Origin of the sequence: Halomonas sp. AOP30-A1-24, assembly GCF_052378165.1 — a bacterium.
GTDB lineage: Bacteria > Pseudomonadota > Gammaproteobacteria > Pseudomonadales > Halomonadaceae > Vreelandella > Vreelandella citrativorans.
Map to the genome: position 1 here is coordinate 1 of NZ_JBQSXL010000015.1, position 55,293 is coordinate 55,293.

The window sequence follows — 55,293 nt, forward strand, 5'->3', positions numbered from 1 at the left end:
GGGGTATTTTCCTGATAGCTAAAATTGAAAAACACCATTTAGCGTATAGTCTTTTACTATTATGCAGCAGCCTATCTACGCTCCGCAGACCTTGAAGTGGGGGCAGGCCCACTATAATACAAGAATCTTTCACATTGACTTGCGATAGAGACCGCTGCGCCGCAAAATTCGCGTTCAGTAGAAAAGCCCACGCTAACGGCGAGTGGCTGATGGCTGGCGTTAATCTAGATGGTACTGTTTTGAAGAGCTGTTTTTGAATAACCGTTGCTGAATAACTGTTTTTGGATAATGAGGAGCACGAAATGGGGAACATTCACAAACTTTCCGGGGCCGTTGCGGCCGTTTCTTTAGCCGCAGCGGCGACAGTCGCCCATGCCGATGAGGTACGGGTATATAACTGGTCAGATTATATAGCACCGGAAACGCTTGAAAAATTCACCGAGCGTACCGGCATTGATGTTACCTACGATGTTTATGATAGTAATGAGACGCTTGACGCTGCCTTGCTGGCAGGCCGTTCGGGGTATGACGTAGTGGTGCCTTCTACGCACTTCTTTACGCGTCAACGCCAAGCGGGCGTTTATCAAGCGCTTGATAAAGAGCAGTTACCTAACCTGGAAAATCTCAATACCGAGTTGATGGAAAATTTAGACGCGATTGACCCTGATGGCGACTACTCAGTGCCTTACATGTGGGGCACTAACGGTATTGGCTACAATGTTGAGCGCGTGAAAGAAATCCTGGGCGATGATGCGCCGGTCGATAGTTGGGCAATGCTATTTGACCCTGAAATTACCTCCGCGTTAAAAAAGGCGGGTTGCGGTATTTCAATGCTGGATACGGGTGAGGAAATGCTGCCCGCGGCCATGGCTTACCTGGGCCTGAGCCCGCTAAGCGAAAACGCGGAAGACTTTGAAGCCGCCGGTGAAGTGATTAGCGCCGTGCGCGATGATATTACCTATTTCCACTCTTCACGCTACGTATCTGACTTGGCCAATGGCGATATTTGTGTGGCAGGCGGATATTCAGGCGATGTATTCCAGGCTGCTGAGCGTGCCGAGGAAGCAGGGCGTGATTTTGACATTGGCTATAGCATTCCTAAAGAAGGCGCCGCCTTGTGGTTTGATGTTATGGCGGTCCCGGCGGACGCGCCCAATGCTGAAAACGCCCATGCCTTTATTAACTTTATCCTGGACCCGGAAATTGCCGCAGAAATTACCGATTACGTCAGCTACGCCAACCCCAATGCGGCGGCCGATGCTTACCTTCCGGAAGAAATTCTGAATGACCCGGCGATCTATCCCGAAGCCGAGGTTATGCAAAACCTGTATGTGGCGCTTGACATGCCACAGCCGGTACAACGTATCCGTACGCGTGTGTGGAACCGTGTAAAGTCTGGCCGTTAAGCTAACCTCATCCGGCAGCGAGCCAGGCCTTTTGCCTGTCTCGCTGTTCATCTTTTAATGCCCGGTTTTCCGGGCCTTTTGATGGGAGTGGCGAATGGTCACTACGCCCCTGTCGGACGGAAATTCGGCGAGCGAACCCTCGGCAAACGAACCTTCAGTGAACGAAACGGCAGCGTCTGCCTTGGCGGTACAGCGCCCACAAGGCAAGGCACCGCGGTTTGCAGAAGACATCGTGCTAGAAGTTAAAGGCTTATGTAAGCGCTTTGACGAGGCCTTGGCGGTAGATAATGTAAATTTACAGGTGAAGCGTGGTGAGATTTTTGCGCTTTTAGGCGGCTCGGGTTCGGGGAAGTCGACGCTGTTGCGTATGCTTGCCGGGTTTGAAACTCCCACGGACGGGCATATTTTGCTGGGCGGTCAAGACATTACCGCGGTCCCGCCCTACAAGCGTCCGATTAACATGATGTTTCAATCCTATGCGCTATTTCCGCACATGACGGTGGCGCAAAATATTGCCTTTGGGCTAAAACAGGACAGGCTTGCCAAGGCTGAAGTAGATGCGCGCGTGGCGCAAATGCTGAAACTGGTGCATATGGAGCGCTTTGCCAAGCGTAAGCCGCATCAGCTTTCCGGTGGCCAGCGTCAACGGGTGGCGCTGGCGCGCTCCCTCGCCAAACGGCCAAAACTGTTGCTGCTTGATGAGCCCATGGGCGCGCTGGATAAAAAGTTGCGTACTGAAATGCAGTTGGAAGTGGTCGAGATTATTGAGCAGGTAGGCGTGACCTGCATTATGGTGACCCACGATCAGGAAGAGGCCATGACCATGGCGGATCGTGTCGCCATTATGGCCGATGGCTGGATTGAGCAGGTCGGCTCGCCGGTCGATGTGTATGAAAGCCCAGCCAGCCGTATGGTGGCGGAATTTGTCGGTACGGTGAACCTGTTTGAAGGCGAGATTGTGGAAGATGCCGCTGACCACTGCCAAATCGTATCGCCTGAGCTTGAACGCCCCATTTATATCGACCACGGCATTACAACTCAAGCGGTTGATCGGCGGGTATGGGCAGCGCTGCGCCCGGAAAAAATCTGGCTAACGCGCGAGAAACCCTCGTCTGACTACAACTGGGCAGAGGGTAAAGTCCACGATATCGCCTACCTGGGTGGTTTTTCGCTTTACTACGTACGCACCGCCTCGGGTCAGTTGATTAAAGTCAGCATGGCGAATACCGAACGGCGAGGTGACCGGCCAACCTGGGAAGACAGTGTGTATGTCTACTGGGAAGACCACAGTGCCATCGTGTTGAACCGCTAATGGCCCTTTCTGGCTACTTGGGAGATTGCTTGCGATGATGCCATCTCAACTCACCGCCCTGTTCAAACGCTTACAGTTAGGGCGTCGGGCGGTGATTGCCTTGCCGCTTGTATGGCTACTGCTGTTTTTTTTGCTGCCCTTTGCCCTGGTACTGAAGATCAGTTTGTCGGAAGGGGTTGTGGCGATCCCTCCTTATGGGCCGCTGCTTGAGTATACCAACCAGACCCTGCATATTTTTTTAAATGTGGGCAACTATCTGTTTTTGCTCTCCGATTCGCTGTATGCAGCCGCCTATTGGGGGTCTGTAAAAACGGCGTTTATCTCAACCGTGGCCTGTTTGTTGATCGGCTACCCGATGGCGTACGCCATGGCCCGTGCCCCGGCACGCTGGCAGCTTCTATTGTTGTTGCTGGTGATGTTGCCCTCCTGGACCTCGTTTTTGATTCGCGTGTATGCCTGGATGGGAATTTTAAGTAACAGCGGTCTTATCAATAATCTACTGATAGGGTTGGATCTGATCGATACGCCTTTACGAATGATGAATACGCAGTTTGCCGTGGTGATAGGTATTGTCTATGCCTATCTTCCCTTTATGGTGTTGCCGCTTTATGCCCATCTAACCCGGCTGGATAATTCACTACTGGAGGCCGCTTCGGACCTTGGGTCACGTAAACTCAATACTTTTATCAAGGTAACGCTGCCCCTTTCGATGGGGGGAATTATTGCGGGGTCAATGTTGGTATTTATCCCGGCCGTGGGCGAGTTTGTTATTCCCGAGCTATTGGGCGGCCCGGATACGCTGATGATTGGTAAGGTACTTTGGGAGGAGTTTTTCCTTAATCGCGATTGGCCCGTTGCGTCGGCGCTGGCAATGGTGATGTTACTGCTGCTGTTAATACCGATTGTTTGGTTTCACCGTTACCAGTCTCGGGGGCTTGAAGAATGAGCGTAGTACGACGGCGGCCGCATTTTTCAACCGTGATGCTGATACTCGGCCTGGTGTTCCTCTATCTGCCGATGGCGGTGTTGGTGGTGTACTCCTTCAACTCTTCCAGGCTCGTTACCGTGTGGGCGGGCTTTTCAACCCAGTGGTACGGGGCGCTGTTCCAGGACCAACAAATTCTTTCGGCAGTATGGACGAGTCTAAAAATCGCGTTTTTTGCCGCGAGCATGGCGGTATGTTTGGGAACGGTCGCGGCGTTTGTAATGACGCGATTTGGACGCTTCCGTGGAAAAACGGCACTTTCCAGCATGGTAACGGCACCCCTTGTCATGCCCGAGGTCATTACCGGGCTGTCGCTGCTACTGCTATTTGTTCAAATGGCACAGCTGACAGGCTGGCCCGCCGACCGCGGTGTAGGCACTATCTGGATTGCGCATACCACCTTTTGCAGCGCTTACGTTGCCATTGTAGTGGCGGCACGGCTGCGCGAGTTGGATAGCTCGATAGAAGAGGCGGCAATGGATTTAGGTTCACCACCGCTTAAAACATTCTTTTTTATCACGCTACCCATTATTGCCCCTGCGCTGGCGGCGGGCTGGCTGCTTGCCTTCACGCTGTCGTTGGATGACCTGGTCATCGCAAGCTTTGTGTCTGGTCCTGGCGCCAATACGCTGCCCATGGTGGTGTTTTCATCCGTACGCATGGGCGTATCGCCTAAAATTAACGCGCTGGCGACGCTGATTATTTTGACGGTATCGCTGGTGACGTTTTTGGCGTGGTACCTGATGCGTCGTAGCGAAGCCAAGCGGCAAATAAATTAGCAACAAGGAGGCGCTTGGCTAGAAAACGTCATCGTCTCGGCCGGTTAACACGGCTTCAAGTTCGCCGGTCATGGGCGAGATGATGATTTCTAGCTGAATAGGCGCACAGCATTGATGGCAATCTTCCCACATGGCGTGGCTGCCTTGAGATGTATCGATGACAAACGTCAGAGGCGCATCGCAATAGGGGCAGTTAAAATCGTGGTTTACCAGGGCATCATCGTGCATAAGCAGCTACCTTTAAAAGTTTGGAGCTTGGCGGCAGTGTAGCAGTCTGCGCGAAGCCGGGCATGGCGGTGATGAATCAGGTAGGATATACGCGGTTTTCCACGGACTGTTTTTCAACGTGCTAAAGAGAGAAACGATGATGTTACGAAACATGGTAGTAGCGGCCACTTTGGCCTTCCCGATGGTCGCCTTGGCGGAAACACCGAATGTTACCCCAGGCGAGTGGGAGTTCGTCAGCGTGACCAGCATCAGTGGCGACATGGATATTCCGGATCAAACGGAAACCGAGCGTCAATGTATTACTCAGGATGACCTTGAAGGCGCCGAGTTTGGGTTTATCGAAGAAGAAGATGGCTGCGAGCTTCTCAATCAGGAAATGAGTGCTGACGGTCTCTCTTACAGCATGGTATGTCGCGCAGAGGGTGGTGAAGCCAATATTGATGGCGATATGAGCTTTATGGGCGAGCAAATCAGCGGCAGCGTTGATATTCTCACTCAGTCGCCAATGGGCGAGCTGACCATGAATACCGCTATTGAAGGTCAGCGTGTAGGTGAGTGTGAATAATCACTTGCGTTGATGCCTGAAAAGGGCGCCTCTTTTGAAGAGGCGCCCTTTTTTTGACCGATAGCCTTTCTTTACCTCTGGAAAGAAAAGCCGCAACACGTCGCTAACCGGCGGAGTCGGAAATTTCCTCTTCCAGACGCCGTTTAACCGCACCGGGGGAGCCGGTATGACGTGCCAAAAGGTCGTATGCAACCGGCACTACAAACAGCGTGAACAGTGTCGCCGCACCAACGCCTGCCATTATCACCGTGCCAATCACCAGGCGGGATTCAGCGCCTGGCCCGCTTGAAATAATCAGTGGTATGGCACCTGCCATGGTGGTGATTGCGGTCATCAAAATAGGCCGTAGCCGGGTGACGGAGGCTTCAATGAGCGCTGTACGAAAGGCTTTACCCTCATCACGTAGCTGGTTGGCAAACTCGACGATCAAAATACCGTTTTTGGCAGCCAGACCAATCAATAGTACCAGGCCAACCTGACTATAAATGTTAAGCGACTGCCCGCTTAGCAAAAGGGCCAGTAGAGCGCCGCTCATCGCAAGCGGTACCGTCAGCATAATAACAAGGGGGTGGATAAGGCTTTCAAACTGAGCGGCCAGCACTAGAAATACCACGATGGCACCTAACACCAGCAGAAAGGTGGTCGCGCCACTTGCCTGCTGAAAATCACGTGAAGGGCCTGCCACGTTGGTTTGTGCTTCTTCGGGCAACAGCGTGTCGGCGGTAGCTTGTAGATATGTAAGCGCCTCCCCAAGCGGGTAGCCGTCAGCCAGGTTGGCCTCGATGGTAATGGCTCGAATACGGTCAAAGCGGTTTAACATGCTGGCGCCAGCAACGTCGGTAAGCGTCACAAGGCTTGCGAGAGGGATTAGTTCACCAGAGCGTGCCGAGCGTACCTGTATATTATCCAGGGCGCGGGGGCTGTTCTGCCGATCGCGATCACCTTCGATAATCACGTCGTACTCTTCGCCGTTATCCACGTAGCGGGTAACGTTGCGACCGCCTAACAGCACTTCAAGTGTACGGCCTATTTCGGTAATCGTTACGCCCAATGCTGCTGCTCGCTCATAGTTAATCTCGACACTGAGCTGTGGCTGGGTCTCGTTATAGTTGCTTTCAAGCGCCGTAATGCGTGGGTTATCCTCCCGCACATAGTCCATCAGCAGGGTGCGCCAGCGAGCGAGTTCTGCGTAATTACCGCCGCCAATCACAAACTGAACAGGCTTTTGTGTGCGTTGGCCAAAGCCCTGACGCATAACGGGGAATGCTTGAACGCCAGGCAGTGGCCTTAGCAGCGCTCGCACGTCATCCATTACTTCCCATGCGCTGCGGCGGCTGCCCCAATCGGCCATATTGATGATGACAAAACCGCCGTTAAAATTCTCGATATTGCCAAAGCCGCGTGGCGCACGTACGACCACACGTTCAAGCTCACCCGTTTCTATAAGGGGAGCAAGTCGTGCTTCGATTTCATCCATGTAGTCCATCATGTAATCGAAGGTGGCGCCTTCAGGACCATTCACCAATACGATAAAGTTGCCACGATCCTCTTGTGGGGTGTACTCATTGGGCAGCTCGGTGGTTAGCCATGCCGTCATGGCGATCAACAGTGCAAATACCCCGACAACTATCCAACTGCGTGCAAGTAGCCACTCAAGGATACGCTGGTAACGTCGCTGAGTAACACCCAGTAGCCACTGGACACCTTTACCCACGGCGCTGTCGTGCATGCCGGGTTTAAGAATCTTGGACGCCATCATGGGGGTTAGGGTAAGCGCCAGGAGTGTCGAGAAAACAACGGCTGCCGCCATCGTGAGGGCAAACTCGGAAAAGAGCCGACCAATGTCGCCCTGCAGCATGCTTAACGGAACAAATACCGCGACCAACACCAGCGTGGTAGCAATAACCGCAAACGCAATCTGGCGTGTTCCTCTAAAAGCGGCTACCAGCGGCGTTTCACCATAGTCGTGCATGCGGCGATTGATATTTTCCAGTACCACAATGGCATCATCAACAATCAAACCAATCGCCAACACCAGCGCCAGCAGAGTGAGCAAGTTGATTGAAAAGTTCATCACGGCAAGCGCGGTAAAAGCCCCAATGACCGCAATAGGAACGGTAACGGCAGGCACCAGCGTGGTTCGCAGATTACCCAGGAATAAAAAGATCACCACGACGACCAGGCCCATGGCAATAAACAGCGTCATCACGACTTGTTCAATGGCACCGGAAACAAAGACCGAGGCATCATGGGTTAGGCCAAGCGTCATGCCCTCGGGTAGCGTCTCTTGAAGGCGCTCCAACTCATGCCGCACTGCACTTGAAAGCTCAATGACATTAGCGGTCGACTGCATAACGATGCCAAGCCCGACCATGGGAATGCCATTGGCGCGAAATACGGAGCGATCTTCTACCGAGCCGACCTCAACCCGGGCAACGTCGTCCAGTCGTACTAGATAGCCATTATCATGTTGATTTAGAGCCAGGCGTTTAAAGTCATCGGCGGTTGCAAAGCTGCGCGGGAGGCGAACGATAAACTGGCGGTCTTGTGATTCAATGGAGCCTGCCGGTAGCTCAACGTTTTCGGCGCGCAGGGCATCTTCAATATCGCCGACGGTCAGGCCGCGAGCGGCAAGCGCATTGCGGTCCAGCCATACGCGCATGGCGTAATCCCGGCCACCGCCGATACGAACGCGGGCAACGCCCGGTTGTACAGACAGGCTGTCAACCAGAAAGCGGTTGGCGTAATCCGTAAGCTCGGTAATTGAGTAGTCGGCGCCCGAGAGACTTAGCCATACCACGATCTCTTCGCTACTATCGGCCTTGGTGACTTCCGGAGCGTCGGCATCGTCGGGCAGGTTACGCAAGGCGCCCGAAATTCGATCACGAATATCATTTGCCGCCGCGTTAATATCCATTTCAATGCCAAACTCAATTTCAATGCGTGATCGGCCATCCTCACTTTGCGAGGTAATTAACTCAATGCCTTCGACGCCTGCAATTCGGTCTTCCAGCACTTGAGTAATGCGCGTTTCGACGACATCGGCGGACGCACCCGGGTAGCGGGTATCAATACTGACGATGGGAGGATCCACGGTGGGATACTCTTGCAGAGGAAGCCGATTAAGCGCCAGTAAGCCAAAGGCAATGATCAGCGCGGCGATGACCATGGCAAGCACGGGTCGCTGTACGGAAATGTCCGATAGACGCATTAGCGATCGGCCTCCAATAAGGCGCGAATACTCGTTTCATCGTCCACGATGCCCAGTAAACGCACTTCCAGCCCGTCTCTTGCCAGTTGCAAGCCGTGAACCACCACCAGGTCGCCTGCTTCAACGCCTTCAAGAATTTCTACCTGCCCGTAGCGCCGCTCACCTATCACTACGCTGTGCCTTTCAAGGCGCGGGGTAGGGCCACTTTGGTCAATCACCATGACATAGTGTTGGTCGCCACTGGGTTCGAGTGCCGCTTCGGGCAGCACGATGGCATCGCGTACGCGCTGTTGAACGACCACTTCCATCAACATACCCGGCCGAAGGCGCATATCGGGGTTTTCAAGCACGGCTCGCACGTTAACGCTTCGCGAGATAGGGTCAATGCGTGTATCGATACTGGCAATGTCGCCAGTAAAACTATCGTCGGGGTAGGCGGCTGTCGTAGCACTGAGCGGTAGCCCGATTGAAAGGCGGCTTAGAAAGCGTTCAGGAACGCTAAAATCAAGCTTCATCACATCCAGCTTGTCGAGCGTTACCAATTCCATGCCGGGCGTTACCAGTGTGCCGGTACTAAGGCTACGCAACCCCACGCGGCCGCTGAACGGCGCTTTGATTTGGTAGTTGGTAAGCCGCGCTTCGATAACCTGTGTATTGGCTTGCGCTTGGCGAAGCTGTGCTTGAAAGTCTTCCAGGTCCGCCCGAGCGGCCAGGTTGCGTTCCTGTAGCTGGATGGTACGACCAAGCGTGTTACTTCGTTCGTCACTGATGGCTTGAGCTGAGCGCAACTGGGCTTGCTCTTCGGCATCGTCCAGGCGAATCAGTACTTGCCCCTGTTCAACCTGGGCGCCATCCTCAAAATTGATCTCGGCCACAATATCGGTAACCGTCGCAGAAAGCGTAACGCTCTCATCGGCACGCAGGGTGCCCAAGGCTTCCAGTGGGTCAGACCACGTCATTATTTCTGCGCGGCTGCCAATTACAGAAGGTGCAGGCTGCGCTGCGGTTTGCCCTTGGGCGGGGCTTGAGAGCAAAACAAGCAAATACGGTCGGGCATACGCGGACATAGGTTTCTCGGTATCAGGCGTGGGGGTAACCCTGGTTAGCACTCTTATATGATGTCATGAAACGTGAAGAAACATTTTCTCTTGGTCTTGAACTGTTAAAATGCGGGTCTTCTCCCCCCAAGAGCAATTCTCTATGGTTTATGATGTCGTGGTTATCGGCGCCGGTGCTGCAGGCCTAATGTGCGCTGCACAGGCTGGCTATGCAGGCCGACGCGTGCTGGTACTCGACCACGCCAACAAGGCAGGTAAGAAGATACTGATGTCCGGCGGTGGCCGCTGCAACTTTACCAATCTTGGCACCACACCTCAGCATTTTTACTCTGAAAATCCGTATTTTTGTATTTCCGCGCTTAAGCGCTATCGGCCGGAACACTTTGTAGAGCTGGTTGACCGGCATGGCGTCGAGTACGTGGAAAAAGCCCCTGGACAGCTATTCTGTGCAACGTCGGCTAAAGAGATTGTGCGAGTGCTATGGACAGAGTGCGAATGGGCGGGTGTAGAAATAGCGCTAAATACCCAGATCAATAAAGTCGCCAGGCAAGGCGACGCCATGCGCCTGATGACATCCATGGGGAGCATTGATGCTGGGATTGTAGTGGTGGCGAGCGGTGGTTTATCGATTCCCACGATGGGCGCCACCGGGTTTGGTTATGAGCTGGCACGCCAGTTTGGCCTGGACGTGTTACCTACTCGACCTGGGCTAGTGCCTTTTGCCCTGAGTGATTTCTGGAAGGAGCGCAGTGCTGCGCTTTCCGGACTCAGCTTGCCTGTCGCGGTGAGCTGTGCAGGGCGGCGGTTTGTTGAGCCGATGCTGTTCACGCACCGGGGCTTGTCGGGCCCCTCTATGCTACAGATATCCAGCGTATGGCAACCCGGCTCATCCATAGAAATTGATACATTGCCGGGCGAGGATGCCGCCGCGTCACTGCGTGAGGCGCGTCAAACAACGCCCAAACGTCAGCTATCCACCTGGTTGGGAGAGCGCTTTCCCAAACGCTTTGCTCAGGCACTTTTAGAGTGGTACCCAGACTCGAATCAGGCAGCGCCGCTTGCTCAATACAGTAACGATGAAGTAGATCAATGGGCCTGTCGGCTTAACCAATGGCAGCTTAAACCAGCGGGCACTGAAGGGTGGCGTACGGCAGAGGTAACCATGGGCGGGGTCAATACAGACGCTATCTCATCGAAATCGTTTGAGGTAAAAGATGTGCCTCAACTGCGCTTTATAGGAGAAGTGCTGGACGTGACTGGTGAGCTTGGAGGGTATAACTTTCAGTGGGCGTGGGCGAGTGGGGTTGCTTGTGGGCAAGCTTGCTAGGCCGCATGTGCGGCCCGGCAATTAAGTAACAACGTTAGAAAGCAGCTTCAGTTTGCGAAATAGCATATAGCCTGCAAGCGCTTTTCTACCGGCTGCCATTACTCCGCCCGGTCTGCGTACAAATTTGTAGGCGAGCAGACCGCCAGCGGCGTAAAGCGGTAACTTGATGCTGCGCCACTTTTGATCAAGTGGGGAGGCCGAACGCTGTAGATAGTCGCTGCATACCAGAATATCAATGCGCTGCTGCTCAAGCTGTGCAAGTAATGCTGCTTTGCGCTCAGCACGGCTTATACGCTCAGAGCGGTTGGGCGGCTTAACGCTCTTGTTGGTTTGCTTCATCGCCTTTCACCTCAAGCAGAGCACGATCAGCCGCTAGTTGTTTAAGCGTTTCTTTTAAAAACGTATGCCGTTTGGCCTGACGAATAGCAATGGCTGCCAATAATAGACTGGCTGCTATTAGGATACCCGCGCTGACACCAATCGCCAGCAACCTGTAAGAGTCCCAAAAAACCACGATGACTAGCGCGGTAAGCGTTATTACACCCAGCAATAAAAGTAATAAGCTGGCGCCGGTCAAAAGAAACAGGGTGACTAAACGAGCGCGCTCTTCTTCGAGTTCTAAAACCGCCAAACGCAGTCGGGTTTCACTGTTAGCAACCAGTGACCTTACCAAGCGCTTGGCGGCAGAAAATACGCGTTGGGTTGGCCCCAAAGACATTAGCGGCGTCCGAGCAGCATACCTACCAATAGACCGACGGCCGCGCCGATACCGATGCTGGACCACGGGTTTTCGCGTACATAACGATCACAGCAGTCAACTTGATTTGAAAGCGTTTCACGGGTTTCATCATAAATTCGCTCGCCGCGAGCTTCCAGGCGTTCACGAGCATTTTTAAGGCGGCTTTCAGCACGAGCGCGAAGGTCGTGCATTTCGCTGCTGGCATCCTTGGACGTTGCGTTAACCAGTTCTTCTATGGTGTCGCTTAAGTGGCGCAGATCTTCTTTCCACTGGTCAGCGCGGTGCTCAGTATCGAATTGACGCTTAGCCATTTTGTCTTCCTTTGACGAATGAATGAAATAATTAATCTATATCAGCATAGCAGCCGACACATGATAGACAAGGCCATTTTTTAGCGGTTCAAACCCGTCGCACTAAACAGGGGATTTAAACTAAAACCAATGCTTAGACGGTTAACACGATCATCGTAGTCAATCATGCTTTCACCATAGCCATAGTAATACTGGATGTGCCCGCGCAGGTTGCCAAACGTAGGCCAGCTGTAGTCAATTTGAGTGCCATAGTTACCTGCGCCCGGGTTGCCTCGAAATAACGCGCTGATTTCATGGTTGTTATTGAGCCGCTTGGCAATATGGATATCGCCATAGCCCATATAACGTTCAATATCAGGATTATCATCATTACTGGCAGACTCAGGAACGCGCCAAAAAGGAGCGAACGTCACTGCCCAATCGCCACGTTGGAATGTGCTTTCCAGGTAGACGCGGTTCCAACTGCGCGAGAGAGGGTCTGAGCGGCCATTCGATTGGTGATTAAATGCAACGCGATTGCGTGTATTTACCCAGCCAAGCGCATCCCAGGCGTTATCGAAGTCGATAAACAGCTCGGGTTCGTAATTGGTTTCTCTAAACGGGGAGGAGGCATCGGTATTGTAAGCCTGCCACCAGCTGCGCTGGGTATAGCCAAAATAGAGATCCCCTGCATCGCCGAAAACATCTTCTACCAGGTTGGCTTTAACGCTTAATTGGAACTTGATTTCGTAGCGATCCGCGTCTGAATCAGTGGTGATTTCCCGAAAATTCTCAGCATTCGGTTTTGCGTTATAGCTGACAGGGAACAAATAGTTAAGGCGGTGTGTGGTGATCGAAAAGGGATTGCGTGTCGATTCTTGCTCAAGCAGCCGGCGTTCGATGATATCTTCACGAGCGGCGACTTCGGGTGGTTGCTTTACCGTCACTTTTGCAGGCGTGTCGCCAAGTGCTGTCTGGTTATTTAGTTGTTGTTGAAGCTGGTAGAGTTCACTATTGAGCTCACGAATGCGCGCTTCAATTTCTTCCTGGGAGTCGGCTAAGGCAGGGCTACTGTACGTTACTGTGCTTAGCAAGGCTATTACGCTTGCATACAGCAGTTTTCGGGTGACCATTTTTCGGGTGACCATTGAAGCGACTCGCAAATAATAAAGGGGAAGGATCAATTATCAGAGTCGTTTCTATACATGCCAAGAGAGTAAGTCAACCTCTTCGTTGCGCAGGTCAATGGAACCCCTGACAATGGCTGGTATTTAATTTTTACCACTATCATTTTTTTCTGAGGGTATATCAACCGTGGTTAGATGTATCTGTAATTATACCTTGAAGGTGCTATTGGCGCTTTATTTGATGACGGTGTGCGTTAGCGTTCAGGGCGCCTTTGACGTTGATCAAGTACCCTCACAAGAGACAATAGCGGAGCGCTTGGCAGCGCTCGATTCAGTAGATGGTGAGCTAACCGCGCAGCAGGTTAGCGAGCAGACCAATTTAAGGGACGCGCTGGAAATTTACCAACGTTTGGATGCTAATGATGAACGTTTAAAGGTACTTAATCAGCGGGTTGATGAGGCGCCTGAACAGTTGTACCAGTTAGAGCTTGCGCTGGGTGAGGTGGAGGAGAGTTTTCAGCAGTTAACTGCCCAAGCATTCGCCGATATGTCGTTGGACGATTTAACGTCACAGCAGGCAGATGCTGTCCTTGAACTGCAGCAGCTGCAAGGGGAATTGACCGATGTGAACTCGCAGTTACTGGCCTCGATTACGTTACCCGAGCGAGCCCAGCAGGCAATCTCCAATGCCCTGCAACGTGCTGAAACGCTACGCCGTGAGTACGACGATCGCGAAGCGCTATTAACGGATAGCCAGCTCTCACTCTCAAAAGATGCGCAGCTCATACAGCTTGGCTTGGCACGTCTCTTGGCAGAACGAGATGCCGCTTATAACCAACGAGAGTTAAGTGTTAACAGTCGATTGCGTGAACTCGCGCAACAACGGCGCGACCTCTTTTCGTTGCAAATTGATTACCAGGAAAAGCGTTTGGGTTTACTTGAGGATGCCAGTGACCTTCAGCGTACCCTTGAGTCTGAGCAAGTGGCGGCCGAGACCATCGTGGATAATTCGCTTTTGGCTGAGGGCAACCCTGTCATACTTGATGCCCAGCAAGTTAATCAACGCATAAGCCAGGAACTGCTGCAGGCAACTGACCGCAGCAACACTATCTTGCGTGAAAATTTTGAGGCGCAGCGTGATCTGGACTATGTACTCCAATTGCAGCGTAGCCTCAATGAACAGATTGATGCCATGCGTGGGAGTCATTTGTTATCACTTATTTTAAATGAGCAGCGCCAATCATTGCCTACGCCAGTTCCGCATCGACATTTGCAGGATGAAATTGCGGATCTTCGATTGAGACAGTTTGATTTAACCCGCCAGAGTGACCAGTTGCGCCACGGCAGACGGTTAGCCATTCAGCGCGTGGAGGAGGCAGGCCTTGAGGCAACCCCAAGTGTGATCGACGCATTGAACCAGATTTATAGAGAGCGTCGTGAGCTGGTAGAGCAGTTGGAGCAATCCTACAGCAGCCTTTTAAGTTCTGCGATTGAGCTACAGCTGAATCAGAAGCAGCTGCTCACCACGACACGCGAGCTACGTACCACCATTTATGAGCAGTTATTTTGGGTCGCTAACAGTCAGCCTGTGGATATTAACTGGCTGCGCCAGTTGCCCAACAACATTCGCCTGGAGTGGCGAGAAGGCGAGTGGCGAGTCATTTTTTCAAACCACTGGCAGGCGCTTTCCTGGAAAATAGTGTTTGGGCTGCCATGGATGCTGCTTGGTCTGTTGCTCATCGGGTTACACGCGCGGATAAAAGAGCGCTTGGCGACAATCCATTCTCAGATTGGCCGTTTAAAAAGCGATACTCAGTTACACACACCAAAAGCAGTGCTGTTAAACGCGCTATTGGCTATTCCGGGGCCGTTGATGCTAGCCGGTGTTGGAGTAGGGCTTCGCGAAACAGACGATGCATTAACCCACAGTATTGCGCCTGCGTTAATGCAACTCGCGTTAAGCTGGGGGGTGGTGGCGTGGGGGCGGCGTTTGCTCGCACCTGATGGCGTTGCCGAACGGCACTTTACCTGTCCTGCTCGTTATAACGCCCAGATTCGTAAGCTATTACGTTGGCTGGGGTTTGCGCTGGTTCCGGTGATAGCGATTGCGACAATATCGGGGCAGGTGCAAGCACCTCTAGCCTTGCGTCCTATTGCACTGGGCCTGATGGTCGCGGGGCTGTTAGCCATGAGCTGGTGGCTAACGAAGCTGATTTTGGCACATGTTCCTTTTTTTGGGCTTCGCTTATTCCGTTTGGTGTTGGGACTCGCCATGGCTGCCATCCCGCTCGTATTGGTGGGCTTGATCGTGTGGGGGTATGAATATACCGCACTGCGTTTGGTGGGACGGTTTGCTATCACGCTTTATTTATTGGGGCTGTGGGTGGTTGTTGAGGCGACGGTAGTGCGTAGTTTGGCTGTTGCCGCCAGACGCTTGGCTTACCGACGAGCACTTGCCCGACGTGCTCAAGCGCAGGAGGAAGCTGAAGGGGGGCTGGAGGTGGTGGAAGAGCCGCCGCTGGATATGGAGAAAATCAATACTCAGTCGCTACGCCTCTCCAAGCTGATTTTATTAATCGGCTTCAGCTTACTTTTATATCTTGTCTGGTCGGATCTTTTATCCGTGGTGGGATATCTGGATCACGTTTCCCTGTGGGATTCTGGCGATGAGGATTTGATTGGCAGTGAACTGTCTGTCACGGATGTTATTACCGCGCTGCTGGTGGTCGCGGTCACCTTTATTATGGCGCGTAACCTGCCTGGCCTTTTAGAGGTAATGGTCTTGTCTCGCTTGGCACTAAAGCAGGGCAGTGCCTATGCCATCAGTTCGCTGCTCTCGTATGCGATTGTGGGTACGGGCATGCTGATTGCGTTGGCCACTCTGGGCGTTTCCTGGGACAAGTTACAGTGGCTGGTGGCGGCGCTCAGTGTGGGGCTGGGCTTTGGGTTACAGGAAATCTTTGCCAACTTCATTTCAGGTTTGATTATCCTGTTCGAACGGCCTATCCGCATTGGGGATACGATTACGCTGGGCAACTTGCACGGGACCGTGAACCGCATAAGGATACGAGCGACAACCGTTACTGACTTCGATCGCAAAGAAATTATTATTCCCAATAAAACCTTTGTGACGGATCAGCTTATTAACTGGTCTCTTTCAGATAACGTGACCAGGGTCGTGCTGACGTATGGCGTTGCGCATAACTCGGACCTGGCCAAAGTGCATCAGCTTTTACGCCAAGCGGCAGATGAAAACGAGCGGGTGTTGATTGACCCGGAACCCCAGGTGTTCTGTTTGAGCTATGGCAACCATAGCTTCAATTTTGAGCTGCGCATTTTTGTTGATGACATCAAGGAGCGCTTGCCTGCGACGGATGAAATCAATTGTCGGGTAAATGAGCTGTTTCAAAAAGCAGGTGTTCGTGTGGCGTTTGAACAGGTGGATGTATGGCTGCACCGTGACCGGGGGGAGTCGGTCAAAGTGCAGTCAATTAATAAGTTACCGCCGTCTACGCATAGTTAGGCGTATGTCAGGGGGCAGGCTTAAGGGCATGAAGAAGAAACTCCCGATTACCGTCTCCTCCGGTAATCGGGCTCTCTTGCCAGTGCTGCACCGTTAACCCACAAGCGTCACAGGCCTTGCGAATCTTTTCTTCCACTGTGTGGTAGTCGGCCGTGCGTCGAACGATGCCCCGCTTATCCAGTGCTCCAGGGGTTAGTTCAAACTGAGGTTTAACCAGCGAAATTAGCGCTCCTCCTGTTGGCAGCAGTGCGGCGATCTCCGGCAAAATCAGTGTCTGAGAAATAAAGGAGACGTCCATCACTGCGGTATCAATAGGAGTCGCGGTAATCGCTTCTTGCAGTGCTACGGATGAACTCATGTGCCTGGCGTTAAGGCCTTCGAGGCACGTAACACGCGGGTTGGTACGTAGCGATTCCGCGAGCTGGCTATGGCCAACTTCTACACCCACCACGTGGCGTGCGCCAAAGTGTAGCGCGCAGTCGGTAAAGCCCCCCGTGGACTGTCCTACATCCAAAATGACATGGTCATCCAGGCGCTTATTTAAAACCGTTAACACGCTTTCAAGTTTTAAACCGGCGCGAGAGACATAACGCTCCTCAGGGTCGTCGTCGACCAGTAGCGGTGTATCCTCAGGCCACTTTTCAGAGGGTTTGGTAAGCACGCGCGAAGGCGCCTCTAAACGCACACGCCCATGGCGAATAAGCCGCTGGGCACGTGTACGCGAACTGGCTAACCCTTGGCTGACCAGTAGTTGATCGAGTCTTAACATTGATGACATAGTTAATTAAACGCGTGGCTATAACGGGTTAAGTGGCGAGTGAGACCCTTCAAGGGCCTGTAACTCGGTATCTGGCAAGCGAGAGGCTCCCCAACTGCGATATAAACACTGTTTGACGCTATCAAGCTCGTCATTCGTTACCTGCGGTACTCACAATAGCGCCATTATGAGGCGTCACAATGACTCCTTGTTCCGGTGGTCAGGGGGATTATACATAGAAGTCGAGGTCTTTCTGTCGTTTTAGAAGGTCACGCAGGGTATGGGCATCATCGCCTTTAAAATAAATCAGCCCCCAGTGGGTGCCAAAGGCGGCCTGCTTTATCGTGGGCCTCTTCTTTTGCATGACCGTTACTCCTGTAGGGTGAGAGTATTCCCGTTCGCTCTCTTCACCCCACACGACGCCCGCTATATCGGCTAATGAGTAGATCGTAGAGTGGGCAGTTAGCGTTTATTAACGCATTGAGTCAGGTCAGCTAAGGCTCTGCTGATAGGGTTATGGTACGCTAGGCCGGAAAATTTTATGTTCATAGGGCAAGAGGGATAGGCCAAAATGGCGGCCAAGCCGATTTATCGAGTAGTGGTTCACCAACAGGGTGAAATTTGGGATTTATACGTTCGAGAAATATTTCAAAGCGAACTCTGGGGCTTTATTGAAGTCGAGGAGTTTGTCTTTGACGACGCGTCACGGGTAGTTGTTGATCCTGCAACTGAAAAATTGCAGCGAACCTTCGAGGGTGTCAAACGTAGCTACCTGCCTCTTAATGCGATTGTGCGTATTGATGAGGTGGAGCGTGAAGGCCCTTTGAAGGCAGTAAAAAGCGATGCCCGCGTTGCTGAGTTTCCTCGTCCCTTCCCCCTACCACCACGTAGCGAAGGATAAGCGCTCAAGACAGGCGCGACGCTGTAAGCGCTGGTGGCCTCGTCCGCTATGCAGCGTTTTTTTTAATCAGGACATGACGTTATGCAAGCAGATAAATTTCGTTTCTCTTATATCGCGGCCGGTGTTTTATTAAGTGTGGCCAGCGCACAAGCAATGGCACAAACCGACGGTCAAGCGTGGGTGAGCGATGAGTTGAGCACTTACGTGCGCAGCGGGCCTACGGATGGATACCGCATTATTGGCACGTTAAATGCCGGTGAGCAGGTAGAGGTACTGGAAGAGAGCGGTGATTACACCCGGGTGCGCGGCCAAAGCGGCGATACCGTGTGGGTATTGACGAACGAAATCCAGGAAACGCCTAGTGCTCGCGAGCAGTTGCCGGTGCTCCAGGCCCAGGTCGATGAGCTCACCGCAGAGCTTGATGGTATTAACGATACCTGGGAGCAGCGCACCTCCTCGATGACAGAGACGCTTGAACTGCGCGAGCAGCGCATTGCTGACCTTGAAACGCGCAATAACGAGCTTGATAACGAGGCCGAGCAGTCGCGCCAGCAGGTACGCGCGCTTCAGGCTCGGTTGGATACCCAGGAAGAAGACCTGTTAATGCGCTACTTCATGTATGGCGGCGGTGTGGCGGGTGCCGGGCTGTTAGTGGGGCTTATCGTTCCGCACTTGCCGCGTCGGCGTAAAAAGCGTGATCGCTGGTTCTAGGTTCCGGGTTTTAAGCTCCAGGTTTTAAGCTCCAGGTTTTAAGTTCCAGGTTTTAAGTTCCAGGTTCTCAGCATCAGGACCCGTTTTTTAGGTTCTGGATTCAAGGGTAAAAGGGCGTCTAATGAGCACTTCCTGGCGGCAGCGCTGGCAAGAAGGTCGGATTGGTTTTCATCTGTCTCAGCCGCATCCAGCGCTGCTTGAGTACTGGCCCACATTGGGCGTTGAGCAGGGCACTAAAGTGCTGGTGCCCTTGTGTGGTAAAAGCCTGGACATGCGTTGGCTGGCTGATGCGGGACATCCGGTGCTAGGCATTGAGTTGGCGCCTGAGGCAATAGCGCAATTCCTGGCCCAACGCCAGACGCCTGTATCGCGCTATACCCAAGCGGGGTTTGAAATATCGCGTCAAGGTAGCGTGGAACTCTGGTGTGGGGATTTTTTTCATTTGCACATACGCCAAGCTGCCGAAGTAGGCGCGTTTTATGATCGTGCAGCACTGATTGCGTTACCGCCTGCCACGCGCGAGCGCTATGCCTTCCACTTGGCCCAGCTGGTTCCGCCCGGAGCCGCTGGGCTGTTGGTGAGCATAACGCACGAGGATGAGGGTGCGGGCCCACCGTATAGCGTGCCTGACCAGGAAGTGACTCAACTGTTCACACCCAATTTTCGCGTCACGCTGCTTGAGCAAGGAAGCCCCGATGAACGGGGCCGAACGGAGTCTGTCTGGTCATTAGAGCGGCGCGGACCACACAAATAGCGCGTACCAGCGCGCTCAATGTATATCAGCGGGCGAGTAGCTGACCAAGCTCTGGGTCGTTGAAGGCCCGGTTAAGGCCGTCGCTGAGCAGGTCATTCAGCATACGTGTATTAGCATCTTCACCCGGCCTAACGGCATAGCCTTGTGTGCGGCGCGAGGTGTAGGTGCCGGTATACGTGGTGCCTTTATTCTGGGCGATGGCCCGGAAAACACCCTCAATACGTGCCTCGTCTACCAAAGGCTGACCGCTGTCGCCACGCCCATACTGTAGGCTAACAAGCTCCAGGGTAAGGGTAGGTCGGCCTTGGGCCTGCTCGGTGGTGGGGTTAAAGCCCATATCGTGAACCGCGCGCTCGGCTTCTGCTTGCAGTTGGGGAATCAGTTCATGGCTGCTAACGGTAATCTGAGCCGTTGACATACTGCCGCCAGCCCTTGTACCAATAACCTCGCTTTCTCGAGCATCAACGGCGACGACCGTGACGTGTTGGCCTGCCCCGGCTTGCGGCACGTTCGTACTACGCTCCGGGCTAAGCTGAAGGTATTGAGGCCCTGAGCAGCCTGTTAGCCAGAGGCCTGCCAACAGCACTCCTGAAAGACGTAAAAACTGGCGCCGAAGCATATTTTATTCCCCGCAGTAACGGTTTGTTCCAAGAACTGGTTCTAATAACCTGTTTCAGATAATTTGTTTCAAAGCGCTTGTTCCAAAGAGCTCTTTGAATAACTATGCCGCTGTTATGCGCAAAACGCCAGCAGGATCAAGGGTGGGCGCTGTTGGCTAGTTAAGCGGCTCGTGCCTGTTTTGCTGAGTCCGTTACCCCGTCTTTAAACCGGTGCCACTGGCGCGGGTGGGCATAAAGGCGTTGCCCGCGCTTCATCGCTAAACGTTCAAAATCCGCATGGCGCACGGTCGCAAGCCAGGGCTTCTCCAGCCAGTCAGCTTCCAGCTCTACACGCACTTCGGCACCTACGGGGGAGATCGCCGTTATCACTACCGGTAGATGGCAGGTGTCGCTTGGCTGTTCTGCCAGGCGTACCTCGTGAGGGCGCAAAAGTAGCTCTTCGCTGCCTTCGGGTAGGTCAACGTACAAATAGGCATCGCCGCAGGTCAAAATGCCGTTACGAACGCTGCCTTCCAAGTGGTTGACGTCACCCAGAAACTCGAAGACAAAGCGATTTTTTGGCGAATGATAGAGTGTGTCCGGAGCATCAATTTGCTCAATGCGCCCGTTGCTCATCACCACGACCCGGTCGGAAAGCTCCAGCGCTTCTTCCTGGTCATGGGTAACAAAAACGCTGGTAAAATTTAGCTCGCTGTGTAGGCGACGAAGCCAGCGGCGTAAGTCCTGGCGTACCTTGGCATCCAGCGCGCCAAACGGCTCATCAAGTAGCAGTACGTCGGGTTTTACCGCTAACGCACGGGCGAGAGAAACACGCTGCTGTTGGCCGCCTGAAAGCTGGGCGGGGTAACGCTTGGCCAGGTGTTCAAGCTGAACCATTTCAAGCAGGCGAAACACGCGTGCACGAATTTCACCGCTGGAAGGGCGCTCTTTTTTGGCCATCACCGTCAAGCCAAACGCGACGTTATCGTAAACGCTCATATGACGAAACAGCGCATAGTGCTGAAATACGAAGCCGATACGCCGGTCGCGCACATGCACATTTGTGACATCGCGTTCGCCGAACATGATCTTGGCCGACTGGGTAGCGTGGTCAGCACTTTCAAGGCCAGCAATAATCCGCAAAAGCGTGGTCTTGCCCGACCCCGAGGGCCCCAGAAGGCCGACTAATTCGCCCTCATGGATATCCAGATTGACAGGTTCAAGGGCCTGCGTGTTGCCAAAGTGTTTTGCAATATTTTCTAAGCGAATGCTCATAAGAGCGCCTCCCGGCGCGATGCGCGCCATTCCAGGCTAGCCTTGGCCGCCAGGGTAAGCAGGGCAATCAGTGCTAACAGTGCCGCGCATGCAAATGCACCAACCGCATTGTAGTCCTGGTAAAGCTGTTCAAGGTGAAGAGGAAGTGTATTGGTTTGACCGCGTATCGCGCCCGAGACCACCGATACCGCGCCAAATTCACCAACGGCACGGGCGTTGGTTAAAATAATCCCGTAAAGCAGTGCCCAGCGGATATTCGGCAGTGTGACTCGCCAAAAGGTTACCCACCCTTTGGCTCCTAGCGTGGCGGCTGCCTCTTCCTCACGCGAGCCCTGCGCTTGCATCAGCGGAATCAGCTCGCGGGCAACGAAGGGGCAGGTAACAAACACGGTCACCATCAAAATTCCAGGCCAGGCAAACATCAGCTGAATATCATGGCCATCCAACCAACTGCCGATCCACCCATTGCGGCCGTAAAGCAGCAGGTAAATAAGCCCGGCAACAACAGGGGAAACGGCAAAGGGGATATCAATCAAGGTTTGCAGAATGCGTCGACCTGGAAAGCTAAACCGCGTAACAAGCCACGCCAGGGCCACGCCAAACACCAGACAGATAGGAATGGTGAGCAGGGCGATGACCAGCGTTAGACCAATCGCATGCAGGGTAAAGTAATTGCTTACATTGACCCAGAAAGTCGCAACGCCCTGAGAAAAGGCCTGAGCGAAAATGGCGACAAGCGGCAGCAATAAAAACAGTGCCGAGAGGATTAACGCCGCGCCAATTAACAGGCGCTTGACGCCCGGTGCATCACCAATTCTACGCATTATCCCTTACCTCCATGCAGGCGGCGGACAAAACGGCCTTGCCAAATGTTGATGGCAAGCAGCAGCGCGAGCGAAACAAACAGCACCACGGAGGCCACTGCGGAGGCGCCTGCGTAGTCATACTCCTGCAGCTTGACGAAGATCATTAACGCGGTAATTTCCGTTTCGTAGGGCATATTGCCTGCGATAAAGATAATCGCGCCAAATTCGCCAAGTGAGCGCACAAACGCAAGGCCTGTTCCTGTCACCAGAGCGGGCCATAAGTGCGGCATGATCACCCGGCGAAAGGCCACCCAGTCGGTCGCGCCGAGTGACATGGCGGCTTCGTCAACCTCAGCGGGTAAGTCTTCCAGTACGGGCTGCACGGTGCGTACCACAAACGGGATACTGGTAAATGCCATCGCCAGCGCGATACCGACCCAGGTGTAGGCCACTTGAAGGCCCAAAGGCTCAAGCAGGCGCCCCATCCAGCCACTGCTGGCATAGAGAGTGGCCAGCGTAATGCCCGCCACCGCTGTGGGGAGAGCAAACGGCAGGTCCATTAAAGCATCCAGCAGTCGCTTGCCGGGAAGCTCGTAGCGCACCAATACCCAAGCGAGTAGCAGACCGAAGACCGCATTAATTAATGCCGCCACCGCCGCTGCGCCCATGGTGACCATATAGCTTGCGACCACTCGGCCTTCGGTAATAATTGACCAGTATTGGGCAAGGCTTAGCTCGGCAAGCTGCCCGAAAAGCCCGGTGATAGGTAGTACCAGCACCAGCGAGATAAACAGCACGCTGATACCCATTGAAAGGCCAAAACCCGGCAGCACTCGCGTGCTGCCGGTTAGTCGTAAAGCGCGTTGATTCATAATGTTTTGATAACGACTGACGTCCTGTTAACGGCGCTGTAGTTGATCGAGCAGCGCGCCACCCTCGAAGTGCGTTTCCATTACTTCGTCCCAGCTACCAAATACGTCTTCTACGCTGAACAGCTCAGTTTCCGGGAAGTGGTCGGAAAACTCTTCAACCACGGTTTCGTTATGTACGCGATAGTTAAAGTTCGCCAGCAGTCGCTGGGCATCTTCAGTGTAGAGATACTCAAGATATCCCTGCGCTAAATCGGTATTGCCGTTGCGCTCAGCATTTTCAGTAACGACCGCGACGGGGAATTCGGCTAAAACGCTCATGGGAGGAACGACCACTTCGTAGTCGTCGCTGCCATACTCCTGGCGAATGTTATTCACTTCGGATTCAAAACTGATCAGCACATCACCGATACCGCGCTCTATAAAGCTGGTGGTCGCGCCGCGGCCACCAGTGTCAAAAACGGCCACATTGCCCAAGAACGTGCGCATAAAATCTTGGATCTGCTCTTCATCACCGTCAAATTCCTTGTCGGCGAATCCCCATGCCGCTAAATAGGTGTAGCGCGCATTACCGGACGTTTTTGGATTAGGGAAGACGACTTGAACATCTTCTTTTACCAGGTCATCCCAGTTTTCAATTCCTTTGGGGTTGTCCTTGCGAACCAGAAAGGCCGTCGTGGAGTAGTAAGGCGATGCATTGTTATCCAACGCGCTCTGCCAATCCTCATTCGCCAAGCCAGCATCCGCTAGTACCTGAACGTCGGTTACCTGGTTAAATGTGACGACGTCTGCTCGCAGACCCTGCAGGATGGCACGCGCCTGAGCAGAAGAGCCGCCGTGGGACTGGTTAACGCTGATTTGTTCGTCATTCTGTTCTTGCCACCAAGCGATAAACTCAGGGTTGATCGCGCTAAATAGCTCGCGCCCAATATCGTAGGAGGAATTAAGCATTTCGCGCTCTTGCGCCATGACAGGGCTAGCGATGCTAGCGCCTAGCGTAATGGCAAGCAGGCTGCGACGGAAAAAGAGTGGCAGAGACATGGCTAGCTCCTTCTTAAAGCGGTAAACGATATAGATCGCAATTGGCATAAGATTAAACCTGACATTGTGGAATTACAATTGCGATTGTTATTCTTTTTGGAAATAACGGTGTGCCTGATTGATAAAGGGGGCAGACACATGGTTGGAAATGATTAACTGCAATGGGTAGCCAAAACCGCGCCGTTTTTTCAATTGCTCTGTTAAAATGCCCGTTTTCCAGGGGCATCACCAGGTTGTCGCTGCGCCACTTGGTAATCCCTCATTTCAATGGCTAGTCAGGAGTGCCCATGACCGCTGCGCATGATTTTTTAATTGCCCCTTCTATTCTCTCCGCTGATTTTGCACGACTAGGGGAGGAAGTGGATAACGTGCTGGCCGCGGGCGCTGATATTGTCCACTTTGATGTAATGGACAACCATTACGTACCGAACCTGACGATTGGTCCCATGGTATGTAAAGCATTGCGACATCATGGTGTGACGGCGCCTATTGATGTCCATTTGATGGTGAAGCCGGTTGATCGCATGATTAGCGATTTTATTGAGGCAGGGGCCAGCTATATTACGTTTCACCCGGAAGCGTCTGAGCATGTCGATCGCTCGCTTCAGTTGATTCGTGATGGTGGCTGCAAGGCAGGGCTGGTATTTAATCCGGCAACGCCGCTCTCTTATCTTGACTATGTGATGGATAAGGTCGATATGGTGCTTCTAATGAGCGTTAACCCAGGGTTTGGTGGCCAGTCGTTTATTCCTGGCACACTGGATAAACTGCGCGAGGCGCGTGCTCGTATTGATGCATCCGGTAAAGCGATTCGTTTGGAAATTGATGGCGGCGTAAAAGCCGACAATATTGCCGAGATCGCAGCGGCAGGGGCGGATACCTTTGTGGCAGGCTCCGCTATTTTTAACGCGCATCAGGCCAGCGACCCACACGGCTATGACTCGGTTATCAAGAAAATGCGTGCGGCGCTGGCCAAGGTTTAAGACGCTTAATGTAGCTTCATGCGAGGCCTGAGGTAGCGGTTAATCTTATCGACTAGCCACGTAAGTCCGGTTTTCGGGACGCCATGGATCGACACTTGATGCATGCGATAAAGCGATGCGTAGCACTGGCGAGCAAACCAGCCTTCTAAAAAGAGGCCACGCGACGCTGAGCTGCGCATCAGATTACCCACCGCGTCGTAGCGTGCCAGCGAAACAAGCGAGCCGTGGTCGCGGTAGTGAAATTCGTTAAGTGCTTTGCCTTCCAGCAAATGGTTGATATTTTTGGCTAGCAGTTTCGCCTGCTGATGAGCCGCTTGAGCGCGTGGAGGTACGGTGCCATCTTCACCCTGCGGGCAGCTGGCGCAATCACCCAAGGCAAAAATGCTGGGGTCATCAACACTCTGCAGTGTTTTTTCAACGTTAATCTGATTTTTCTTGTTGGTTGAAAGCCCCAGTTTGGTTAAAAACTCGGGGGCTTTAATGCCTGCCGCCCATACGTTTAAGTCGGTTTCAATGGTGTCGCCGTCGGCTGTAATGAGTTGGTTGGCGTGGGCTTCTTTAATCGCCGTGCCGATATGCACCGTTACGCCCATTGTCTCCAGTTCTTGTTGCACGGTCTGGCTAATACGTTCGGAAAGGCCAGGCAGTAGTCGAGGGGCCGCTTCAAGGATATGCACGCTAATTTGCTGATGGTCCAGCGCGGTTACGCCATAAGCGTTAAGTAAGCGCGAAGCGTCGAAAAGCTCGGCAGCAAGCTCGACCCCTGTGGCGCCTCCGCCCACAATGCCGATGGTCAGCATGGTATGCTGACGTAATGAGGGGTCGGTATAGCGCAAAAACGTATTGATCATCTCTCGTTGAAACAGCTTGGCCTGCTGGGGGGAGTCGATGAAGTGGCAGTGCTCGGCCACCCCTTGAGTGCCAAAGTCGTTGGAAACGCTGCCCAAGGCGAGCACTAGGAAGTCGTATTTTAGCGCGCGCTCGGGAAGCACTTCATTGCCGTCTTCATCATAAATAGGCGATAAGTGTAGTACTTTCTGTTCGCGATCCAGGCCATGCAGTGAGCCGCGTTGGTAGCGGTAGAAATGCGCAGATGAATGCCCGCGATAATCCACCTCATCCATGCTGGAGTTTAAAACCCCCGTCGCTAACTCATGAAGCAGCGGTTTCCATACATGGGTTGCATTGCGGTCAAGCAATACAATTTCAGCGCGCTTGCGTTTTCCTAACGTATGCCCTAACCGAGTCGCAAGCGCTAAACCGCCTGCGCCGCCACCGACAATAACAATCCTGGGTATGGCCATTAGTTTCTCCTTGGCTAATCTGGCTTTAGCATAGAAGCTTCTCTCTCTTCTGACTAATGCGCTAGCGCCATGGACGCAGTAAGATGCTGAGCAATTTGGCAGGTTAAGACATTGAAAATGGTAGGCGTGTCATTGCCAATGCCTACATAAGTCAGCGTTAAGGGAGCAGGGCAGTGCACTCAATACTCACGGGAAAACGATTAGTCGCGTTCGATTTAGACGGCACGCTGGTTGATTCCGTACCTGACTTGGCCGTTGCGGTGCAGAAAATGTTAGGCGAGCTTAATTTGCCCACACCTGACGGTATTCAGGTGCGCGACTGGGTGGGCAATGGTGCGCCGATCCTGGTGGAGCGTGCACTTACCTGGGCGTTGGGCCGGTCTCCTGAGGAAGCGCTTCAAGCGCGCGCCTTTGATGCTTTTATGGCGTATTACGGTGCGGCACCGAATGCGTTAACGACGCTCTATCCCGGTGTAAAAACAGCACTTGAAGCGCTGCATGGCGCGGGCTTTACGCTGGTGCTCATCACCAATAAGCCAGAGCGGTTTATTGTGCCCATTCTTGATCACTTCGGGATTCGTCAATGGTTTACGCTATGGGTAGGAGGAGACACCTTGACGGAGAAGAAGCCTTCCCCCTTACCCCTTTTACATGCCGCGCAGGCGCGCCAGTTTTTGCCAAGTGAGTGCCTAATGGTCGGCGATTCTCGTCATGATATTGCCGCGGGCAAGGCAGCCGGGTTTGCCACCCTCGCACTGCCTTATGGCTATAACCATGGCGATCCTATTGAACTCAGCCAGCCTGATTGTGTGATGGCGTCGCTGCTGGCGCTTGTCACTTAAGATTGACTGACTGGCTGCAAAAAGGCTATTCCGGGCGAGCGCCACCTAATGCACCATGAATAAGCTCGGCGTTATAGTGCAGCATGGCGGGGTAGTCATCGGCTTGATCGTCTTGTGAGCTAAACGAGTCAATATAGAGCGGGCCAGCCAGTGAGATGCCGGTGGCGCGTGACAACGCATCCATGTGGATACAGGGAACAGTGCTTTCATAAAAGAGCGCTGGGGGGCGTGTTTTGGCCAAGCGTTCGTTCATCTCGGCCATTGCCCGGGCGTTACCCTGTGTTTCGTTATTCAGCCCCCAAATTGCGTCGTACTCAAAACCGTAGGCGCGCGCAAAGTACCTAAACCCGGCCTCACTGGTCACCAGGGAACGGTTCGTTTTGGGGATGCCTTCCAGGCGCTCGTTGATGGCCTGGTCTAACGTATCCAGCGCGCGATAGGTGTCCTCCGCACGGGCATAAAACGCCCCCGCTTTTTCGGGGTAGTGCTCGGCCAGCGTTTCAGCAATCACCTTGATGTAGGCGGCCGCACCTTTCGGATCCATCCACATATGCGGGTCATTTGTGCCTTGATACTGCCCTGTAATAATAGGGAGCGGCGCAAAGTCAGCGTTTTCAGCCACGGCCTTTAGGGTAAGCGAATCATTTGCGATGGCCTCTACATGGCGTAGCCAAGGCTCTAGCCCAAAGCCGTTATAAAACATGATGTCGGCTTCTTCGATGGACAGCACATTGGGCGGCGTCAGTTCCCACGTATGGACATCCTCACCGGGGGGAACGATAACGTTTACGTCAATATCTTCGCCGGCAATGCGCTTGACCAGGTCTTCAAGTATGGAAAAAGAAGCGATAACGTTGAGTGTCGAAGCGCCTGCTAGCGGTGACACACTTACCAAAATTCCTAGCAAGAGCGTGCTTACCCAGCTCACTTGCTTTTGCATTTCACGCTCCCACTCGTTTGAAGGCTCAAGATAATAAAGACTGCTACGCTCTGTGGCTAGTTCCTCCCGGCTAAAAAAAATGGATATAAGTTGTTGTTCTTTTTGGCGTATACATTGTGCAAACGCAATGTCGCTAGCGGTGCGGCTGTCTTTAGATAACTAACGTTAAAAATAGAGTGCTGGCCAGTGTTACTTGACCATTACAACCGTTTTCGCGCTGTAATAGCAAAATATAGCCTTAACGGCGAAAGTTGCTAACAGTAGCAATTGGGAAGGTTGGCTGAATGTGGTCTACCCTAGAGACTGTTTTACCCAAGGAGAAAGGCAATGAGCACGTTTTATGAGGTACAGGAGCGCAACGGTGAATTTCATGTCATTGATATACGCCCCGATGACTCTCAGGCCGATAACACCTCTGTTGTCTCCTACGCTACTCGCCAGGAAGCCGAGAGCGAGGCAAAGCGCCTCAATGAAAACTCACTTGGTTAACGGTTGAGGAAATATCGTTTCGTACCCTAACAGAAAGCCCAAAGGCTTGCTGTTAGGGGCTTGTTGTATAAGGTTATACCGTGCCTGGTATTACTTCTTTTTTTTCATAAAGGGGAGAACCCTGGCCGTGGCGTCAGCGAGTTGCTGATCAAGCGGCGTATGGTCCAGGCTGATAGCGGCTCTCGCAGCGGTATAGGTGCCCTTGTACTGCTTGGCGATCTCGCTATCGGTCATGTGGTCGGGTAGCTGTTCATTTTCTCGAATAACATCAATGATGGCCTTGTCCATGGCGCACTCCTTTTGATCGCGCTTTTGTTGAACATGCTGTCGAGCATATTGTTCAGCGTACTTTTCAGCATGCTTTCCTGCATATTTTCCAGCATAGCCCAGTGCGACGAAAACGTAACTGCGCGCAACTGTCGTGGCGATTAACCTCGTCTGGCGATACAATCCAGCACACTTACGTAAAATCGCTAGCAATGGCATACCTGGCTAATAGTCTGGGTAACGATACGCTGATTGCCATGCAATAATTAAGGTAATCAATAGGCTATGCCGAAAAAAGTCTTGATGTTGGACAATTACGACAGCTTCACTTTTAACATTGTCCAATACTTGAATGAATTGGGTGCAGAGGTGGTAACGCATCGAAACGATGCCATTACCCTTGAACAGATTGAAGCCCTGGCGCCTACGCATCTGGTTATTTCCCCGGGGCCATGCACGCCCAACGAATCGGGGATTTCAATGGCCGCTATTCGTCACTTTGCCGGTAAACTGCCTATATTGGGTGTTTGTTTGGGGCATCAGGCGATTGGTCAGGTATACGGTGCTCGGGTGGTCCGTGCACCCCAGGTGATGCATGGTAAAACATCGGCTGTTTTACATACCCATCAGGGCGTTTTTGACGGGTTGGATAACCCCCTCGAAGTAACCCGTTATCACTCGTTAGTGGTGGAAAGGGAAACGCTCCCCAACTGCCTGGAAATAACGGCCTGGACAACAGACAATGATGTGACGCCTAGTTTGATCATGGGACTGCGCCATAGCACACTGGATGTAGAAGGGGTGCAGTTTCACCCTGAATCAATACTGACTCGCCAAGGCCATGAGCTATTGGCAAATTTTTTAAAACGTGGCTGATTGCCTGGTTCACACGCTTTAGAGGCTCCTCTGTTCATGCAAATGCGAGATGCAATTAATGCGGTGATACACCGTGAAGACCTCCCTTTTGACGTTATGCATGCCCTGATGCGCCAGATAATGACGGGTGAAGCGTCCGATGCTCAAGTAGGCGGCTTATTGGTCGGGCTTGCCATGAAAGGGGAGAGCGCGGTGGAAATTAGCGCTGCCGCCCAGGTCATGCGCGATTTAATGCGCCGTGTTGAGCTAAACGCTGAGAACGTCGTGGATATCGTGGGTACCGGCGGCGATGGCGCTAATCTATTTAACGTATCCACCGCGTCCAGCTTTGTGGCTGCAGCGGCGGGTGCGCATGTCGCAAAGCACGGTAATCGCAGCGTATCGTCGTCTTCCGGCAGCGCCGATCTTTTTGATATTGCCGGTATTTACCTCGATCTTAAGCCTCAGCAGGTCGCCCGTTGTATTGAGCAGGTGGGGGTTGGCTTTATGTTTGCGCCGAATCACCACCCGGCGATGCGTTATGCCATTGGCCCGCGCCGTGAGATGGGCGTGCGCACGCTCTTCAATATTCTGGGCCCGCTGACTAACCCTGCAGGGGCGCCCAATCAGGTGGTCGGTGTGTACTCGCCAGAACTGGTGCCGCTGATGGCCGAAGTGCTTAAAAAGCTGGGCAGCCGCCATGTCATGGTGGTTCATTCAGAAGATGGTTTAGACGAAATATCGCTGGCAGCTTCTACGCAAGTGGCGGAGCTTAAAGAGGGCGAGATTACTCAGTACACGGTTTCCCCTGAAGCGTTTGGCATTGAGCGCCAGAGCCTGGCAACGCTGAAGGTCGCTAACGCAGAAGATAGCCTGCGGTTGGTAAAGGCGGCATTGAGCGGTGAAGGCCCCGCATCCGACATGGTGGCCTTGAACGCAGGTGCCGCCCTTTACTGTGCGGGTGTGGCTGACAGCCTGAAAGAGGGCGTTCTGATCGCTCAGGACGCTCAGGGGTCTAAACTGCCGCTTGAGAAGCTCAGAGAGCTTTCACACTTCACCAGCGTTTTCAAAGAGTAAGTGACCGCTATGAACCAACAGGCAACACCCACTATTTTGACGCGAATTCTTGCCCGCAAGGATGAGGAAGTCGCCGAGCGCCAGCAGGCGGTATCCGAGACGGATTTGCTCGCGCTTGCCAAGCAGCAGAGTGCTCCGCGCGGGTTCATCAACGCGCTTAATCAGCGTATTGCGGTCGGTGACCCGGCGATTATTGCAGAAGTTAAAAAGGCGTCGCCCTCCAAAGGCGTCATTCGAGAAGAGTTTCATCCGGCGGATATCGCCAAAAGCTACGCTCAAGGTGGTGCAGCCTGCTTGTCCGTACTGACCGATGCGGACTTTTTCCAGGGACATGAAGACTATTTGATCGTCTCGCGGGACGTCTGCGAGCTGCCGGTTATTCGCAAAGACTTTATTACCCACGGTTACCAGGTCTCTGAAGCGCGCGCCATTGGAGCCGACTGTATTTTGCTGATTGTCGCCGCACTGGATGATGCCAGGCTGCTTGACTTGCATCAGCAGGCCAATCAACTGGGAATGGATGTGTTGGTGGAAGTCCATGATGCCGATGAGCTAACGCGTGCGCTTAAGCTTGATTTGGCGTTGGTAGGCATTAACAACCGTAACCTGCACACGTTCGATACCAGCCTCAACACGACGCTGGATTTACTGGCGCATATTCCTGAAAACGTAACCGTTATTACTGAGTCGGGTATCCATACTCAGGCGGATGTTCAGTTAATGCGGGATCACCACGTTAATGGGTTTTTGGTTGGGGAGGCTTTTATGCGCCAAGCCGACCCTGGCCTGGCGCTTAAAAAGCTATTTTTCTAAGCCTTGTTAATCCTTGGGGTGTTCGCCCGCGCTGCGTAAGGCATAAAGCAAGGCTTGCAGCGGGTGGTGAAGCGTTTGTTCTGAAAAACGCTTCACCTGGCTGCGGCACGAATACCCCGTGGCCAGTAGCCTGTCGGTGTTTTCCTCTGCCTCGACCTGGGGTTGCCAGGATTGGGCGTAAATCGTTTTGGACGTTTCGGCGTTGCGCGTTTCATGGCCGTAGGTGCCGGACATTCCACAGCAGCCGGTATTAACCAACTCCAACGGTAGGCCAAATGCGGCAAATACTTGCTGCCACGCCTTCGGGCTTCCGGGCGCGTTGGTTTTTTCGGTGCAGTGCGAAAGCAGCTTAAAGCCAAGGGCATTGGGCGCTAGCTGTCGGGGTGCCAGGGTGGGCAGCCGGATAGCCAGCCACTCCTGTAGCATCAATACCTCGGGCACGGCGTCGGGTCCCAGCGCTTTTACGTACTCCTGGCGGTAGGTCAGGGTCATCGCCGGGTCGATCCCCACCATGGGCACCTCAAACTCGCGCAACGCCCGCAGGCGTTTCGCCTGCTTTTCGGCCGTACGCTCAAATGCGCCTAAAAAGCCCTGGACGTGTAGCGGTTTGCCGTTGGCGCTATAGGGCATCACCAACACGCGCAGGTTGAGCCGTGAGAGCAGTTCGACCACGTCCATGACCAGTTTGGCTTCAAAGTGCGTGGTGAACGCATCCTGAACCACAATCACGCTATTGGCGCGCTGCTGGTCGGTGAGCAGAGCAAGCGAGGTAGGCGTGGCTTCCGCCACGCCCCAGGCACGCAGCTGCTTTTTCACGCTGGCGCGGGAGAGCAATGGCGAGTCGCTCATGCCCACGCTACGGCGCATCAGCGTTTCCACCCAGCGCTGGCCCATCACGGCGTTATACAGCGGTGCTGCCCGGGCAAGAGTGGGCAGCATGAATTCTGTGCTGCCTATTACGTAGTCGCGCAGGGGGCGTAAATAGCGTCCGTGATACACCTCCAAGAACTGCGAACGGAACTGCGGCACGTTGACCTTGATGGGGCACTGCCCCGCGCAGGACTTGCACGCCAGGCAGCCGGCCATGGCGTCGTAGACCTGATGAGAGTAATCGTGATGCTGCTGGCGGCTGAACGTATTCGCCAGGCGTTTCGGGAAGTGTTTAACAAAGCCCCATTGGCCTTCCGCCTTTTTCTTGCGCGACTCCTCGACCACGTCGATGCCCGCCTGGGACTGCAGGCGCAGCCATTCACGCATCAGGCTGGCGCGCCCCTTGGGCGAGTGAATACGGTTGCGGGTCGCCTTCCACGACGGGCACATGGGGTCGTCCACGTCGTAGTTGTAGCAGGCGCCGTTACCGTTGCAGTACACCGCTGCGTCATAGGCCTGCCAGGCGCGCTCATCAATGGTGCGGTCCAGCTGGCCGCGCATCGGCACGGCGTCGATGCTTAGCAGGTTCGGGTCGCTGTCTTTGGCAATCAGCGCGCCGTTCTCTGCCGGTGAAGCGATCTTGCCAGGATTAAGCTGGTTAAACGGGTCAAACGCGGCCTTGACCCGCTGCAGGCTGGGGTAAAGCTCGCCAAAAAATTTGGGTGCATACTCGGAGCGTACCCCTTTACCGTGCTCGCCCCACAACAATCCGCCGTATTTTTGGGTCAGGGCGGCCACTTCATCGGAGATGTCCCGAATCAGCGCTTCCTGGGCCGGGTCTTTCATGTCCAGCGCGGGGCGCACATGCAGCACGCCCGCATCAACATGCCCAAACATGCCGTAAGCGAGCCCACGCGCGTCCAGCGCGGCGCGGAACTCGCTAATAAAGTCGGCCAGATGTTCTGGTGGTACCGCGGTATCTTCAACAAACGGCAGTGGACGCTTCTCACCCTGCACATTGCCCAAAAGGCCCACCGAGCGTTTGCGCATGCCGTAAACCGCGCTGATCTGCTCACGGCCTTTGGCCAGGGTATAGCCCAATCGCGTGACCGTGGCATCCTGATTCAAGTGACGGGTAAAGGCGTCTACCTGCTCGGCCAGTGCTGCAGGGTCGTCGTCGCTAAACTCGACCAGGTTGATACCCCGAATCGGTGTGTCGCTCTCGGGGAAGAACTCGGCCACGCTGTCCCAGACAAAATCGGCCATGGCGAGCGTGAGCACCGTATCGTCGATGGTTTCGATCGACACAGGCCTGGCGCTGGCCATCAGCGTTTTGGCATCGCGCAGCGCATCCATAAAGCGGGTATAGCGCACATTAACCAGGGTGGCGTGTTGGGGGATGGGCAGTACGCTCAACACGGCTTCGTTCAGAAACCCCAGAGAGCCTTCCGAGCCACACAGCAGGCTGTTGAGATCAAGCGCATGCTGGTCGTTGCGCAGGTGAGCCAGGTCGTAACCGGTCAGGCAGCGGTTAAGCGGCGGAAAGGTCGCCTTAATCAGTTCGCGCTGCTGATCAAGAATGCTGGCCGCTGTGCGGTGCACCTGTCCGACAATACCGTCCTGCTGGCAGGCCTGCTGTTCCTCATCGGCACTGAGTGCCCGGCTATGCAGATGCTGGCCACCCAGCAGTACCGTGTCGAGTTCCAGCACGTGGTCACGGGTTTTTCCGTAAGCACAGCTACCCTGACCGCTGGCATCGGTCGAGATCATGCCGCCGATGGTCGCTCGATTGGAGGTCGAAAGCTCGGGGGCAAAAAACAGCCCGTAGGGCTTTAAGGCGGCATTCAACTGATCCTTCACCACCCCTGCTTGAACGCGCACCCGACGGTTCTCGACATCAATGTCCAGCACCTGATTCATGTGCCTGGAGATATCCACCACGATGCCATCGGTAAGCGACTGACCGTTGGTGCCGGTGCCGCCGCCTCTTGGCGTTAACACCACCTCGCGGTAAGGCACTTCAGCGGCCAGTTTGGCCAGGCATTCCAGGTCTTCTGCATGGCGGGGAAACACCGCCGCCTGGGGCAGACGCTGATAGATCGAGTTGTCGGTTGCCAGCACCGTGCGGTGGGCATAGTCAGGGGCAATCTCACCATCGAAGCCGCGTGTTTTAAGGGCTTCCAGAAAGCGCAGGTAGTGGGAGGCCAAGCGTTCAAACGGGGCGGTCCGAGAGTCCAGCGATGCAATCATAATCGTTCAAGCCGTCAGTGCCGGGGCATCAAAAAAAGAGAGCGCTACTTTACCTCAGTGCCTGCCTGGCTGCACCCTGCGCTAAACATGCTAGCTCAAAGCTTCTTTTACCAGGGCGGCAGAAGCAGGTGACATGGGCAGTGTCAGGGCTAATTCATGAGCTTGGGGTGACATCTTGCGCCAGGTTTTTTGAATAATTCGCACCATATGGTCACGTTCGACCTTACGCGAAAAATCGGCAAAGTAGTTTTCCAAAAATACCAGACAGGCGCAGTCTTCAAGTGTCTGTACGTCGGCATCACGTCCGAGGCCCTTTTTGGTGATGAGTGTGATAACTCGCTCGGCGTCCTCAGTGCTATAGCCTGCTTCACGCATTAATTGGGCGGCAGTGTCGCCTGCGCGGATACCCTGGTCGCGCCGCCAGGTTAAGTAGCCTACTCGACCTTCAGGGTACGCTTCGCGTGCTACCTGCCAGCGCTGCAAGTGCTGGGCGCGGACAGCAATCTGTAAGCACTCGCTGGGTGCCTGGTTAAGGTGAGCAAGCCATTTGCTCATGCGCTGTGCGTAAAGCAGCTCGGCGGGGAGCGGCTCATCGGCCACGTTGACTGTTTTGGGGTCTTCGCTATGAAGCTGGTCCAGCGCAGTTAATACCTGTTCAAGGCGGTGGGACATTATGCTCTCCTGGTTAGCTGTCGCGATACTCTGCAACGGTCTCGTCGCAGAGTATTCTGGCGTGGGGCGGGCGGTCAGGCTTTATTATCGGCGTTATAAACGTCGAGGTTCAATTCGCCTTCGCTTTTACCTACCAGGGTGGTGACCATAATGTCGCCCGCCACGTTAACGCTGGTGCGCGCCATATCGAGAATACGGTCGATGCCTGCTACGACGGCGATGGCCTCAAGCGGTAAGCCAATTTGAGCCATCACGATAGAGAGCATGATAAGACCCGCACCGGGTACGCCCGCGGTGCCAATGGAAGCAAGCGTGCCGGTGGCGACAATCATGCCATAGTCGACCAGGCTCAGCTCAATACCCAGCATTTGGGCAATAAACAGCACGACGACGCCTTGGTAAAGCGCTGTACCATCCATATTAATGGTCGCACCCACAGGCAGTACAAAGCTTGAAACGCCTTCAGATACGCCCAGGTTTTTCTGTGCACAGCGAATCGATACCGGCAGTGATCCTGCCGAAGAGGCGGAGGAGAACGCTATCATCATGGCGTCCAAGCTACCCTGGAGATAACGCACTGGATTAAGCCGCCCCAACAGGCGAATAAAGCCTGAGTAAATCACCAGAACATGCAGCGCACAGGCTAAATACACCACGCCAATCAGCTTGGCGAGTGGTAACAGGATTTCCAGCCCGTATTGGCCAGATACATGCGCCATTAGGCCAAACACCCCAAAAGGTGCAAAGGCCATGACGATGCCCGTGAGCTTGTACATTGCCTCGGCAAAGCTATCGAACACCACAACCAGTGCTTCACCCTTTTCACCAATCAGAGTCAGTGAAATGCCCAGGCCAATCGCAAATACAATAATTTGCAGAATGTTGCCGTTGGCCAGCGCATCAATGGGGTTACGGGGTACCAGGTTAATCAAAATGGACGCCAGGGTAGGCGCCTCGCTTGCATTCACGCTGCTATCAAAACTGATGTTAACGCCTGCTCCAGGCTGTAGCAGTGTCGAAAGCAACAACCCGATACTGATAGCAAAGGCCGTGGTCAAAAGATAAAGGCCGATGGTACGGGCGCCAATGCGACCCATTTTTTGCGGGTCGCGCATCGACGTAATGCCGACCACTAGCGTTGAGAACACTAGCGGTACGATCAGCATCATGATCGCGTTGATAAAAATATCGCCCAGCGGCTTAAAGATGCTGGCGTTTTCACCCAGTAGTGCGCCCGCCGCTATCCCTAGCGCTAAACCTGCGAGAATTTTCTTCCAGAGGGCGATGCCTCTCCACCAGCCGAAGGCGCCTTGTGATGTGCTCACGGATCTCTCTCCTTGGAGTTTTATTTACGGTTGATCAATAGCAGGATTACGATTCGGCGCGCACTTTATCACTTTTTAGTAAGAAGGGCGGGGGCTTGTAATGGGCGAAGTGAGCGCTTACGGGCGGCCGCGGCTTCGAAGCAGTCTCTGGTTATTTAATCGCCGATGTGAGTTGCCGGGCACGTTGCTATAACGCCCCCATAGCTCCCCGCCGTGCTTTTGCCTACAATAGGGGCCTTTGATACTGGCGTTTGGCGCCGTGTTTAACTGAATACAGGCCAAGGAATAACTCATGCTCGATCCGAAACTGCTGCGCGGTGATCTGGACGCGCTAGCGCAACAACTAGCTCGTCGCGGCTTTGTACTGGATAAAGAGGGGCTTCAGACGCTGGAGTCGCGCCGCCGTGAATTGCAAACGCAGACCGAGCAACTGCAAAGCGAGCGTAATACGCGCTCAAAAGCCATTGGCAAGGCCAAAGCCAGTGGCGAAGATATCCAGCCGCTGTTGGATGAAGTCAGCGATTTAGGCGATCGTCTGGATAACGCCAAGTGTGAGTTGGCCAAGGTGCAAGAGGCCTGGGATGAAGCGGTCAGCGGTATTCCTAACCTGCCTCATGAAAGCGTGCCGGAAGGTGAAAAAGAAGAAGACAACGTTGAACTGCACCGTTGGGGTACACCACGTGAGTTCGATTTTGACGTGCTCGATCATGTCGATTTAGGCAAAAAATCCGGTTATCTGGATTTTGAATTGGCCGTTAAACTGACCGGTGCCCGCTTTGCCGTTATGCGTGGGCCCATTGCTCGTCTGCACCGTGCGCTGGCTCAATTTATGCTGGATACCCAAACCGAGAAGCACGGCTATGAAGAGTGCTACGTGCCCTATATGGTGAATCGCGACTCACTAACGGGCACCGGCCAGCTGCCGAAGTTTGGCGAAGACCTGTTCAAGCTGGATGATGAGCGCGAGTACTACTTGATTCCTACTTCTGAAGTGCCGCTCACCAACTTTGTGCGTGATGAGATTGTGGATCAAGCGGCATTGCCGATGAAGCTTACGGCGCACACGCCGTGTTTTCGTAGCGAGGCCGGTTCGCACGGGCGTGATACTCGCGGCATGATCCGCCAGCATCAGTTTGATAAAGTGGAAATGGTGCAGATTGTAGAACCAGAGAAGAGCTATGAAGCGCTGGATGAAATGCGTGGTCATGCAGAGGCGATCTTACAAGCGTTAGAGTTGCCGTACCGCGTAGTGACGCTTTGCACGGGCGATATGGGCTTTGGCGCGGCGAAAACCTACGACCTGGAAGTCTGGCTGCCCAGTCAGAGCACTTATCGGGAAATTTCGTCTGTTTCCAACTGCGAAGACTTTCAGGCACGACGTATGCAGGCGCGCTTCCGTCAACCGGATGTGAAAAAGCCACAGCTCCTGCATACGTTAAATGGTTCTGGCTTGGCCGTTGGCCGTTGCCTGCTGGCAATACTTGAAAATCACCAGCAGGCAGACGGCTCGGTGGTTATTCCTGAGCCGCTACGTCCCTATCTTGGTGGTCAGGAGCGTCTGGCCCTTTAAGCGTCCATTCGACGTTAACCCCGGCATCAATACGGATGGTGCCGGGGCTGTAATCGCTTTGTGATCCGCTATTGGCCATATCACTCTCAGCCCGCATGGCCATCATGCGGGGCTGAAACATAGGCGCTTGCGTCTCTTCAATACGCTGAACGTGGCCGAGTTCGGTTTCCAGCGTGCTGGCCATCAGGTTGGCTTTGTGGCGAGCTTTCTCCAGTGCTTTTACCAGCGCTTCATCGGTGGCGGCTTCTCTGTCCTGTAAATCAAATTGGACGCCGTCCATTGCATTCACACCCACCCCGATCAGCGCGTTGAGCACATCGCCCAATTGATCAAGGTCGGTTAGCTCTATGCTGAACGGGCGTTCAAGACGCGTGCGTTGGAGCATCTCTTGGTCGCCATTTTCGCTACGTGGCGCAGCGACATGGTCAGGATAAACGTTCAACGACCCGGCATTGATAGCGCGTCGCTCAATTCCCAGGGCTTCAATGGCTTCGATCAGTTCGCTGGCACGATTCTCAAGGCGTTCACGGGCTTCTCCTAACGCTTCGCTGTCGGTATCTTCCAGTGAAGAAACGGCAGGCGTGTTTTCCCAAAGGCGCGCTGTGAACGTCGCCTGGTCGGGTTCAACCTCAACCCAGGACTGTGCCTGGACATTTAAGCTGGGCGGTGCAGGCGGGGCCGCAAAGGCGAGGGGAGTGCTCAGAAGCGCCAACAGAGCGCCACTTAAAATTCCATAACGAAAACGCGGTAAACGTGCCGATACTGGGCTCATAGAGAAACTCCTTGAGGTAGAGAAGACTAGCCGGGTACGCGTCAATTAAAAGTATAGACGCTTGCTTGGAATAGCGACTACAGGGAAAGTTCAGCGTAAAAGAGGTGACGCAAAACAGTTGCTTATTATTTGCACGGTTTGTGCAATACCTTTATTACCGCCATTATGTATGGGTAACTAGCTAAGGATGAGGCTATGTCGAGATTATCGGATGAGGATTATCGAAGTATCCCCTTAAATGCCACGTTGGCGCTAGCGGCATTAGTGGTAATTATTGCGGGAATGAAAGGGGGGGCAGATTTACTTGTACCCTTGCTGCTGGCGGTATTTATCGCGGTAGTGTGTACCTCTCCGGTGCAGTGGTTACACCGTTGTGGCCTAAGCATGAGAATGTCGGCTTTTTTAACCCTGATGGTGTTGTTGGGGTTCCTTTCACTGATTGGCGTGTTGGTCGTCAACAGTTTTAGCACCTTTGTGGCGGCGCTGCCTGATATTGAGGAGCGGCTTTACGAGCACTATTGGGACCTGCTTAATACGCTCGCCATGCATGGCTTCAATATTGACCCTGATGAGCTTAGCGCCGTCTTTTTCAATGAGGATGAGGAAGGTTCTTCTTGGGTGGCAACGCTGCTGGGTGAGCTGGGCAACCTGGTGATGCAAAGTATCATCGTGGGGTTGCTGGTTATTTTTATGCTGTTTGAAACGCTGAACCTTCGCCAAAAAGTTTCGCGTGCCTTGGAAAACCCAGCGCCTAGTTTAAAGCGATTTAGCGAATTCAGCTTAACGCTAAAGCGCTATTTGGCCGTAAAAACAATGATTAGCCTGGCCACGGCGGTATTGATTTGGCTCTCCTGTGTGATTGTCGGGGTTGATTTCCCATTACTTTGGGGCGTTTTGGCGTTTGGGCTTAACTTTATCCCTAACATTGGCTCAGCGCTTGCGGCTATCCCTCCAGTGCTGCTGCTTCTGGTGTCCCAGGACGGTGGCGCGCTACAGGCGCTGCTGCTGGCGTCCGCTTATCTGGTCATTAACTTTGTACTTGGTAACCTGATTGAGCCGCGTGTCATGGGGCAAGCGCTAGGGCTTTCAACGTTTGTGGCGTTTCTTTCGTTGGTTGTTTGGGGATGGATTTTTGGGCCGGCGGGGATGCTGCTATCTGTCGTGTTAACCATGACCCTAAAAATTGCCTTGGATAGCCATCCGCAGACGCGTTGGATTGCCCATTTTCTGGGACCTGGGAGACACCGCACGGGGCGTTATCTTAGCCAGCAAGATGCAGGTCGCGCACCGTGGAAACGTAAAAATAGTGCTACGCCCGAAGAGCATCTAAAAGAGGGGGAGAGTTAACAGGAGGGGCCGCACGGCCACCACCGGTTGTGCCGGCGGTGGCCAATTTCATCAAGCGTTTTGGTCGATGAATTGCGTTAGTTGAGACTTGGATTGCGCGCCTACCAGTGAAGCGACTTTGGTACCAGACTTGAACAGCATAACGGTCGGTACACCGCGTACGCCTTGTTCTGCGGCAATTTCAGGCGCATCGTCAACGTTTACGCTGACCACTTTTAAGTTATCACCGCGCTCGGCTGCCACTTCATCGACAACCGGTGCCATAACTTTACACGGGCCACACCAGGGCGCCCAAAATTTTAGCAGGACAGGCTGGTCGGCGTTGAGGACTTCTTGCTCAAAATTAGCGTTAGTGACGTCAACATTATTAGCCATTTGCTTCTCCCGTTTGCGTTGCTCTTGCAGTGTCGTTGCCTCAAATGGAGCAACGGTCATTACGCGTTAAACCTGCGCACTTTCATTACGCCAAGTCGGCAGATGTTAGCGGGCGCGGCGTTTGCTGGCAAATATCTGCGCTTATTTTTGTGCTTAATTACAAAATTAATAGATGCTAATAGAGATCATCTCTTATAATATAAGTGAATTATAGAGTGTTTTTTTATGCCAAATAGTGCTTTGTGGCGAGTGCAAGATAGGCGGTGCCAGCGTTAGATGACCTGCCTGCTATCGGTATAGATAATGAGGTGATGATATGAAGCTACAACAACTTCGCTATATTTTGGAAGTTAACCGACACAACCTAAATGTATCGGCGACCGCTCAAAGCCTGTTTACCTCTCAGCCTGGTATTTCCAAGCAAATACGGCTGTTGGAGGATGAGTTGGGCGTTGAGATTTTCGCGCGTAGCGGAAAACATCTAACCCGGGTAACGCCAGCAGGTCAGTCCATTATTAACCTGGCGGGCCAGGTGCTCAAGCTTACCGAAAATATTAAACAGGTGGCCCAGGAGCATAGTGATGAGCGGCGGGGAAGCTTATCTATTGCGACCACGCATACCCAGGCACGCTATGCACTTCCGCCGATTATCAGTGAATTTACACTGAAATATCCGGAAGTCGCGCTACATATGCAGCAGGGTACTCCTAAGCAAATTGCTCAAATGGTGAGTGAGGGGCAGGCCGATTTTGCGATTGCCACTGAATCGTTGGAGCTGTTTACCGACCTGGTGCTCTTGCCTTGTTACCGCTGGAATCGCTGTATTCTGGTGCCTAAAGGGCATCCCTTGGCAGCGCTGAGTGGACCTTTAACGCTGGAAGCGTTGGCAGAACATCCGCTGGTGACGTATGTCTTTGGATTTACCGGTCGTTCCCAGCTGGATGATGCGTTTAAAGCGAAGGGTTTGACGCCTAACGTTGTGCTAACGGCGGCGGATGCCGACGTGATTAAAACCTATGTGCGGCTCGGCATGGGCGTTGGGATCGTGGCACATATGGCGGTAGACGATAAGTTGGACGGGGATTTAGTCGCGGTGGATGCCAGCCACCTGTTTGCGAGTTCAACGACTAAAATAGGCATTCGCCGGGGCACGTTTATGCGTGGCTATATGTACGATTTCCTGGCGCGCTTTGCCCCACACTTGACGCGAGACCGTGTGGATGAGGCGCTCATTGCTGGCCCACGCTTTGAACAAGCGCTGTTTGAAGGGATAGAGCTGCCCGAGTACTGATAGCTTGTTACACGTACTTACCACAAGCACTTATTACAAGTACGGATTGCAAGTACCTACTAAAATACTAATGCTTTAAGCGTTCACGTTGTTAGGGGCATGATGCCAGCGAAACCGCTGGCATCATGCCCCTAACAACGTGAGTCGTACGTTTGGCTTGTGGCCTAACCTGGAGCCAAGTCTTTCAATACCTGGTTTTTCAATGACAGATTTTCAGAGAAAGGCTTAATGCTGTAGGTGCAAGCCGCACTCGCGTTTTTCCTCCACCTTGGTGGGGTCGAAGTAATCGAAGTTGTTAGGCAGGTCGTGCGCCTGTAAATATTGATACATCTCTTTAGCACTCCAATGCAGCACCGGCGCCACTTTAACCAGCCCATCACTGTTACGGCTGACGGGCTGCATTTTGGCCCGTTCGGGCGTGTCTTCTGCACGAAGCGCTGTAAACCATACGTCAGGGCGCATCTCACTTAATGCACGTTCAAACGGCTCGATTTTGACCTCTTGGGTGAAGGCCGCATGGCGCGAGTCATCAATGCCCGGCATGGGGCCTTCGAGCGCTTCACGGTGCGCGCGCGTCCGCTTGGGTATATAGCTGACCATGTTCAGGTTCAAGCGCGTTATTAGCTCGTCGGCGAATTGATAAGTGGCTTCGGTGTTATAGCCACTGTCCATCCAGACAATCGGCATGTCAGGACGTACCTGTGTCACCATGTGCAGAATAACGGCTTCAAAAGGGCGAAAGTTCGTCGTACAGATCGCCCTTTCGCCTTGTGTTAACGCCCACTCAATAAGTGCTTGTGGGTTCTTGCTAAAATCGTTCTCGGAAAAATCACGATTGATCGCATCTAGCGATGAGGACATGCTGCCTCCTTGTCATATTAATGAACCATACCGCTAGGCTATCAAACTGTCCGCCGTTCCCCCCAATACCGTTTGGTTTGGCTTTTATATTCCTTTTTGATTTAAGTACGGCGGCTGTTATTCCAGTGCCTTAATAAGATGGCGAATTTTATCCAGTGTCTCCACGTACTCTTCCTCAAGTGCTGAGTCGGCAACCAGCCCACCGCCGCCCCACACGTGAAGCCTCCCGGCATCCGCCGCTAACGTACGAATAGTAATAGAGGTGTCCATGCTGCCACGTATATCAACGTATCCCATGCTTCCGCAGTACACGCTGCGCTGACACGGCTCAAGCTCGGCGATAATCTGCATGGCGCGAACCTTGGGCGCACCGGTAATCGACCCGCCGGGAAAGGCCGCCGCCAATAAGGCAAGAGGGGAGGCGCCGGACGCGAGCTGTCCGCGCACTACGCTCACCAGATGATGCACATTAGGGTAGCTTTCCAGCTTGCAGAGTTGGGGCACATTGATACTGCCCGGCTTACATACACGGCCCAGGTCATTGCGCAGTAAATCAACGATCATGATGTTTTCAGCACGATCTTTAAGGCTGCTGGTTAGATCATTGGCCAGGGCAAGATCCTCAGCAGCCGTAGCGCCCCGTGGTCGGGTGCCTTTTATAGGACGAGCCTCAACCGCGCCATTATTGCTTTTGATAAACCGCTCGGGTGAAAGAGAGAGGACGGCCTGTTGGCCCCAAGCCATGAAGCCTGAAAACGGTGTGGGCGTGGCGTTGCGTAAGCGTAAATAGGCCTGCCATTCATCGCCCTGGTAGGCAGCAGAAAAGCGCTGGGCGAGGTTAATCTGATAACAGTCGCCCGCCAGAATATAGCGCTGAACGGCTTTGAAGCGTTCAGCGTAATCGCTCTGGCTAAGCTCTGCTTGAAAGGGTTCGGTTAAGGCAAAAGGAGGGCGTTTGGGCGGCGCCTGGTCTAGCCACTCTAGAACCTGCTCTCGACGCTGCGCGGTGGCTACCAGCCACGCCCGCTTTGCTACGTGGTCAAGGGTGATGCACCAGTCATAAAGGCCCAGGCGCGCCTGAGGTAGGTGAGTCACCTGAGGTTGTTGGTGGGTCGCCAGCGAGCGCCCAAGGTCATAGCCCCAGTAGCCTATCAGCCCGCCCATAAAGGGCAGCTCGCTATGTAAGGCGTGTTGATCAACCTCTGTAGCCTGGTGCGGTAGCTGATTTAACAGCCACTGCTGCTGAGCAAAGCAATCGCCTGGCGGTAGAGCCGCTATATTGAGCTGTTCACTCGTGAGCACTGACTTGCCTGTGGCGTCCACTTCCAGCGTCGCTAAGGGGTCGCTGCTCAGAATATCGTAGCGCCCTTGAGCGACGGGGCGGCCACTATCCAAAAGTACTGCACCTGGGCGTTGGCGAAGCGAATCAAACAGCGCTAACGGGTCAGAAGAATAGGGCAGCGTAAATATCGACAATGCCGTGGTCATGGAGCAAACGCCTCGCCGGTAAAAGGCTGCTCATTTTAGAGGGCGTTGAAGGCTGACACCAGCAATCTAATCGATGTGCTTCAAACGGTTTTAGCGAGATTGTTGACACTAGCGAGAGGGGTAGACTTTTTGCTTACAACCAAAGATGCATAAAATCGCCAGTATTCTATGGTTGACGCTAGAAAGGCGCACAGCTAAAGTTTGAACACTTTCCTAATTGTCGACAATTCGCCATGAGTTCATCCATTAGCGCCCCTTATTCTGTTGATTCGTCGCTTGAAATAGCGCCGCCTGAAGTGCGCACGCTAGCCGAGCGGGTATTTCATCAACTGCAAAGCGATATTGTGCGTGGCGTCTTGGCGCCAGGCAGCAAAATCACTGAGCCCGGGCTTTCAAAAACGTACGGCATTTCTCGTGGTCCGCTTCGCGAAGCCATGCGGCGTTTAGAGTCTCATCGCTTGATTGAGCGCGTACCTCACGTCGGCGCACGCGTCGTTAAGCTCTCTATGAAAGAGCTGATAGAGCTGTTTGATGTACGCGAAGCGTTGGAAAGCATGGCCGCAAGGCTAGCAGCGGAGCACATGTCGGCAGAGGAAATACAAGGCCTTCGTGATGTGCTGGCACTGCACGAAGGGCAGGCCGATTTACAACGCGGTGAAGCTTACTATCAGCGTGAGGGTGATCTCGACTTTCATTACCGCATTGTGCAAGGCAGCCACAACAAGATGCTAATGAGCCTGCTGTGCAATGACTTGTATTACCTGGTGCGCCTTTATCGTACGCAGTTTAGTGCTAGCGGCACGCGCCCGCAGCGTGCCTTTGTTGAGCACCACCGGATAGTGGATGCCATTGAAGCAGGCGACGCCGAACTTGCTGAGCTATTAATGCGCCGCCACGTCAGTGCCTCGCGTGCCAATGTTGCCGACCGTTATGCCGCGATTCTTAAACAGCAATCATCTGAGCCTGCCGAGGAACGGCAGGCCACTACCCTTCAGGAGACACGCTAATGTCAACGCTCACCCCAGGCGCCCGTTTTAAAGCCGCCCTTGACGCCCAGCGCCCGCTGGCCATTTTAGGCACTATTAACGCGTATACGGCGATGATGGCTGAACGTGTCGGCCATCAGGCGATCTACCTTTCCGGCGGTGGGGTGGCAAATGCCTCGTTTGGACTGCCTGATTTAGGGATGACCAGCATGAACGATGTCGCCGAGGATGCGCGCCGTATCTGTGGTGCAACGGACCTGCCGTTGCTGGTGGATATTGATACCGGATGGGGCGGCGCGTTCAATATTGCCCGTACAGTGAAAGAGATGCAGCGTGCTGGCGTCGCCGCCGTTCATCTGGAGGACCAGGTGGCGCAAAAACGTTGTGGTCATCGACCCAACAAGGCAATTGTTTCCCAGGCTGAGATGGTTGATCGCATTAAAGCGGCCGCCGATGCCCGAATAGATCCCGATTTTTATCTGATTGCACGCACCGATGCTTTTCAAAAAGAGGGCCTGGACGCGGCTATTGAGCGCGCCAATGCCTGCGTTGAAGCCGGTGCGGATGCCATCTTTGCTGAAGCCGTATACACCCTTTCTGATTACCAGGCATTCTGCGAGCGAGTGGATGCCCCGATTCTGGCCAATATCACTGAGTTTGGTGCGACGCCGCTCTTTACTCAAGCCGAGCTTGGCGAGGTTGGTTGTCGCATGGTGCTTTACCCGCTCTCTGCGTTTCGAGCGATGAACGCTGCTGCCCTGAATGTCTATCAAAGCATTCTGGATAACGGCCATCAAAAAGAAGTCGTTAACACCATGCAGACGCGCGATGAACTCTACGATTTCCTCAACTATCACGATTTCGAGCAGAAACTGGATGCGTTATTCGCCGAAAAGGGTGAAGAGCCGCAATGAGGCGCGCACGACAACACTGTCATCTGCAATTAATGATAGGTACAACGATAAGCACACCAGGAGACTCGTCATGGCTGATAAACCGCTAGCGGGAGCAGGGCTGCGTGGACAAAGTGCGGGAACTACCGCCTTGTGTACTGTTGGAAAGACTGGCTCGGGCCTAACGTACCGTGGCTTTGATATCAAAGAGCTGGCTGAAAAGGCTAAATTTGAAGAAGTAGCGTACCTGCTCTTGAAAGGTAAATTGCCCAATCAGGCAGAGCTTGACGATTACATCCGCAAATTAAAGGGCTTGCGTGGGTTGCCCGATGCGCTGAAAACGGTGCTTGAGCAAATTCCGAAAGATGCTCACCCGATGGATGTTATGCGTACTGGAACCTCCATGCTGGGCAATCTGGAAACCGAAGAGAGTTTTGACGAGCAGCAGGACGTTGCCGATCGTCTGTTGGCCGTGTTGCCTTCGATCATTTGCTACTGGTATCGCTACTCTCATGACGGAGTGCGGATTGACACCCAAACCGACGCTGAATCGGTTGGCGGGCATTTCTTGCATCTACTGCGTGGCGAGCCGGCCTCTGAGCTCCATGCGCGAGTGATGAACGTATCGCTTATTTTATATGCTGAGCATGAGTTTAATGCGTCGACCTTTACCGCCCGGGTGTGTGCCTCAACGCTTTCTGATATGCACTCTTGCGTCACCGGCGCCATCGGTTCGCTGCGTGGCCCGCTGCATGGCGGTGCCAATGAAGCGGCCATGGCGATGATCGAAAACTGGAAATCGCCAGAAGAAGCGGAAAGCCAGATCATGGGCATGCTTGAGCGCAAAGATAAAATTATGGGATTTGGCCACGCGATTTATCGCGAGTCTGATCCACGCAACGAGATCATCAAGCAGTGGGCCAAAAAGCTTGCCGATGACGTAGGCGATACGGTGCTTTATCCCGTATCTGAAAGGGTCGAAGAAGTGATGTGGCGTGAGAAAAAGCTGTTCTGTAACGCAGACTTCTTCCATGCCAGCGCCTATCACTTTATGGATATCCCCACCAAGCTGTTCACACCAATTTTTGTCATGTCCCGGCTAACGGGGTGGGCCGCACATGTCTTTGAACAGCGCGCCAATAACCGGATTATCCGTCCCAGCGCCGACTACATCGGTCCTGAAAAAAGCGAATGGGTCCCCATTGAGGCGCGTGATTAATCAGCGTGCGGCCCGGCAGCTTGCTTGCCGGGCGTTTTTTTAGCTCCCTTTTCATGAGTTTGCTTGCTATGAATAGCCAATATCGTCAGCCACTGCCAGGCACCGAGCTTGATTACTTTAATGCGCGCCAAGCCGTTGAGGATATTCAGCCAGGAGCCTACGCCACGCTCCCTTACACATCACGCGTGCTGGCAGAGCAATTGGTACGCCGCTGTGATCCTGAGCTTCTCACCGATGCCCTTAAGCAGCTCATTGAACGCCGATGCGACCTGGACTTCCCTTGGTATCCTGCGCGGGTGGTATGCCACGATATTCTAGGCCAGACGGCGCTGGTTGATTTGGCCGGGCTGCGCGATGCCATCGCTGAGAAGGGCGGTGACCCGGCCAAGGTCAATCCCGTTGTCCCCACCCAACTGATTGTTGACCACTCGTTGGCGGTAGAGCATCCGGGTTTTGAAGAGGGGGCTTTTGAAAAAAATCGCGCCATTGAAGACCGGCGCAACGATGACCGCTTCCACTTTATCAACTGGACCAAAACGGCTTTTGAAAACGTTGATGTTATCCCGCCTGGCAACGGCATCATGCACCAGATCAATCTGGAGAAAATGTCGCCGGTAGTGCAGAACCGGGACGGCATTGCTTATCCTGATACCTGCGTGGGCACCGATAGCCATACCCCCATGGTGGACGCGCTCGGGGTTATTTCAGTCGGCGTGGGTGGCCTGGAGGCTGAAAGCGTCATGCTTGGGCGCGCTTCCATGATGCGCTTGCCGGATATCGTCGGGGTAGAGCTGGCCGGTAAGCTGCAGCCAGGAATCACGGGCACCGATATGGTGCTGGCGATCACCGAGTTTCTGCGTAAAGAGCGCGTGGTCGGTGCCTATCTGGAATTTTATGGCGAAGGCGCCGATGCGCTGACGGTCGGTGATCGCGCCACGATTTCGAACATGACGCCCGAGTACGGTGCGACGGCGGCGATGTTCTATATCGATAGCCAAACCATCGATTACTTGAAGCTCACCGGTCGTGAAGATGAGCAGGTGGCGCTGGTAGAGACCTATGCCAAGCACACCGGCCTTTGGGCGGACAGCCTGACACAGGTTGAGTACGAGCGGGTGCTGAGCTTTGATCTTTCATCGGTTGCGCGGACGTTGGCAGGGCCTTCCAACCCACATGCGCACCTGCCGACCTCCGAGCTGGCTCAGCGCGGTATTGCGGTAGGGCTCGATGCTGCGCGCGAAGAAGAGAAAGCGGGCAAAATGCCTGATGGCGCCGTTATTATCGCCGCCATTACCAGCTGCACCAATACGTCCAACCCGCGCAATATGGTGGCGGCTGGGTTAATTGCGCGCAACGCCAACCGGCTCGGCTTGTTGCGTAAACCCTGGGTAAAGTCATCTCTGGCGCCCGGTTCTAAAACGGTCAAGATGTACCTGGAAGAAGCCGGCTTGATGAATGAGCTGGAGGATCTGGGTTTTGGCGTGGTGGCTTATGCGTGCACCACCTGTAACGGCATGTCGGGTGCGCTTGACCCTGTTATTCAGCAGGAAATTATCGACCGGGACCTTTACGCCACGGCAGTGCTTTCCGGTAACCGCAACTTTGATGGGCGGATTCACCCCTACGCCCAGCAGGCCTTTTTGGCCTCGCCGCCATTAGTGGTTGCTTACGCCATTGCAGGCACTATTCGCTTTGATATTGAAAAAGACGTGCTGGGGATCGACCAGGCGGGGAATCCCGTTACCTTGAAGGATATCTGGCCAGCGGATGAAGAGATCGACGCTATTGTGAAATCCTCTGTGAAGCCCGAGCAGTTCCGCCAGACCTATATCCCCATGTTCGATATTGATAAAAGCGCGCGTGCCCAGGTTAATCCGCTATATGACTGGCGCCCCCAGAGTACCTACATTCGTCGCCCACCTTACTGGGAGGGCAATATGGCGAAAGAGCGTACCTTGAAAGGCATGCGCCCGCTGGCCATCTTGCCGGACAATATCACCACCGATCACCTATCGCCTTCCAACGCCATTCAGCTTAACAGCGCGGCGGGTGAGTACCTGGCGAAAATGGGCCTGCCGGAGGAGGACTTCAACTCCTATGCGACTCATCGCGGTGATCACCTCACCGCCCAGCGCGCTACCTTTGCCAATCCCAAGCTGTTTAACGAAATGGTCCGCGATGAAGAAGGCAATGTCGTTCAGGGATCGCTGGCGCGGGTCGAACCTGAAGGGGAAGTGACCCGCATGTGGGAAGCTATCGAAACCTACATGGCGCGTAAGCAGCCGCTGATCATTATTGCTGGCGCCGATTATGGCCAAGGCTCATCAAGAGACTGGGCTGCCAAAGGGGTGGCGCTCGCGGGTGTGGAAGCCATTGCTGCTGAAGGGTTTGAGCGTATTCATCGCACAAACCTGATTGGTATGGGCGTAATGCCGCTAGAGTTTGAGCCGGGAACCACGCGCACGACATTAGGCCTGGATGGCACCGAAACCTTTGATATTGAGGGGGCTGTTTCGCCGGGCGCGATGCTTACGCTGGTGATCCATCGTCAAAACGGGGGCAGCGAGCGCGTAGCGGTCAAATGCCGCCTGGATACCGCCGAGGAAGTATCAATTTACGCCGCCGGTGGTGTGCTGCAGCGCTTTGCCCAGGACTTCCTCGAGTCAACGGCTGCGTAAGTGCCGGGTTATTTTTCGGAGTGAACAAGATGACTGATGTCGCCAACGCCCGCCATGTGCCGCAAATAAAAATCCCCGCCACCTATATGCGTGGCGGCACCAGCAAAGGCGTGTTTTTTAAATTAAGCGATTTACCCCAGGCTGCTCAGGTGCCGGGAGAGGCGCGTGACAAGCTGCTGCTGCGTGTGATTGGAAGCCCCGACCCGTACGAAAAACAGATTGACGGTATGGGCGGCGCGACCTCAAGCACCAGTAAAACGGTCATTCTTTCCAAAAGCCATTCGCCTGATCACGATGTGGACTATGTGTTTGGCCAAGTATCCATCGATAAGCCCTACGTGGATTGGAGCGGCAACTGCGGCAATCTTTCGGCGGCGGTAGGCCCATTTGCCGTAGCGAACGGGCTGGTTGATCCGGCACGTCTGCCTGAAAACGGTGTGGTCGAGGTGAGAATCTGGCAGGTCAATATCCAGAAAACTATCGTATCGCAGGTGCCCATCGTGAATGGGGAGGTTCAGGAGACCGGCGATTTCGAGTTGGATGGCGTGACCTTTCCCGCCGCCGAGATTCCCGTGGCCTTTATGGACCCGGCTGACGGCGAGGGGGCGACTTTTCCCACCGGCAACCTGGTGGATGACCTGAATGTGCCGGGTGTGGGGGTTCTGAAAGCTACCCTTATCAATGCAGGTATCCCCACGGTGTTTATTAATGCCGCTGATATTGGTTACCGCGGTACCGAGCTGCAAAACGCCATCAATGGCGACGGTAAAGCATTAAGCATGTTTGAGACTATCCGTGCCCATGGTGCTGTACGTATGGGGTTGATAGGGGATGTCAGTGAGGCTGCGAGCCGCCAACATACGCCCAAGGTAGCGTTTGTTGGGCCGCCAGCTGATTATGTTTCCTCGAGCGGTCAGACCGTTAACGCTGACAATATCGATCTGGTGGTGCGGGCGTTTTCCATGGGTAAATTGCATCACGCCATGATGGGCACTGCCGCCGTGGCAATTGCTGCTGCCGCTGCGATAGACGGTACGCTGGTTAATTTGGCGGCCGGGGGCGGAAAGCGTCAGTCCGTTACGTTTGGCCACCCGTCAGGCAGTTTGCGCGTTGGCGCAGAGGCCAACCTGGTTGACGGGCACTGGCAGATTGATCAGGCCATTATGAGCCGCAGCGCACGCGTGCTAATGGAAGGTGCGGTACGCGTACCAGGCGACAGCTTTTAACTCACTGCATTGATCGGGAGGCGACTCCATGAATGTCACAGCGGAGATAAACGAGCGGCCAGAATACGATGATGAGCTACAGCTAATCGCTGATTATGTGCTGAGCTTTGATACTCCCTCGCCGGCGGCACTGTCTACGGCTCGTTACTGCTTAATGGATACGTTGGGCTGTGGGCTTCTGGCGCTGCGTTTTCCAGAGTGCACCAAGCATCTTGGCCCGCTGGTAGAAGGTACCCTGGTTCCATTTGGGGCGCGTGTGCCGGGCACTTCGCTACGCCTTGACCCGGTAAAAGCGGCCTGGGATATCGGCGCAACTATCCGCTGGCTGGATTATAACGATACCTGGCTTGCCGCCGAGTGGGGGCATCCTTCTGACAACCTGGGTGGCATCCTGGCGGTTGCCGATCACCTGTCGCAAAAGCGGGTTGCCCAGGGGGATGCGCCACTGACGATGCGTGATGTGTTGAACGCCATGATCATGGCGCATGAAATTCAGGGAGTGCTGGCCCTGGAAAACAGCTTCAACAGGGTGGGGCTGGATCATGTACTGTTGGTGAAAGTGGCTTCGACGGCGGTGGTTGCCAAGCTAATGGGCGCTACGCGCGAGCAGTTGCTGGCCGCGCTTTCCCATGCGTGGGTAGACGGCCAGAGCTTGCGCACCTACCGACATGCACCCAATGCCGGGTCGCGCAAAAGCTGGGCGGCTGGCGATGCCACTTCCCGAGGCGTTCGTCTGGCAGATATGGCATTACGCGGCGAGATGGGTATTCCCAGCGCGCTCAGCGCACCGCAATGGGGGGTTTACGATGTGTCCTTTAGCCATAGTAATAAAGACCTGAGCCTTAAACCTGAAGCAGAGCGGCGCCTGCGTTTTCAGCGTGAGTTTGGGTGCTATGTTATGGAAAACATTTTATTCAAAATTGCTTTCCCGGCGGAGTTCCATGCTCAAACCGCCTGCGAAGCGGCCGTGCTTCTGCACGCTCAGGTAAAAGAGCGCTTGGCTGATATTGAGCGCGTTGTGGTTACCACACATGATTCAGCGATTCGGATAATTTCCAAAACCGGAGCGTTGGCTAACCCCGCTGACCGCGATCACTGCCTGCAATACATGACGGCCGTGCCGCTTATCTTTGGCTCGCTTACCGCCGAGCACTATGAAGACAGCTTTCATGCGGCTCATCCGCTAATTGATGTACTGCGCGACAAAATGGTGGTCGAGGAGAATAGCGACTATTCAGCGGATTACCACGACCCGCAGAAGCGCTCTATCGCGAATGCGGTACAGGTCTTTTTCCGTGATGGTAGTGCAACAGACAAAGTTGCAGTGGAGTATCCGATAGGCCATCAGCGACGTCGAGAAGAGGGAATGCCGCTATTGGTCGATAAGTTTGAGCGCCATCTCGCCACCCGTTTCCCTGCATTTCGCTGCGAAAAGATTAGCCAGCTCTGCGGTAACCAAGCGACGCTTGAAGCAATGCCGGTGGATCAATTCATGTCACTTTGGATGATTTAAAAGTTTGCCTAGTCACGAGGTCACGGGCAGTAATGCGGAAGAGAGAGGAGTCGTTAGGTGAGCTTTTCAATGTTGGGTATGTGATAAACACTTGCCCGGCAAACAGCAGCTGTGCTGCCGCCGGGCAATAGTAATCCTGCTATGTCGCAAGGCTTACTGCAGGGCTTAGTCTTCGAGTACGATTTGGTCGCGCATGCGATCTACGGTTGCTGCGCCGATGCCGCTGACGCGCGTTAAATCATCAATACTTGCAAATTCTCCCTTGGTATCACGCTCTTCGATAATGGCGGTAGCGCGGCTTGGCCCAATGCCGGGAAGCTCGCTCAACAGCTCGGCGTTGGCGGTATTAACATTGATAGGCGCGACGGCTTGAGCCAGTGCGCTACTGGATAATCCCAGACTTAAACTAAGTAACAGGGCGGCAAACAAGCTTTTTAATGTCATGTTCATTACGCGTATTGTTCCTTCTTGTCGATAAAGAAAAGTAGCATAACCAGGCACTGTGCTAACGGGTGCCTTAACTAACTTAACGCGTTCGCTATCCTATTGTTGTCAGTGATGTAGGACACTGTTTGTAGGATTTTCGCTTGTACTGGTTAGCAAATAGCTTACAAGCGGGTCGTGTTGGACTGATATAATGCTTAAAAATGCGTATGGAGTAGTGTTGTGTCTGAATCCCCGTTGATTATCGCGCTTGATTACCCGTCACTTGACGCCGCCTTGTGCATGGCGGACCAGCTAGACCCCGCCCGGTGTCGTTTAAAAGTAGGTAAAGAGCTTTATACCCGCAGCGGCCCGGCTATCCTTGAAGCGCTGCATGGGCGCGGGTTCGACGTGTTCCTTGACCTCAAGTTTCATGATATTCCCAATACGGTGGCGGGGGCTGTTCAGGCCGCAGCAGAGCAAGGCGTCTGGATGGTGAATGTGCACGCCAGCGGTGGCCGCAAGATGATGGAAGCAGCCGCCGAGCGTTTGGTTAGTCAAGGTTTAGACACGCACCTTATCGCTGTTACCGTATTAACCAGCCTCCAGGAAAGCGACCTGTGCGAAGTGGGGTTAAACGTTTCACCCGCCGAACAGGTGGAGCGCTTGGCGCTGTTGACCCAGCAAAGCGGCCTGCACGGCGTTGTATGCTCAGCCCAAGAGGCGTCACATTTAAAGGCCGTGTGTGGTGAGTCGTTTTTAAAAGTAACGCCTGGTATTCGGCCGAGTTTTGCCGCCGCTAACGATCAGCAGCGTATTATGACGCCGAGCGAAGCGATGCAGGCAGGGAGTACACATTTGGTGATAGGGCGGCCTGTTACTCAGGCGTCTGACCCCATGGCGGCGCTGGCGGCTATCGAAGCAGAGCTTCAGTAGCACGATATGTGTGCGGGTTTGCTTACTCGCCCTCTACGCCGGTAATCGGCTTGGTAGTGCCCCAGCGGCGGCAGCTGGGGCACTGCCAGGCAAGGGCATCACTTGTAAAACCACAGCGCCTGCATTGATGGCGTGGACGATCTTTTAAAAGCGCATCCGTGTGGTATTTAAGCAGTGATAAGCGAGTGTCCGGCGCCGCTCTTCCACTTAGCTTCTGGCTTTCGACATACAGATCCAGCAGATAGTCCAACCCGCCAAGGCTCGGCGCATCACGTAGCCAGTTTCCGGTTAACTCAATGGCGGTATCCACGCCATCCCGCTGGTGAATAAGCTCGCCGAGCATCACGATAACGCTGGTGTAAGGTGCCTGGCCCAGTAGACGGTATAAGTGCTTCTCCAGACCTGCTATATCGTCGTTACGCGCATAGGCCCGCTGAAGGGTTGGCAGCATGGTTGGGATATGCGCGGCATCCTGTTCAGGAATATGGTCAAGACGTTCTATCGCGCGGCCATAGTGGCCGTTATCCATCTCAAGATCCGCCAACAGTAGTGTGGCGCGAATGCAACGTTCATCCAGCAGCAAGGCTTTTTTTAGATGCTTTTTCGCGAGCGCACGGCTGGATTGTTGAATCTCTTCTATGGCCAGCTCACATAGCCAGTGTGACGCTGGGCGCCGCATACCTGGGTGCTGCTTTAGCAGGGGCTGGATTACCTCTAAAGCGGTTTGCCACTCCTTTTCGCGCTCCAGAAGATCCACCAGTAGCT

Annotated in this window: 52 protein-coding genes (1 of these 52 only partly in view); 26 read left to right on the forward strand and 26 right to left on the reverse strand. The window is 53.9% G+C overall.

Annotated features, from left to right (window positions below):
• The first annotated feature begins 302 nt into the window (after positions 1–302).
• The 4 genes from ACT3TJ_RS09980 to ACT3TJ_RS09995 all read left to right on the forward strand — a co-directional run bounded on the left by ACT3TJ_RS09980 (position 303) and on the right by ACT3TJ_RS09995 (position 4,482).
• On the forward strand, positions 303–1,406 hold the full coding sequence (locus ACT3TJ_RS09980) for a polyamine ABC transporter substrate-binding protein (protein WP_172117117.1): 1,104 nt from the start codon (positions 303–305) through the stop codon (positions 1,404–1,406).
• Between the two features lie 94 nt (positions 1,407–1,500).
• Positions 1,501–2,718, forward strand: a complete 1,218-nt coding sequence (gene potA, locus ACT3TJ_RS09985) for a polyamine ABC transporter ATP-binding protein (RefSeq protein WP_444621934.1) — start codon at positions 1,501–1,503, stop codon at positions 2,716–2,718.
• A 34-nt stretch (positions 2,719–2,752) separates the two neighbouring features.
• Positions 2,753–3,664, forward strand: coding sequence for an ABC transporter permease subunit (locus ACT3TJ_RS09990; protein WP_444621933.1), 912 nt, complete (start codon positions 2,753–2,755; stop codon positions 3,662–3,664).
• Complete coding sequence (locus ACT3TJ_RS09995) at positions 3,661–4,482, forward strand: ABC transporter permease subunit (protein ID WP_172117114.1); 822 nt, start codon at positions 3,661–3,663, stop codon at positions 4,480–4,482. The genes ACT3TJ_RS09990 and ACT3TJ_RS09995 overlap by 4 nt, the downstream gene beginning before the upstream one ends.
• A gap of 18 nt (positions 4,483–4,500) precedes the next feature.
• Here the strand turns inward: ACT3TJ_RS09995 and ACT3TJ_RS10000 are convergent, their stop codons facing one another.
• Positions 4,501–4,710: a CPXCG motif-containing cysteine-rich protein gene (locus ACT3TJ_RS10000; protein ID WP_444621932.1), complete on the reverse strand. Its 210-nt coding sequence runs from the start codon at positions 4,708–4,710 to the stop codon at positions 4,501–4,503.
• A gap of 136 nt (positions 4,711–4,846) precedes the next feature.
• On the opposite strand from ACT3TJ_RS10000, the gene ACT3TJ_RS10005 reads away from it, so the two are divergent.
• A complete protein-coding gene (locus ACT3TJ_RS10005) occupies positions 4,847–5,275 on the forward strand; it encodes a DUF3617 domain-containing protein (protein ID WP_172117113.1) in 429 nt (142 codons plus the stop codon).
• 103 nt (positions 5,276–5,378) lie between these two features.
• Here the strand turns inward: ACT3TJ_RS10005 and ACT3TJ_RS10010 are convergent, their stop codons facing one another.
• Together ACT3TJ_RS10010 and ACT3TJ_RS10015 are read right to left on the reverse strand one after the other, a co-directional pair.
• Positions 5,379–8,486 (reverse strand): efflux RND transporter permease subunit, encoded by a 3,108-nt coding sequence (locus ACT3TJ_RS10010; protein WP_444621931.1) that lies wholly within the window; start codon positions 8,484–8,486, stop codon positions 5,379–5,381.
• The gene (locus ACT3TJ_RS10015) at positions 8,486–9,553 is read right to left on the reverse strand and encodes an efflux RND transporter periplasmic adaptor subunit (protein ID WP_444621930.1); all 1,068 of its coding nucleotides are present in this window, start codon (positions 9,551–9,553) and stop codon (positions 8,486–8,488) included. The genes ACT3TJ_RS10010 and ACT3TJ_RS10015 overlap by 1 nt, the downstream gene beginning before the upstream one ends.
• 133 nt (positions 9,554–9,686) lie before the next feature.
• Here ACT3TJ_RS10015 and ACT3TJ_RS10020 point away from each other — a divergent pair, with 133 nt between their 5' ends.
• A complete protein-coding gene (locus ACT3TJ_RS10020; RefSeq protein WP_444621929.1) occupies positions 9,687–10,871 on the forward strand; it encodes an NAD(P)/FAD-dependent oxidoreductase in 1,185 nt (394 codons plus the stop codon).
• A 21-nt stretch (positions 10,872–10,892) separates the two neighbouring features.
• On the opposite strand, the gene ACT3TJ_RS10025 is transcribed toward ACT3TJ_RS10020, so the two are convergent.
• The 4 genes from ACT3TJ_RS10025 to ACT3TJ_RS10040 form a co-directional block, all read right to left on the reverse strand.
• Complete coding sequence (locus ACT3TJ_RS10025; RefSeq protein WP_193054958.1) at positions 10,893–11,210, reverse strand: YqjK family protein; 318 nt, start codon at positions 11,208–11,210, stop codon at positions 10,893–10,895.
• On the reverse strand, positions 11,185–11,589 hold the full coding sequence (locus ACT3TJ_RS10030; protein ID WP_444621928.1) for a phage holin family protein: 405 nt from the start codon (positions 11,587–11,589) through the stop codon (positions 11,185–11,187). The genes ACT3TJ_RS10025 and ACT3TJ_RS10030 overlap by 26 nt, the downstream gene beginning before the upstream one ends.
• The gene (locus ACT3TJ_RS10035) at positions 11,589–11,921 is read right to left on the reverse strand and encodes a DUF883 family protein (protein WP_172117107.1); all 333 of its coding nucleotides are present in this window, start codon (positions 11,919–11,921) and stop codon (positions 11,589–11,591) included. Before ACT3TJ_RS10035 ends, ACT3TJ_RS10030 begins: the two co-directional genes overlap by 1 nt.
• Positions 11,922–12,001: 80 nt before the next feature.
• Entirely contained in the window at positions 12,002–13,033 is a 1,032-nt protein-coding gene (locus ACT3TJ_RS10040) for a phospholipase A (RefSeq protein WP_444621936.1), read from the reverse strand.
• A 181-nt stretch (positions 13,034–13,214) separates the two neighbouring features.
• Here ACT3TJ_RS10040 and mscK point away from each other — a divergent pair, with 181 nt between their 5' ends.
• Positions 13,215–16,550: a mechanosensitive channel MscK gene (mscK, locus tag ACT3TJ_RS10045; RefSeq protein WP_444621927.1), complete on the forward strand. Its 3,336-nt coding sequence runs from the start codon at positions 13,215–13,217 to the stop codon at positions 16,548–16,550.
• A gap of 7 nt (positions 16,551–16,557) precedes the next feature.
• On the opposite strand, the gene ACT3TJ_RS10050 is transcribed toward mscK, so the two are convergent.
• The gene (locus tag ACT3TJ_RS10050) at positions 16,558–17,319 is read right to left on the reverse strand and encodes a TlyA family RNA methyltransferase (RefSeq protein WP_444621926.1); all 762 of its coding nucleotides are present in this window, start codon (positions 17,317–17,319) and stop codon (positions 16,558–16,560) included.
• A gap of 217 nt (positions 17,320–17,536) precedes the next feature.
• Positions 17,537–17,671, reverse strand: coding sequence for a hypothetical protein (locus tag ACT3TJ_RS10055; RefSeq protein ID WP_444621937.1), 135 nt, complete (start codon positions 17,669–17,671; stop codon positions 17,537–17,539).
• Between the two features lie 207 nt (positions 17,672–17,878).
• On the opposite strand from ACT3TJ_RS10055, the gene ACT3TJ_RS10060 reads away from it, so the two are divergent.
• The 3 genes from ACT3TJ_RS10060 to ACT3TJ_RS10070 all read left to right on the forward strand — a co-directional run bounded on the left by ACT3TJ_RS10060 (position 17,879) and on the right by ACT3TJ_RS10070 (position 19,673).
• Complete coding sequence (locus ACT3TJ_RS10060) at positions 17,879–18,208, forward strand: DUF1820 family protein (protein ID WP_018916745.1); 330 nt, start codon at positions 17,879–17,881, stop codon at positions 18,206–18,208.
• A gap of 81 nt (positions 18,209–18,289) precedes the next feature.
• Positions 18,290–18,919: a TIGR04211 family SH3 domain-containing protein gene (locus ACT3TJ_RS10065; protein ID WP_444621925.1), complete on the forward strand. Its 630-nt coding sequence runs from the start codon at positions 18,290–18,292 to the stop codon at positions 18,917–18,919.
• A gap of 121 nt (positions 18,920–19,040) precedes the next feature.
• On the forward strand, positions 19,041–19,673 hold the full coding sequence (locus ACT3TJ_RS10070) for a thiopurine S-methyltransferase (protein WP_193054952.1): 633 nt from the start codon (positions 19,041–19,043) through the stop codon (positions 19,671–19,673).
• A 25-nt stretch (positions 19,674–19,698) separates the two neighbouring features.
• Here ACT3TJ_RS10070 and ACT3TJ_RS10075 read toward each other — a convergent pair whose 3' ends face one another.
• The 5 genes from ACT3TJ_RS10075 to cysP form a co-directional block, all read right to left on the reverse strand.
• A complete protein-coding gene (locus ACT3TJ_RS10075; RefSeq protein ID WP_444621924.1) occupies positions 19,699–20,292 on the reverse strand; it encodes a YajG family lipoprotein in 594 nt (197 codons plus the stop codon).
• A 160-nt stretch (positions 20,293–20,452) separates the two neighbouring features.
• A complete protein-coding gene (locus tag ACT3TJ_RS10080; RefSeq protein ID WP_444621923.1) occupies positions 20,453–21,547 on the reverse strand; it encodes a sulfate/molybdate ABC transporter ATP-binding protein in 1,095 nt (364 codons plus the stop codon).
• Entirely contained in the window at positions 21,544–22,371 is an 828-nt protein-coding gene (cysW, locus tag ACT3TJ_RS10085; protein WP_172117102.1) for a sulfate ABC transporter permease subunit CysW, read from the reverse strand. Before cysW ends, ACT3TJ_RS10080 begins: the two co-directional genes overlap by 4 nt.
• Positions 22,371–23,225: a sulfate ABC transporter permease subunit CysT gene (gene cysT / locus ACT3TJ_RS10090; RefSeq protein WP_444621922.1), complete on the reverse strand. Its 855-nt coding sequence runs from the start codon at positions 23,223–23,225 to the stop codon at positions 22,371–22,373. The genes cysW and cysT overlap by 1 nt, the downstream gene beginning before the upstream one ends.
• 27 nt (positions 23,226–23,252) lie before the next feature.
• Positions 23,253–24,263: a thiosulfate ABC transporter substrate-binding protein CysP gene (gene cysP / locus ACT3TJ_RS10095; RefSeq protein ID WP_193054948.1), complete on the reverse strand. Its 1,011-nt coding sequence runs from the start codon at positions 24,261–24,263 to the stop codon at positions 23,253–23,255.
• A 287-nt stretch (positions 24,264–24,550) separates the two neighbouring features.
• Here cysP and rpe point away from each other — a divergent pair, with 287 nt between their 5' ends.
• On the forward strand, positions 24,551–25,246 hold the full coding sequence (gene rpe / locus ACT3TJ_RS10100) for a ribulose-phosphate 3-epimerase (RefSeq protein WP_172117100.1): 696 nt from the start codon (positions 24,551–24,553) through the stop codon (positions 25,244–25,246).
• A gap of 5 nt (positions 25,247–25,251) precedes the next feature.
• On the opposite strand, the gene ACT3TJ_RS10105 is transcribed toward rpe, so the two are convergent.
• Positions 25,252–26,550 (reverse strand): NAD(P)/FAD-dependent oxidoreductase, encoded by a 1,299-nt coding sequence (locus tag ACT3TJ_RS10105; RefSeq protein WP_193054947.1) that lies wholly within the window; start codon positions 26,548–26,550, stop codon positions 25,252–25,254.
• A gap of 173 nt (positions 26,551–26,723) precedes the next feature.
• On the opposite strand from ACT3TJ_RS10105, the gene ACT3TJ_RS10110 reads away from it, so the two are divergent.
• Positions 26,724–27,392 carry a phosphoglycolate phosphatase gene (locus ACT3TJ_RS10110; protein ID WP_193054946.1) on the forward strand — a complete coding sequence of 223 codons (669 nt, stop codon included), beginning with the start codon at positions 26,724–26,726 and terminating at the stop codon, positions 27,390–27,392.
• 25 nt (positions 27,393–27,417) lie between these two features.
• Here ACT3TJ_RS10110 and ACT3TJ_RS10115 read toward each other — a convergent pair whose 3' ends face one another.
• On the reverse strand, positions 27,418–28,332 hold the full coding sequence (locus ACT3TJ_RS10115) for a metal ABC transporter solute-binding protein, Zn/Mn family (RefSeq protein WP_444621921.1): 915 nt from the start codon (positions 28,330–28,332) through the stop codon (positions 27,418–27,420).
• 327 nt (positions 28,333–28,659) lie between these two features.
• Between ACT3TJ_RS10115 and ACT3TJ_RS10120 the strand changes: the two genes are divergently transcribed.
• Positions 28,660–28,821: a hypothetical protein gene (locus ACT3TJ_RS10120; RefSeq protein WP_444621920.1), complete on the forward strand. Its 162-nt coding sequence runs from the start codon at positions 28,660–28,662 to the stop codon at positions 28,819–28,821.
• A gap of 90 nt (positions 28,822–28,911) precedes the next feature.
• On the opposite strand, the gene ACT3TJ_RS10125 is transcribed toward ACT3TJ_RS10120, so the two are convergent.
• A complete protein-coding gene (locus tag ACT3TJ_RS10125) occupies positions 28,912–29,109 on the reverse strand; it encodes a hypothetical protein (protein ID WP_441678791.1) in 198 nt (65 codons plus the stop codon).
• Positions 29,110–29,373: 264 nt separating this feature from the next.
• Here ACT3TJ_RS10125 and ACT3TJ_RS10130 point away from each other — a divergent pair, with 264 nt between their 5' ends.
• From ACT3TJ_RS10130 to trpC, 3 genes are read left to right on the forward strand one after another with little or no spacing between them, the layout of a single operon-like run.
• Positions 29,374–29,964, forward strand: a complete 591-nt coding sequence (locus tag ACT3TJ_RS10130; protein ID WP_444621919.1) for an anthranilate synthase component II — start codon at positions 29,374–29,376, stop codon at positions 29,962–29,964.
• A 36-nt stretch (positions 29,965–30,000) separates the two neighbouring features.
• Positions 30,001–31,020 carry an anthranilate phosphoribosyltransferase gene (gene trpD, locus ACT3TJ_RS10135; RefSeq protein WP_444665715.1) on the forward strand — a complete coding sequence of 340 codons (1,020 nt, stop codon included), beginning with the start codon at positions 30,001–30,003 and terminating at the stop codon, positions 31,018–31,020.
• Between the two features lie 9 nt (positions 31,021–31,029).
• Positions 31,030–31,833: an indole-3-glycerol phosphate synthase TrpC gene (trpC, locus tag ACT3TJ_RS10140; RefSeq protein WP_193054944.1), complete on the forward strand. Its 804-nt coding sequence runs from the start codon at positions 31,030–31,032 to the stop codon at positions 31,831–31,833.
• 6 nt (positions 31,834–31,839) lie between these two features.
• On the opposite strand, the gene ydiJ is transcribed toward trpC, so the two are convergent.
• The 3 genes from ydiJ to ACT3TJ_RS10155 form a co-directional block, all read right to left on the reverse strand.
• Positions 31,840–34,953, reverse strand: coding sequence for a D-2-hydroxyglutarate dehydrogenase YdiJ (gene ydiJ, locus ACT3TJ_RS10145; protein ID WP_444621917.1), 3,114 nt, complete (start codon positions 34,951–34,953; stop codon positions 31,840–31,842).
• Positions 34,954–35,043: 90 nt separating this feature from the next.
• Positions 35,044–35,625, reverse strand: coding sequence for a DUF4202 domain-containing protein (locus tag ACT3TJ_RS10150; RefSeq protein ID WP_444621916.1), 582 nt, complete (start codon positions 35,623–35,625; stop codon positions 35,044–35,046).
• Between the two features lie 74 nt (positions 35,626–35,699).
• Positions 35,700–36,950, reverse strand: coding sequence for a dicarboxylate/amino acid:cation symporter (locus ACT3TJ_RS10155; RefSeq protein ID WP_172117091.1), 1,251 nt, complete (start codon positions 36,948–36,950; stop codon positions 35,700–35,702).
• A gap of 292 nt (positions 36,951–37,242) precedes the next feature.
• On the opposite strand from ACT3TJ_RS10155, the gene serS reads away from it, so the two are divergent.
• Positions 37,243–38,520 (forward strand): serine--tRNA ligase, encoded by a 1,278-nt coding sequence (serS, locus tag ACT3TJ_RS10160; protein WP_444665716.1) that lies wholly within the window; start codon positions 37,243–37,245, stop codon positions 38,518–38,520.
• Here the strand turns inward: serS and ACT3TJ_RS10165 are convergent.
• Entirely contained in the window at positions 38,465–39,292 is an 828-nt protein-coding gene (locus ACT3TJ_RS10165; RefSeq protein ID WP_193054875.1) for an SIMPL domain-containing protein, read from the reverse strand. The genes serS and ACT3TJ_RS10165 overlap by 56 nt on opposite strands.
• Before the next feature lie 195 nt (positions 39,293–39,487).
• On the opposite strand from ACT3TJ_RS10165, the gene ACT3TJ_RS10170 reads away from it, so the two are divergent.
• Positions 39,488–40,639 (forward strand): AI-2E family transporter, encoded by a 1,152-nt coding sequence (locus ACT3TJ_RS10170; protein ID WP_172117088.1) that lies wholly within the window; start codon positions 39,488–39,490, stop codon positions 40,637–40,639.
• Positions 40,640–40,690: 51 nt separating this feature from the next.
• Here ACT3TJ_RS10170 and trxA read toward each other — a convergent pair whose 3' ends face one another.
• A complete protein-coding gene (gene trxA, locus ACT3TJ_RS10175; RefSeq protein ID WP_140398967.1) occupies positions 40,691–41,074 on the reverse strand; it encodes a thioredoxin in 384 nt (127 codons plus the stop codon).
• A gap of 256 nt (positions 41,075–41,330) precedes the next feature.
• On the opposite strand from trxA, the gene cysB reads away from it, so the two are divergent.
• Positions 41,331–42,305 carry an HTH-type transcriptional regulator CysB gene (cysB, locus tag ACT3TJ_RS10180; RefSeq protein ID WP_444621914.1) on the forward strand — a complete coding sequence of 325 codons (975 nt, stop codon included), beginning with the start codon at positions 41,331–41,333 and terminating at the stop codon, positions 42,303–42,305.
• Positions 42,306–42,530: 225 nt separating this feature from the next.
• On the opposite strand, the gene ACT3TJ_RS10185 is transcribed toward cysB, so the two are convergent.
• Together ACT3TJ_RS10185 and pabB are read right to left on the reverse strand one after the other, a co-directional pair.
• Positions 42,531–43,166 (reverse strand): phosphoadenosine phosphosulfate reductase domain-containing protein, encoded by a 636-nt coding sequence (locus ACT3TJ_RS10185; protein ID WP_193057099.1) that lies wholly within the window; start codon positions 43,164–43,166, stop codon positions 42,531–42,533.
• Between the two features lie 117 nt (positions 43,167–43,283).
• Complete coding sequence (gene pabB, locus ACT3TJ_RS10190) at positions 43,284–44,654, reverse strand: aminodeoxychorismate synthase component I (protein ID WP_193057100.1); 1,371 nt, start codon at positions 44,652–44,654, stop codon at positions 43,284–43,286.
• Positions 44,655–44,887: 233 nt separating this feature from the next.
• Between pabB and ACT3TJ_RS10195 the strand changes: the two genes are divergently transcribed.
• The 6 genes from ACT3TJ_RS10195 (at position 44,888) to prpD (ending at position 53,169) form a co-directional block, all read left to right on the forward strand.
• On the forward strand, positions 44,888–45,661 hold the full coding sequence (locus ACT3TJ_RS10195; protein WP_193057101.1) for a GntR family transcriptional regulator: 774 nt from the start codon (positions 44,888–44,890) through the stop codon (positions 45,659–45,661).
• Entirely contained in the window at positions 45,661–46,554 is an 894-nt protein-coding gene (gene prpB, locus ACT3TJ_RS10200; RefSeq protein ID WP_087106685.1) for a methylisocitrate lyase, read from the forward strand. The genes ACT3TJ_RS10195 and prpB overlap by 1 nt, the downstream gene beginning before the upstream one ends.
• A 70-nt stretch (positions 46,555–46,624) precedes the next feature.
• On the forward strand, positions 46,625–47,752 hold the full coding sequence (gene prpC / locus ACT3TJ_RS10205; RefSeq protein WP_193057102.1) for a bifunctional 2-methylcitrate synthase/citrate synthase: 1,128 nt from the start codon (positions 46,625–46,627) through the stop codon (positions 47,750–47,752).
• Between the two features lie 68 nt (positions 47,753–47,820).
• On the forward strand, positions 47,821–50,430 hold the full coding sequence (gene acnD / locus ACT3TJ_RS10210; RefSeq protein ID WP_193057103.1) for a Fe/S-dependent 2-methylisocitrate dehydratase AcnD: 2,610 nt from the start codon (positions 47,821–47,823) through the stop codon (positions 50,428–50,430).
• Positions 50,431–50,459: 29 nt separating this feature from the next.
• The gene (gene prpF / locus ACT3TJ_RS10215; protein WP_193057104.1) at positions 50,460–51,656 is read left to right on the forward strand and encodes a 2-methylaconitate cis-trans isomerase PrpF; all 1,197 of its coding nucleotides are present in this window, start codon (positions 50,460–50,462) and stop codon (positions 51,654–51,656) included.
• Positions 51,657–51,684: 28 nt separating this feature from the next.
• The gene (gene prpD, locus ACT3TJ_RS10220; protein WP_193057105.1) at positions 51,685–53,169 is read left to right on the forward strand and encodes a 2-methylcitrate dehydratase; all 1,485 of its coding nucleotides are present in this window, start codon (positions 51,685–51,687) and stop codon (positions 53,167–53,169) included.
• 165 nt (positions 53,170–53,334) lie between these two features.
• On the opposite strand, the gene ACT3TJ_RS10225 is transcribed toward prpD, so the two are convergent.
• Positions 53,335–53,619, reverse strand: a complete 285-nt coding sequence (locus tag ACT3TJ_RS10225; protein ID WP_172117079.1) for a ComEA family DNA-binding protein — start codon at positions 53,617–53,619, stop codon at positions 53,335–53,337.
• A gap of 216 nt (positions 53,620–53,835) precedes the next feature.
• On the opposite strand from ACT3TJ_RS10225, the gene pyrF reads away from it, so the two are divergent.
• Entirely contained in the window at positions 53,836–54,528 is a 693-nt protein-coding gene (pyrF, locus tag ACT3TJ_RS10230; RefSeq protein WP_193057106.1) for an orotidine-5'-phosphate decarboxylase, read from the forward strand.
• A gap of 22 nt (positions 54,529–54,550) precedes the next feature.
• Here the strand turns inward: pyrF and lapB are convergent, their stop codons facing one another.
• Positions 54,551–55,293, reverse strand: the 3' portion of a protein-coding gene (gene lapB, locus ACT3TJ_RS10235) for a lipopolysaccharide assembly protein LapB (RefSeq protein ID WP_193057107.1). It continues 457 nt past the right edge of the window; only the last 743 of its 1,200 coding nucleotides appear in the window; the start codon falls outside the window, past its right edge — the gene reads right to left on this strand; its stop codon occupies positions 54,551–54,553.

What these genes read in the sequence shown, in the direction of transcription:
- ACT3TJ_RS10115 (WP_444621921.1), bottom strand. Translation starts at nt 28,332, where the DNA reads ATGCAAAAGCAAGTGAGCTGGGTAAGCACGCTCTTGCTAGGAATTTTG.
- ACT3TJ_RS10105 (WP_193054947.1), bottom strand. Translation starts at nt 26,550, where the DNA reads ATGGCCATACCCAGGATTGTTATTGTCGGTGGCGGCGCAGGCGGTTTA.
- ACT3TJ_RS10130 (WP_444621919.1), top strand. Translation starts at nt 29,374, where the DNA reads ATGCCGAAAAAAGTCTTGATGTTGGACAATTACGACAGCTTCACTTTT.
- ACT3TJ_RS10080 (WP_444621923.1), bottom strand. Translation starts at nt 21,547, where the DNA reads ATGAGCATTCGCTTAGAAAATATTGCAAAACACTTTGGCAACACGCAG.
- ACT3TJ_RS10150 (WP_444621916.1), bottom strand. Translation starts at nt 35,625, where the DNA reads ATGTCCCACCGCCTTGAACAGGTATTAACTGCGCTGGACCAGCTTCAT.
- ACT3TJ_RS10030 (WP_444621928.1), bottom strand. Translation starts at nt 11,589, where the DNA reads ATGTCTTTGGGGCCAACCCAACGCGTATTTTCTGCCGCCAAGCGCTTG.
- ACT3TJ_RS10020 (WP_444621929.1), top strand. Translation starts at nt 9,687, where the DNA reads ATGGTTTATGATGTCGTGGTTATCGGCGCCGGTGCTGCAGGCCTAATG.
- ACT3TJ_RS10120 (WP_444621920.1), top strand. Translation starts at nt 28,660, where the DNA reads ATGAGCACGTTTTATGAGGTACAGGAGCGCAACGGTGAATTTCATGTC.
- ACT3TJ_RS09995 (WP_172117114.1), top strand. Translation starts at nt 3,661, where the DNA reads ATGAGCGTAGTACGACGGCGGCCGCATTTTTCAACCGTGATGCTGATA.
- ACT3TJ_RS10075 (WP_444621924.1), bottom strand. Translation starts at nt 20,292, where the DNA reads ATGCTTCGGCGCCAGTTTTTACGTCTTTCAGGAGTGCTGTTGGCAGGC.
- pabB (WP_193057100.1), bottom strand. Translation starts at nt 44,654, where the DNA reads ATGACCACGGCATTGTCGATATTTACGCTGCCCTATTCTTCTGACCCG.
- ACT3TJ_RS10165 (WP_193054875.1), bottom strand. Translation starts at nt 39,292, where the DNA reads ATGAGCCCAGTATCGGCACGTTTACCGCGTTTTCGTTATGGAATTTTA.
- acnD (WP_193057103.1), top strand. Translation starts at nt 47,821, where the DNA reads ATGAATAGCCAATATCGTCAGCCACTGCCAGGCACCGAGCTTGATTAC.
- ACT3TJ_RS10170 (WP_172117088.1), top strand. Translation starts at nt 39,488, where the DNA reads ATGTCGAGATTATCGGATGAGGATTATCGAAGTATCCCCTTAAATGCC.
- rpe (WP_172117100.1), top strand. Translation starts at nt 24,551, where the DNA reads ATGACCGCTGCGCATGATTTTTTAATTGCCCCTTCTATTCTCTCCGCT.
- serS (WP_444665716.1), top strand. Translation starts at nt 37,243, where the DNA reads ATGCTCGATCCGAAACTGCTGCGCGGTGATCTGGACGCGCTAGCGCAA.
- ACT3TJ_RS10225 (WP_172117079.1), bottom strand. Translation starts at nt 53,619, where the DNA reads ATGAACATGACATTAAAAAGCTTGTTTGCCGCCCTGTTACTTAGTTTA.
- ydiJ (WP_444621917.1), bottom strand. Translation starts at nt 34,953, where the DNA reads ATGATTGCATCGCTGGACTCTCGGACCGCCCCGTTTGAACGCTTGGCC.
- ACT3TJ_RS10195 (WP_193057101.1), top strand. Translation starts at nt 44,888, where the DNA reads ATGAGTTCATCCATTAGCGCCCCTTATTCTGTTGATTCGTCGCTTGAA.
- ACT3TJ_RS10125 (WP_441678791.1), bottom strand. Translation starts at nt 29,109, where the DNA reads ATGGACAAGGCCATCATTGATGTTATTCGAGAAAATGAACAGCTACCC.
- ACT3TJ_RS10035 (WP_172117107.1), bottom strand. Translation starts at nt 11,921, where the DNA reads ATGGCTAAGCGTCAATTCGATACTGAGCACCGCGCTGACCAGTGGAAA.
- ACT3TJ_RS10060 (WP_018916745.1), top strand. Translation starts at nt 17,879, where the DNA reads ATGGCGGCCAAGCCGATTTATCGAGTAGTGGTTCACCAACAGGGTGAA.
- trpD (WP_444665715.1), top strand. Translation starts at nt 30,001, where the DNA reads ATGCAAATGCGAGATGCAATTAATGCGGTGATACACCGTGAAGACCTC.
- ACT3TJ_RS10040 (WP_444621936.1), bottom strand. Translation starts at nt 13,033, where the DNA reads ATGGTCACCCGAAAACTGCTGTATGCAAGCGTAATAGCCTTGCTAAGC.
- cysP (WP_193054948.1), bottom strand. Translation starts at nt 24,263, where the DNA reads ATGTCTCTGCCACTCTTTTTCCGTCGCAGCCTGCTTGCCATTACGCTA.
- ACT3TJ_RS10065 (WP_444621925.1), top strand. Translation starts at nt 18,290, where the DNA reads ATGCAAGCAGATAAATTTCGTTTCTCTTATATCGCGGCCGGTGTTTTA.
- prpF (WP_193057104.1), top strand. Translation starts at nt 50,460, where the DNA reads ATGACTGATGTCGCCAACGCCCGCCATGTGCCGCAAATAAAAATCCCC.
- ACT3TJ_RS10010 (WP_444621931.1), bottom strand. Translation starts at nt 8,486, where the DNA reads ATGCGTCTATCGGACATTTCCGTACAGCGACCCGTGCTTGCCATGGTC.
- ACT3TJ_RS10000 (WP_444621932.1), bottom strand. Translation starts at nt 4,710, where the DNA reads ATGCACGATGATGCCCTGGTAAACCACGATTTTAACTGCCCCTATTGC.
- prpD (WP_193057105.1), top strand. Translation starts at nt 51,685, where the DNA reads ATGAATGTCACAGCGGAGATAAACGAGCGGCCAGAATACGATGATGAG.
- prpB (WP_087106685.1), top strand. Translation starts at nt 45,661, where the DNA reads ATGTCAACGCTCACCCCAGGCGCCCGTTTTAAAGCCGCCCTTGACGCC.
- ACT3TJ_RS10185 (WP_193057099.1), bottom strand. Translation starts at nt 43,166, where the DNA reads ATGTCCTCATCGCTAGATGCGATCAATCGTGATTTTTCCGAGAACGAT.
- trpC (WP_193054944.1), top strand. Translation starts at nt 31,030, where the DNA reads ATGAACCAACAGGCAACACCCACTATTTTGACGCGAATTCTTGCCCGC.
- ACT3TJ_RS09980 (WP_172117117.1), top strand. Translation starts at nt 303, where the DNA reads ATGGGGAACATTCACAAACTTTCCGGGGCCGTTGCGGCCGTTTCTTTA.
- prpC (WP_193057102.1), top strand. Translation starts at nt 46,625, where the DNA reads ATGGCTGATAAACCGCTAGCGGGAGCAGGGCTGCGTGGACAAAGTGCG.
- ACT3TJ_RS09990 (WP_444621933.1), top strand. Translation starts at nt 2,753, where the DNA reads ATGATGCCATCTCAACTCACCGCCCTGTTCAAACGCTTACAGTTAGGG.
- cysB (WP_444621914.1), top strand. Translation starts at nt 41,331, where the DNA reads ATGAAGCTACAACAACTTCGCTATATTTTGGAAGTTAACCGACACAAC.
- cysT (WP_444621922.1), bottom strand. Translation starts at nt 23,225, where the DNA reads ATGAATCAACGCGCTTTACGACTAACCGGCAGCACGCGAGTGCTGCCG.
- ACT3TJ_RS10005 (WP_172117113.1), top strand. Translation starts at nt 4,847, where the DNA reads ATGATGTTACGAAACATGGTAGTAGCGGCCACTTTGGCCTTCCCGATG.
- ACT3TJ_RS10025 (WP_193054958.1), bottom strand. Translation starts at nt 11,210, where the DNA reads ATGAAGCAAACCAACAAGAGCGTTAAGCCGCCCAACCGCTCTGAGCGT.
- trxA (WP_140398967.1), bottom strand. Translation starts at nt 41,074, where the DNA reads ATGACCGTTGCTCCATTTGAGGCAACGACACTGCAAGAGCAACGCAAA.
- cysW (WP_172117102.1), bottom strand. Translation starts at nt 22,371, where the DNA reads ATGCGTAGAATTGGTGATGCACCGGGCGTCAAGCGCCTGTTAATTGGC.
- ACT3TJ_RS10070 (WP_193054952.1), top strand. Translation starts at nt 19,041, where the DNA reads ATGAGCACTTCCTGGCGGCAGCGCTGGCAAGAAGGTCGGATTGGTTTT.
- ACT3TJ_RS10055 (WP_444621937.1), bottom strand. Translation starts at nt 17,671, where the DNA reads ATGCAAAAGAAGAGGCCCACGATAAAGCAGGCCGCCTTTGGCACCCAC.
- ACT3TJ_RS10050 (WP_444621926.1), bottom strand. Translation starts at nt 17,319, where the DNA reads ATGTTAAGACTCGATCAACTACTGGTCAGCCAAGGGTTAGCCAGTTCG.
- ACT3TJ_RS10015 (WP_444621930.1), bottom strand. Translation starts at nt 9,553, where the DNA reads ATGTCCGCGTATGCCCGACCGTATTTGCTTGTTTTGCTCTCAAGCCCC.
- potA (WP_444621934.1), top strand. Translation starts at nt 1,501, where the DNA reads ATGGTCACTACGCCCCTGTCGGACGGAAATTCGGCGAGCGAACCCTCG.